This window comes from uncultured Allobosea sp., from assembly GCF_945957345.1.
GTDB lineage: Bacteria > Pseudomonadota > Alphaproteobacteria > Rhizobiales > Beijerinckiaceae > Allobosea.
Genome location: NZ_CAMFKW010000036.1, coordinates 1 through 54,685 on the forward strand (window position 1 = coordinate 1; position 54,685 = coordinate 54,685).

General features: G+C 66.8%; 55 protein-coding genes and 1 tRNA gene (1 of these 56 cut by a window edge). 22 read left to right on the plus strand and 34 right to left on the minus strand.

Annotated features, from left to right (window positions below; translation table 11 throughout):
* From Q0Q36_RS17370 to Q0Q36_RS17380, 3 genes are all read right to left on the minus strand, one after another.
* A partial coding sequence (locus tag Q0Q36_RS17370; protein ID WP_293799745.1) for a branched-chain amino acid ABC transporter ATP-binding protein/permease occupies nt 1-1,690 on the minus strand: 1,690 nt, incomplete at its 3' end.
* Nucleotides 1,687-2,562 carry a branched-chain amino acid ABC transporter permease gene (locus Q0Q36_RS17375; protein ID WP_293799748.1) on the minus strand — a complete coding sequence of 292 codons (876 nt, stop codon included), beginning with the start codon at nt 2,560-2,562 and terminating at the stop codon, nt 1,687-1,689. The genes Q0Q36_RS17370 and Q0Q36_RS17375, both read right to left, overlap by 4 nt.
* A 145-nt stretch (nt 2,563-2,707) precedes the next feature.
* On the minus strand, nt 2,708-3,862 hold the full coding sequence (locus Q0Q36_RS17380) for an ABC transporter substrate-binding protein (RefSeq protein ID WP_293799751.1): 1,155 nt from the start codon (nt 3,860-3,862) through the stop codon (nt 2,708-2,710).
* A gap of 236 nt (nt 3,863-4,098) precedes the next feature.
* Here Q0Q36_RS17380 and Q0Q36_RS17385 point away from each other — a divergent pair, with 236 nt between their 5' ends.
* Nucleotides 4,099-4,410, plus strand: coding sequence for a hypothetical protein (locus Q0Q36_RS17385; protein ID WP_293799754.1), 312 nt, complete (start codon nt 4,099-4,101; stop codon nt 4,408-4,410).
* Between the two features lie 137 nt (nt 4,411-4,547).
* Here Q0Q36_RS17385 and Q0Q36_RS17390 read toward each other — a convergent pair whose 3' ends face one another.
* A complete protein-coding gene (locus Q0Q36_RS17390) occupies nt 4,548-5,420 on the minus strand; it encodes a flagellar motor protein MotB (protein ID WP_265056173.1) in 873 nt (290 codons plus the stop codon).
* A gap of 28 nt (nt 5,421-5,448) precedes the next feature.
* A complete protein-coding gene (gene motA / locus Q0Q36_RS17395) occupies nt 5,449-6,306 on the minus strand; it encodes a flagellar motor stator protein MotA (RefSeq protein WP_293799759.1) in 858 nt (285 codons plus the stop codon).
* A gap of 422 nt (nt 6,307-6,728) precedes the next feature.
* On the opposite strand from motA, the gene Q0Q36_RS17400 reads away from it, so the two are divergent.
* Entirely contained in the window at nt 6,729-7,064 is a 336-nt protein-coding gene (locus Q0Q36_RS17400) for a hypothetical protein (protein ID WP_293799762.1), read from the plus strand.
* A 96-nt stretch (nt 7,065-7,160) separates the two neighbouring features.
* Here the strand turns inward: Q0Q36_RS17400 and Q0Q36_RS17405 are convergent, their stop codons facing one another.
* Complete coding sequence (locus Q0Q36_RS17405) at nt 7,161-8,222, minus strand: NAD(P)H-binding protein (RefSeq protein WP_293799764.1); 1,062 nt, start codon at nt 8,220-8,222, stop codon at nt 7,161-7,163.
* Between Q0Q36_RS17405 and Q0Q36_RS17410 the strand changes: the two genes are divergently transcribed.
* Complete coding sequence (locus Q0Q36_RS17410; RefSeq protein ID WP_293799767.1) at nt 8,221-9,564, plus strand: GAF domain-containing protein; 1,344 nt, start codon at nt 8,221-8,223, stop codon at nt 9,562-9,564. The genes Q0Q36_RS17405 and Q0Q36_RS17410 overlap by 2 nt on opposite strands.
* Nucleotides 9,565-9,591: 27 nt before the next feature.
* Here Q0Q36_RS17410 and nagA read toward each other — a convergent pair whose 3' ends face one another.
* Genes nagA through Q0Q36_RS17430 form a run of 4 tightly spaced genes read right to left on the minus strand, consistent with a single transcriptional unit; the run spans nt 9,592 to nt 13,488 of the window.
* Nucleotides 9,592-10,704 (minus strand): N-acetylglucosamine-6-phosphate deacetylase, encoded by a 1,113-nt coding sequence (gene nagA, locus Q0Q36_RS17415; protein WP_293799770.1) that lies wholly within the window; start codon nt 10,702-10,704, stop codon nt 9,592-9,594.
* Entirely contained in the window at nt 10,704-11,735 is a 1,032-nt protein-coding gene (locus Q0Q36_RS17420; RefSeq protein ID WP_293799773.1) for an SIS domain-containing protein, read from the minus strand. The genes nagA and Q0Q36_RS17420 overlap by 1 nt, the downstream gene beginning before the upstream one ends.
* Nucleotides 11,732-12,565 (minus strand): GntR family transcriptional regulator, encoded by an 834-nt coding sequence (locus Q0Q36_RS17425; protein ID WP_293799776.1) that lies wholly within the window; start codon nt 12,563-12,565, stop codon nt 11,732-11,734. The genes Q0Q36_RS17420 and Q0Q36_RS17425 overlap by 4 nt, the downstream gene beginning before the upstream one ends.
* Nucleotides 12,562-13,488: an N-acetylmuramic acid 6-phosphate etherase gene (locus Q0Q36_RS17430; RefSeq protein ID WP_293799778.1), complete on the minus strand. Its 927-nt coding sequence runs from the start codon at nt 13,486-13,488 to the stop codon at nt 12,562-12,564. Before Q0Q36_RS17430 ends, Q0Q36_RS17425 begins: the two co-directional genes overlap by 4 nt.
* Nucleotides 13,489-13,562: 74 nt before the next feature.
* On the opposite strand from Q0Q36_RS17430, the gene Q0Q36_RS17435 reads away from it, so the two are divergent.
* Complete coding sequence (locus Q0Q36_RS17435; RefSeq protein ID WP_293799780.1) at nt 13,563-14,453, plus strand: DMT family transporter; 891 nt, start codon at nt 13,563-13,565, stop codon at nt 14,451-14,453.
* Here the strand turns inward: Q0Q36_RS17435 and Q0Q36_RS17440 are convergent.
* Nucleotides 14,450-15,559, minus strand: coding sequence for an anhydro-N-acetylmuramic acid kinase (locus tag Q0Q36_RS17440; protein ID WP_293799782.1), 1,110 nt, complete (start codon nt 15,557-15,559; stop codon nt 14,450-14,452). The genes Q0Q36_RS17435 and Q0Q36_RS17440 overlap by 4 nt on opposite strands.
* A gap of 157 nt (nt 15,560-15,716) precedes the next feature.
* On the opposite strand from Q0Q36_RS17440, the gene Q0Q36_RS17445 reads away from it, so the two are divergent.
* The 5 genes from Q0Q36_RS17445 (at nt 15,717) to Q0Q36_RS17470 (ending at nt 21,998) form a co-directional block, all read left to right on the plus strand.
* A complete protein-coding gene (locus tag Q0Q36_RS17445; protein ID WP_293799784.1) occupies nt 15,717-17,246 on the plus strand; it encodes an ABC transporter substrate-binding protein in 1,530 nt (509 codons plus the stop codon).
* A gap of 282 nt (nt 17,247-17,528) precedes the next feature.
* Nucleotides 17,529-18,482: an ABC transporter permease gene (locus Q0Q36_RS17450; RefSeq protein WP_293799786.1), complete on the plus strand. Its 954-nt coding sequence runs from the start codon at nt 17,529-17,531 to the stop codon at nt 18,480-18,482.
* Nucleotides 18,479-19,297 carry an ABC transporter permease gene (locus tag Q0Q36_RS17455; protein WP_293799788.1) on the plus strand — a complete coding sequence of 273 codons (819 nt, stop codon included), beginning with the start codon at nt 18,479-18,481 and terminating at the stop codon, nt 19,295-19,297. Before Q0Q36_RS17450 ends, Q0Q36_RS17455 begins: the two co-directional genes overlap by 4 nt.
* 572 nt (nt 19,298-19,869) lie before the next feature.
* On the plus strand, nt 19,870-21,129 hold the full coding sequence (murA, locus tag Q0Q36_RS17465) for a UDP-N-acetylglucosamine 1-carboxyvinyltransferase (protein WP_293799868.1): 1,260 nt from the start codon (nt 19,870-19,872) through the stop codon (nt 21,127-21,129).
* On the plus strand, nt 21,126-21,998 hold the full coding sequence (locus Q0Q36_RS17470; protein WP_293799790.1) for a BadF/BadG/BcrA/BcrD ATPase family protein: 873 nt from the start codon (nt 21,126-21,128) through the stop codon (nt 21,996-21,998). Before murA ends, Q0Q36_RS17470 begins: the two co-directional genes overlap by 4 nt.
* Here the strand turns inward: Q0Q36_RS17470 and Q0Q36_RS17475 are convergent.
* From Q0Q36_RS17475 to Q0Q36_RS17505, 7 genes are all read right to left on the minus strand, one after another.
* Complete coding sequence (locus tag Q0Q36_RS17475; protein ID WP_293799792.1) at nt 21,995-22,594, minus strand: histidine phosphatase family protein; 600 nt, start codon at nt 22,592-22,594, stop codon at nt 21,995-21,997. The two genes, Q0Q36_RS17470 and Q0Q36_RS17475, sit on opposite strands and share 4 nt — an antisense overlap.
* Before the next feature lie 13 nt (nt 22,595-22,607).
* Entirely contained in the window at nt 22,608-23,540 is a 933-nt protein-coding gene (locus Q0Q36_RS17480) for an N-acetylglucosamine kinase (protein WP_293799794.1), read from the minus strand.
* On the minus strand, nt 23,527-24,210 hold the full coding sequence (locus Q0Q36_RS17485) for a putative N-acetylmannosamine-6-phosphate 2-epimerase (RefSeq protein WP_293799795.1): 684 nt from the start codon (nt 24,208-24,210) through the stop codon (nt 23,527-23,529). Before Q0Q36_RS17485 ends, Q0Q36_RS17480 begins: the two co-directional genes overlap by 14 nt.
* A complete protein-coding gene (locus Q0Q36_RS17490) occupies nt 24,207-25,064 on the minus strand; it encodes a carbohydrate ABC transporter permease (protein WP_293799796.1) in 858 nt (285 codons plus the stop codon). The genes Q0Q36_RS17485 and Q0Q36_RS17490 overlap by 4 nt, the downstream gene beginning before the upstream one ends.
* Complete coding sequence (locus Q0Q36_RS17495) at nt 25,061-25,993, minus strand: carbohydrate ABC transporter permease (protein ID WP_293799797.1); 933 nt, start codon at nt 25,991-25,993, stop codon at nt 25,061-25,063. The genes Q0Q36_RS17490 and Q0Q36_RS17495 overlap by 4 nt, the downstream gene beginning before the upstream one ends.
* Nucleotides 25,994-26,100: 107 nt before the next feature.
* Nucleotides 26,101-27,372, minus strand: coding sequence for an extracellular solute-binding protein (locus tag Q0Q36_RS17500; RefSeq protein ID WP_293799798.1), 1,272 nt, complete (start codon nt 27,370-27,372; stop codon nt 26,101-26,103).
* A gap of 29 nt (nt 27,373-27,401) precedes the next feature.
* Nucleotides 27,402-28,349 (minus strand): hypothetical protein, encoded by a 948-nt coding sequence (locus Q0Q36_RS17505; protein ID WP_293799800.1) that lies wholly within the window; start codon nt 28,347-28,349, stop codon nt 27,402-27,404.
* 317 nt (nt 28,350-28,666) lie between these two features.
* Between Q0Q36_RS17505 and Q0Q36_RS17510 the strand changes: the two genes are divergently transcribed.
* The 7 genes from Q0Q36_RS17510 to Q0Q36_RS17540 all read left to right on the plus strand — a co-directional run bounded on the left by Q0Q36_RS17510 (nt 28,667) and on the right by Q0Q36_RS17540 (nt 34,427).
* The gene (locus Q0Q36_RS17510; protein WP_293799802.1) at nt 28,667-28,924 is read left to right on the plus strand and encodes a hypothetical protein; all 258 of its coding nucleotides are present in this window, start codon (nt 28,667-28,669) and stop codon (nt 28,922-28,924) included.
* A 252-nt stretch (nt 28,925-29,176) separates the two neighbouring features.
* The gene (locus Q0Q36_RS17515; protein WP_293799804.1) at nt 29,177-30,049 is read left to right on the plus strand and encodes an undecaprenyl-diphosphate phosphatase; all 873 of its coding nucleotides are present in this window, start codon (nt 29,177-29,179) and stop codon (nt 30,047-30,049) included.
* A 16-nt stretch (nt 30,050-30,065) separates the two neighbouring features.
* Nucleotides 30,066-30,545 (plus strand): TRAP transporter small permease subunit, encoded by a 480-nt coding sequence (locus tag Q0Q36_RS17520; protein WP_293799806.1) that lies wholly within the window; start codon nt 30,066-30,068, stop codon nt 30,543-30,545.
* Nucleotides 30,542-31,963: a TRAP transporter large permease subunit gene (locus Q0Q36_RS17525; protein WP_293799808.1), complete on the plus strand. Its 1,422-nt coding sequence runs from the start codon at nt 30,542-30,544 to the stop codon at nt 31,961-31,963. The genes Q0Q36_RS17520 and Q0Q36_RS17525 overlap by 4 nt, the downstream gene beginning before the upstream one ends.
* Before the next feature lie 99 nt (nt 31,964-32,062).
* The gene (locus Q0Q36_RS17530; protein WP_293799870.1) at nt 32,063-32,779 is read left to right on the plus strand and encodes an MgtC/SapB family protein; all 717 of its coding nucleotides are present in this window, start codon (nt 32,063-32,065) and stop codon (nt 32,777-32,779) included.
* 44 nt (nt 32,780-32,823) lie between these two features.
* On the plus strand, nt 32,824-34,086 hold the full coding sequence (locus tag Q0Q36_RS17535; protein WP_293799810.1) for an O-antigen ligase family protein: 1,263 nt from the start codon (nt 32,824-32,826) through the stop codon (nt 34,084-34,086).
* Nucleotides 34,087-34,145: 59 nt separating this feature from the next.
* On the plus strand, nt 34,146-34,427 hold the full coding sequence (locus Q0Q36_RS17540; protein ID WP_265056142.1) for a hypothetical protein: 282 nt from the start codon (nt 34,146-34,148) through the stop codon (nt 34,425-34,427).
* A gap of 63 nt (nt 34,428-34,490) precedes the next feature.
* Here Q0Q36_RS17540 and Q0Q36_RS17545 read toward each other — a convergent pair whose 3' ends face one another.
* A complete protein-coding gene (locus Q0Q36_RS17545; RefSeq protein ID WP_293799813.1) occupies nt 34,491-34,700 on the minus strand; it encodes a DUF2934 domain-containing protein in 210 nt (69 codons plus the stop codon).
* 136 nt (nt 34,701-34,836) lie between these two features.
* A complete protein-coding gene (locus Q0Q36_RS17550) occupies nt 34,837-35,859 on the minus strand; it encodes a bile acid:sodium symporter family protein (RefSeq protein WP_293799815.1) in 1,023 nt (340 codons plus the stop codon).
* An 88-nt stretch (nt 35,860-35,947) separates the two neighbouring features.
* Here Q0Q36_RS17550 and Q0Q36_RS17555 point away from each other — a divergent pair, with 88 nt between their 5' ends.
* Entirely contained in the window at nt 35,948-36,850 is a 903-nt protein-coding gene (locus tag Q0Q36_RS17555; RefSeq protein WP_293799817.1) for a LysR family transcriptional regulator, read from the plus strand.
* 49 nt (nt 36,851-36,899) lie between these two features.
* The gene (locus Q0Q36_RS17560; protein WP_293799819.1) at nt 36,900-38,051 is read left to right on the plus strand and encodes a phosphatase PAP2 family protein; all 1,152 of its coding nucleotides are present in this window, start codon (nt 36,900-36,902) and stop codon (nt 38,049-38,051) included.
* A 106-nt stretch (nt 38,052-38,157) separates the two neighbouring features.
* On the opposite strand, the gene Q0Q36_RS17565 is transcribed toward Q0Q36_RS17560, so the two are convergent.
* From Q0Q36_RS17565 to Q0Q36_RS17610, 10 genes are all read right to left on the minus strand, one after another.
* Nucleotides 38,158-39,591: an NAD-dependent succinate-semialdehyde dehydrogenase gene (locus Q0Q36_RS17565; protein WP_293799820.1), complete on the minus strand. Its 1,434-nt coding sequence runs from the start codon at nt 39,589-39,591 to the stop codon at nt 38,158-38,160.
* A 269-nt stretch (nt 39,592-39,860) separates the two neighbouring features.
* On the minus strand, nt 39,861-40,676 hold the full coding sequence (locus tag Q0Q36_RS17570) for an aspartate dehydrogenase (RefSeq protein ID WP_293799822.1): 816 nt from the start codon (nt 40,674-40,676) through the stop codon (nt 39,861-39,863).
* Nucleotides 40,673-41,797, minus strand: a complete 1,125-nt coding sequence (locus tag Q0Q36_RS17575) for an alpha/beta hydrolase (RefSeq protein WP_293799824.1) — start codon at nt 41,795-41,797, stop codon at nt 40,673-40,675. The genes Q0Q36_RS17570 and Q0Q36_RS17575 overlap by 4 nt, the downstream gene beginning before the upstream one ends.
* Nucleotides 41,784-42,485 (minus strand): ABC transporter ATP-binding protein, encoded by a 702-nt coding sequence (locus Q0Q36_RS17580; protein WP_293799826.1) that lies wholly within the window; start codon nt 42,483-42,485, stop codon nt 41,784-41,786. The genes Q0Q36_RS17575 and Q0Q36_RS17580 overlap by 14 nt, the downstream gene beginning before the upstream one ends.
* The gene (locus Q0Q36_RS17585) at nt 42,485-43,237 is read right to left on the minus strand and encodes an ABC transporter ATP-binding protein (RefSeq protein ID WP_293799828.1); all 753 of its coding nucleotides are present in this window, start codon (nt 43,235-43,237) and stop codon (nt 42,485-42,487) included. The genes Q0Q36_RS17580 and Q0Q36_RS17585 overlap by 1 nt, the downstream gene beginning before the upstream one ends.
* Nucleotides 43,234-44,256, minus strand: a complete 1,023-nt coding sequence (locus tag Q0Q36_RS17590) for a branched-chain amino acid ABC transporter permease (RefSeq protein WP_293799830.1) — start codon at nt 44,254-44,256, stop codon at nt 43,234-43,236. The genes Q0Q36_RS17585 and Q0Q36_RS17590 overlap by 4 nt, the downstream gene beginning before the upstream one ends.
* The gene (locus Q0Q36_RS17595; protein ID WP_293799832.1) at nt 44,249-45,163 is read right to left on the minus strand and encodes a branched-chain amino acid ABC transporter permease; all 915 of its coding nucleotides are present in this window, start codon (nt 45,161-45,163) and stop codon (nt 44,249-44,251) included. Before Q0Q36_RS17595 ends, Q0Q36_RS17590 begins: the two co-directional genes overlap by 8 nt.
* A gap of 190 nt (nt 45,164-45,353) precedes the next feature.
* Nucleotides 45,354-46,517 carry an ABC transporter substrate-binding protein gene (locus tag Q0Q36_RS17600; RefSeq protein ID WP_293799872.1) on the minus strand — a complete coding sequence of 388 codons (1,164 nt, stop codon included), beginning with the start codon at nt 46,515-46,517 and terminating at the stop codon, nt 45,354-45,356.
* A gap of 182 nt (nt 46,518-46,699) precedes the next feature.
* Nucleotides 46,700-47,251 (minus strand): 3-hydroxyanthranilate 3,4-dioxygenase, encoded by a 552-nt coding sequence (locus Q0Q36_RS17605; RefSeq protein WP_293799834.1) that lies wholly within the window; start codon nt 47,249-47,251, stop codon nt 46,700-46,702.
* Between the two features lie 33 nt (nt 47,252-47,284).
* The gene (locus Q0Q36_RS17610; protein WP_293799836.1) at nt 47,285-48,259 is read right to left on the minus strand and encodes a dihydrodipicolinate synthase family protein; all 975 of its coding nucleotides are present in this window, start codon (nt 48,257-48,259) and stop codon (nt 47,285-47,287) included.
* A gap of 219 nt (nt 48,260-48,478) precedes the next feature.
* On the opposite strand from Q0Q36_RS17610, the gene Q0Q36_RS17615 reads away from it, so the two are divergent.
* Nucleotides 48,479-49,387: a LysR family transcriptional regulator gene (locus tag Q0Q36_RS17615; RefSeq protein WP_293799838.1), complete on the plus strand. Its 909-nt coding sequence runs from the start codon at nt 48,479-48,481 to the stop codon at nt 49,385-49,387.
* 70 nt (nt 49,388-49,457) lie between these two features.
* Here Q0Q36_RS17615 and Q0Q36_RS17620 read toward each other — a convergent pair.
* Both Q0Q36_RS17620 and cpdR read right to left on the minus strand, forming a co-directional pair.
* Nucleotides 49,458-49,532 (minus strand) — tRNA-Val (locus tag Q0Q36_RS17620).
* 167 nt (nt 49,533-49,699) lie between these two features.
* Nucleotides 49,700-50,059 carry a cell cycle two-component system response regulator CpdR gene (cpdR, locus tag Q0Q36_RS17625; RefSeq protein ID WP_038363805.1) on the minus strand — a complete coding sequence of 120 codons (360 nt, stop codon included), beginning with the start codon at nt 50,057-50,059 and terminating at the stop codon, nt 49,700-49,702.
* Nucleotides 50,060-50,281: 222 nt separating this feature from the next.
* Here cpdR and Q0Q36_RS17630 point away from each other — a divergent pair, with 222 nt between their 5' ends.
* Together Q0Q36_RS17630 and hisN are read left to right on the plus strand one after the other, a co-directional pair.
* On the plus strand, nt 50,282-51,202 hold the full coding sequence (locus tag Q0Q36_RS17630; RefSeq protein ID WP_293799856.1) for an N-formylglutamate amidohydrolase: 921 nt from the start codon (nt 50,282-50,284) through the stop codon (nt 51,200-51,202).
* A gap of 308 nt (nt 51,203-51,510) precedes the next feature.
* Entirely contained in the window at nt 51,511-52,293 is a 783-nt protein-coding gene (hisN, locus tag Q0Q36_RS17635; protein WP_293799858.1) for a histidinol-phosphatase, read from the plus strand.
* Here hisN and Q0Q36_RS17640 read toward each other — a convergent pair.
* Entirely contained in the window at nt 52,198-53,253 is a 1,056-nt protein-coding gene (locus Q0Q36_RS17640) for an alpha/beta hydrolase (protein WP_293799860.1), read from the minus strand. The genes hisN and Q0Q36_RS17640 overlap by 96 nt on opposite strands.
* Before the next feature lie 266 nt (nt 53,254-53,519).
* Here Q0Q36_RS17640 and Q0Q36_RS17645 point away from each other — a divergent pair, with 266 nt between their 5' ends.
* Nucleotides 53,520-53,990, plus strand: coding sequence for an Hsp20 family protein (locus tag Q0Q36_RS17645; RefSeq protein ID WP_293799862.1), 471 nt, complete (start codon nt 53,520-53,522; stop codon nt 53,988-53,990).
* 63 nt (nt 53,991-54,053) lie between these two features.
* Here Q0Q36_RS17645 and Q0Q36_RS17650 read toward each other — a convergent pair whose 3' ends face one another.
* Nucleotides 54,054-54,685 carry the 3' portion of a hypothetical protein gene (locus Q0Q36_RS17650; RefSeq protein ID WP_293799864.1) on the minus strand. 334 nt of this gene lie beyond the right edge of the window, so only the last 632 of its 966 coding nucleotides appear in the window; its start codon lies off the right edge, out of view — the gene reads right to left on this strand; its stop codon occupies nt 54,054-54,056.

The window sequence follows — 54,685 nt, forward strand, 5'->3', positions numbered from 1 at the left end:
GGCCGAAATTCAGCACGGTGATGTGCTGGGCGACCTCGCTGACCAGCGTCATGTCATGGTCGATGATCAGGATGGTCAGGCCGCGCGCCGAGATGCGCTTGAGCAGGTTGCGCAGCTCGACCTTCTCCGAGGAGTTCAGGCCCGCTCCGGGTTCGTCGAGCAGGAGCAGCGCCGGGTCTCCCGCGAGCGCGCGCGCAATCTCGACCGCCCGCTGGTGGCCATAGGAGAAGTTGGCCACGACCTCGTCGGCCCGATCCTCCAGATCGACGAAGGCGAGCGCCGCCCGCGCCCGCGCCAGCAGTGCGGCGGGGTCGTTGTCGACCGCGCTGCCCGGTCGCTCGGCACCGACCATGACGTTCTCCAGCGCCGTCATCGAGCGCCAGAGCCGGATGTTCTGGAAGGTGCGGCCGAGCCCGGCCTTGGTGCGGGCATGCGGCGGCAGGTCGGTCACGTCCTGCCCGTTGAGCTTGATGCTGCCGGCGGTCGCCCGGTAGAGGCCGGAGAGGACGTTGAGCGTCGTGGTCTTGCCGGAGCCGTTCGGGCCGATCAGCGCATGCACGCCGCCGCGTTTGATGGTGAGATCGACCTCGTCGACCGCCTTCAGCCCGCCGAAATGCTTCGACAGGCCGCGCACCTCCATCACGGTCTCGGTGCCCTCGCCGCCGCCGGACAAGGCGAGCGTCGCAGCCGTGCGACTGGGCATCACGGCGCGCTTGAAGCGATCCAACTGCCCGCGCAGATAGCCCCAGATCCCGTCCGGCATGAACAGCACGATCAAGATCACCGCCGCGCCGTAGATGGCGAGATAGAGGCCGGGGATGCTCTTCAGGAAGCGCAGCCATTCCGGGATCAGGATCAGCAGCCCCGTGCCGATGACGGCGCCGATCGGCGAGGCGACGCCGCCGAGAAGCACCATGGTCAGGAAGACCACCGATTCCGCGAAGGAGAACTGATCCGGGCTGACATAGGCGAAGCCGCCGGCGAAGAGGCCGCCGCCGATGCCGCCGAGGATGGCGGAGAGCGCGAAGGCGGTGACCTTGGTCCGGTAGACGTCGATGCCGGCGACACCGGCGGCCAGTTCGTTGTCCCGCACGGCCCGCATCGCGCGGCCGAGCCGGGTGTCGCGAAGCCGCCAGACCAGAAAGCCGAGGCCGGCGAGCATGGCGATGCAGAAGGCGAGATAGCTGGACCCGTCGGCGAGGAAGCCTGGGCGGGGAATGGCGCGCACGCCGTCCGGCCCCTTGGTGACCGGGATCCAGTTGATCAGTACGAGCGTGACGATCTGCTGGAAGGAGATCGTGACCATGGCGAGATAATGCCCGCCGAGCCGGAGCGTCGAGGCGCCGAGCAGCGCGCCGAATCCCGCCGCCATGCCGGTGCCGATCAGCAGGCAGACCCAGAAGTTCAGGCCGTATTCGGTCTGGCCGATGCCGACCGCATAGGCTCCGAGCCCGAAGAAGGCGGCCTGCGCGAGATTGATCTGGCCGCACAGGCCGAGAACGATCGTCAGGCCGAGGACGGCGATGGCATAGGTCGTCGCCTGCAACGAGATGTTGAGGATGTAGCCAGTCTTCGGCACGGCGATGGCGAGCACCATCGCGGCCAGCACGAGCAGGACGAAGGCCGGGACGCCCCAGCGCAGGCGCGGCCTGACATCCCCGGCAGCGGCGGAGGTTTCGGTCGTGCTCATGCTTTTTCCGCCACGCGCTCGCCGAAGATGCCCTGCGGCCGGAAGATCAGGAAGGCGATCAGCACCAGGAAGGCGAAACCGTCCTTGTAGGGCACCGAGATATAGGCCGCACCGAAGGTCTCGATGACGCCAAGGGCGAGCCCGCCGATGATCGCGCCCGTGACGTCGCCGAAGCCGCCGATGATCGTTGCGGCGAAGGCCTTCAGGGCGATGGTGGCGCCCATGCCGATCGAGACGAAGAGCACCGGCGCGACGAGAATGCCCGCGATGCCGCCGATCACCGCCGAATAGATGAAGGTGATCATGATCATCACCGCGACGGGGATGCCGAGCAGCGAGGCCATCTCCTTGTCCTGCGAGGTCGCCTGCAGCTTCTTGCCGAGCAGGGTGTGCTCGAAGAACCAGTATTGCAGCACGACCAGCAGCGCCGTGACCACGATGATCAGGACGTATTGGTTGTCGAGATAGACCGGGCCGAGCATGAAGCCGGGCGTGTCGAACCAGCCGGAGAGCACCTCGGGCTCCGGCCCGTGGATCGCCAGCGTGGTGTTGGCCATGAAGATCGAGGCGCCGATCGTCGAGATGATGACCGGCAAATAGGTGCGATGCCGCAGCGGGTAGTAGACCGCCAGATTGAAGACCGCGCCCAGGCAGGCCATGCAGACCAGGGCCAGGACGAAGGCCATCCAGTAGGGCAGGCCGATCTTGAGGGAGAAGACCACCATTAGGAAGGCCGCCACCATCGAGAACTCGCCCTGGGCGAAGTTCACGACATTGGTGGCGCGGAAGATCAGGACGAAGCCCAGCGCGACCAGCGCATAGACCGAGCCGATGCCGATTCCCGTGAAAAGAAGCTGAAGGACGAGATCCATCTATCTACCGCGCTTGGTGGGGCCGATCGGTCCTCCGCAGCGAACGGCCAAGGCCGCTTGCTGCGGAAGGCGTGGTACGGGATGCGCAGGGCGCTTCGGCGGGCCCCGGCCCCGGCTTCAGAGAACCGGAGCCGGGGCCGACGGGTCAGCCGAGATTCGGCGTGAAGTCGATCCGCTTGTCGAACTTGATGTCGCCCTTGTCGTTCTTGACGATGTTGTAGCCGTGCAGGCCGTCGCCGTTCTTGTCGAAATTGTATTCGCCCTCGGCGCCCTTGTGGCCGCGGATGGCGAGCATGGCCTGGCGCACCTTCTCCGGCTCGGTGGAGCCTGCCTTGTTCATGGCCATGGCGAGGCAGGTCACGGCGTCGAAGGTCCAGGACGACTGGTTGTCCGGCGCGACCTTGCGGACGTCGCGATAGGCCTTGCCGAAGGCCTTCGAGGCCTCGCTCGAATCCTCGGCGTAATCGGCGACGCCATAGGTGTTGTAGAGCGCGGGCCCCGCAAGCTTCAGCGCCGAGATGTTGACGATCGAGGGCGACCCGACCCAGGGGATGTTGACGCCGAGCTGGCGCAACTGCCGGGCGAAGATGCCGAGATCAGTCTCGAAGGTGAAATAGGTGCCGAGGATATCGGCGCCGGACTGGCGCACCGCCAGCACGACGGGCGTGAAGTCCTGGCTCTGGTTGGCATAGCCCTGATCGAGGGCGAGCGTTGCGCCGTTATCGGGCAGGGCGTCGGCCAGCGCCTTGCCGCCGGCCGTGCCGAAGGCGTCGGTCGAATGGACGATGGCCCATTTCTTCTTGCCTAGCTCCTTGGCGCCGAACTGCGCGATCACCTTGCCCGAATAGGAATCGTTCGGGCGGAAGCGGAAAAGCCAGGGATTGCCGAGCTTCGTGAGGTTGGGGTCCGTGCCGCCGAAACCGACGGGCTTGCCGACCTTGAGCATGTCGGGCGCCATCGCATGCATCTGCGTCGAGCGGATGGAGCCGAGGAAGGCGACGATATCCGGCTGGCTCGCGAGCTTGGAGAAGGCCAGCACCGCGCCGGGATTGGTGGTCTGGTCGTCCTCGAAGATCAGCTCGAGCGGCTTGCCGAGCACGCCGCCGGCTTTGTTGACGGCTTCCAGCGCGATCTTGGCGCCGGTCTGGGCGAAGGAGCCGGATTCGGCGGCGGCGCCCGTCATAGGCACGACCATGCCGATCTTGACGGTCGCGCCCTGTGCGAAAGCGGTGCGGATGACGGCAGGTGCGGCAATGCCGCCGGCAAGCGCCGTCGTAAATCCGCGACGAGTGAGATTCATCGCTATCCTCCCGATTTAATGGATTAGATCGGATCTGAACGCCCGATTACGGCGATGATGGATTATCTGCGGGCTCGCCAGAACCGCATTCTCCGTCATCCTTTAGTCTATGCCGAGAGACTCTTTTCCGGCCCGCAAGGCTCTCGCGGCAGGCTGGCGACCGGGCCAAGCTGCATCACCCAAAATCGGACGTTGAGAATATCAGAAAACAGCCGAGCTCGGTCGGGATGCCTCCCTTGAAGCTGCAACGTCGGCTAGCGGGTCTTCCGAGCGTCCGCAGTGGGCCAAGCTTCCCCGTTCACACTGCTGCCCAGCTCCAATACATCCAATTGAGCGGCTCGGGCGACATCGCCGCCGCAGTGCTGCCGGTCGTGGGATGGGAGCCGGCCAAGGCCCCGGCCGCCAATATCAGCTGTTCATCGAAGGACGCGGCTGAAGCCACCCATCGGATCGCCTGCGAGCAGTATCAGGCTCAGATCGGCAATGATCCTCACGGCATTGTGTGCGTGCTGGGGAGCATCCGGACGCGACCCCTGTCCATGCACTGAGGGCCTGCCAAACGCAGGGCGCGTCACAGCGCGTCGACGCCTCAAGGCCGCCATCCGGCGCGACGGCCGAGCTCTTGCGTCGTGTCCGCCACTGCTCCCAAGCTCAAACGGGTCGGACGGGCAGTGGCGCCGTTTCGTCAGGGGAGGGCGCCCGGGGGCAGCGGCGGCTCCGCATTGAGCAGCGTGATCGTCACCCGTCGGTTCGGCGGGATATAGGGATTGTCGACGAAGAGCGGCTCGGTATCGGCGCGTCCCACCACCGAGGTGAAGCGGTCGTTGGGGAGCCCGGCGCCCGACAGAATCTCGCGCACGGCGAGCGCGCGCCCGGCGGTGAGGCTCCAGGAATCGACGGCCGGCGCCGAGCCCGGGCTCGCGGCGGCCGTGTGCCCGGCGATAGACAATTGGTTGGGCATCCGGCGCAGGGTGGGGGCGAGTGCCTCCAGCACCAGGCGGGTGCGGTCGTAGGGCTGGACCGATCCCTCGGGGAACATGGAGCGGCCGTTCTCGTCCACGAGGGAAACGTTCAACCCCTCCTTGGTCGGCTCGATCACGATGTTGCGCGACAGTTCGGCAATTTCCGGCATCTTCTGGAGCGCCTGCCGAAGGCTGGCTATGGCGCTGTAGTTGGCCTGTACGCTGGCAGCCGGCCGGCTGATCTCACGGTCGCTGGCGCGGCCCGCGTTGGTCGGGCGAGCCTTGTCGTCCTGCCCGGTCGTGCCCCTCGCAATGTCGCGGGGCACGGACGTCCTGTTGCCCGACTTGTCGAGGGCACTTCCCATCAGGACGCCGCCAGCGCCACTGTTCGAAGGACTGAGAGCCGCCGGCGCGAAGTACTCCGCCAGGCCGATCTTCTGCTCCTGCGTCGTCATGCTGATCAGCCACATCAGCAGGAAGAACGCCATCATGGCGGTCACGAAGTCCGCATAGGCGATCTTCCAGGCCCCGCCATGGTGCGCATGGGCGGCCTTCTTGACCTTCTTGATGATGATCGGCTGGATGGGCTTGGCCATCGGGTCCCCACTGGAGATTGGGTCAGATCTAGGTGGGCAGGTCGGCGGTTGCCGCTTCCACTTCGCTGAAGGTCGGGCGGACGTCGCTCATCAGGGCCTTGCGGGCGAATTCCACCGCCATCACCGGCGGCTGGCCGCTGATATGGGCCAGGAGGCCCGCCTTGAGCGACAGGTAGTATTTCGATTCCGCCTCGAAGGTGCCCTTGAGCGACTGCGCCATGGGTCCGAAGAAGCCATAGGCGACGAAGACGCCGAAGAAGGTGCCGACGAGCGCGCCGCCGATCAGATGTCCCAGCACCTCCGGCGGCTCGGTGATCGCCCCCATCGTCTTGATCACGCCGAGCACGGCCGCGACGATGCCGAGCGCCGGCGTTCCGTCGGCGAGCGACTGCATGGCGGCGACGATACGCTCCTGCTCCTGGTGGTGCGTCTCCAGTTCCTCGTCCATGAGAGCGTCGATCTCGTGGACGTTGTTGGCGCCCATCGTCAACATGCGCATGTAGTCGCAGACGAATTCGACCGCGTGATGGTTCGCGGCAAAAGTCGGGAAGGCGTTGAATATCGACGAATCGTGGGGGTTTTCGATGTGCTCCTCGACCGCGAGCATGCCCTTCTGCTTCACGAATTTGTACAGTGAATACTGCATCCCCAGCAGTTCGACATAGGATTCGCGCTTGTATTTGGGGCCCTTCATGAGCGTGCCGAGCATGCTGGGCACGGCCTTGAGCACCGGCCCGGGGTTGCCGATGACGAAAGCACCGATCGCTGCACCGAGGATGATGACGAACTCGAACGGCTGCCAAAGCACCTCGAGATGGCCACCCATCGCCGCGTAGCTGCCGAAGACGCAGACGAAGACGATGATTGTGCCGACGATCAGCCGCATGGTTTGCCACCCTCGCGCCGCAGCAGGTACAGCGCCCGCGCGAAGCCACTTAACGAGTTCGACGAAATGACCGATCAAGGTTAAGGGCGAGTTTATGGCCAGGGGCTGGCAGGTCTGTCAGCGTCCTTCTCCGGCCGGGATTGGAGGGGTGCCGGTCGAGGGCGAAGACCAGCATCCCAGGCGATGACGCCTCCACGCTCGCGTACCGAAAGCTCCCGCATGGTGCTGGGGTCAGTATCGGGGAGCACGCCCGGCTTCTTGGCAAGCCGGCCAGTGGGAACCGCCCAATGCGGACGCGCGTGTCGCACCCGGGCCGTTCTCTCAAGCGCCTGGGCTCAGCAAGATGAACGCGAGAGAACAAATCCGTTCAGGTCGCGTTCTTCCTTCGAATGCTCCAATCGAGCGAGCAAAAGGAGGGTTTCATGCACCGGTATGTTGTCTCTGCTCTGCTGGGCGCGGGCCTTGTTGTATCCGCGGCCGTGGCGCACGCCGGAGAGGAGCTCCCGCTGGGCATCGCGCAGCGTCTCGACAAGGCCCCCGTTGCGTTCTCCATGTCGGAGGCGAAGCGCGAGCGCCTGATGATCATTCAGGAAAACATGGCTCGCCAAGGCTATTACGGCGGTTCCGGCTATTACAGCCACCCGGGTTATGGCGATCCGGTTGGACCCTATGGCTATGGTGGCGCGTACGGCTATTACGATTTCCACCCCCAACGGCCACCGCTCAATAGTCTCGAGCGCGGCTATTACGGGCGTTGATCATTCATCCGGCGAGGTGGCGGCTTGGACCAGAGCTGCCTCGCCTTTTTCGTGAGACAGGTTTCGCAGATCACGGCGAGCGATCCGTGCTAGCCTTCAGTGCTGCGGAACGAATGGTTTCAGGGCGTCCACAAGTCTCGTCGTGCCATGGTGAACTGTGCCGCCGGAGGCGTCGATTTCGATCAGGCCGCCTTTCCGATGCGCGTCGTAAAGCTTGAACAGCAATTCGGACGCGCTGGCGCTCATGAGCCGTTCGAGACTGCTCTGCCGCTGTGATCGCGGCACGGCCTGAGCCTCGATAGTCCGGCCCAGCAATTCGCTCAGCGCGGCCGCCACATCCGCGGGGCTGTACCGGCATGGGCCTTCGGCATGGACGATCTCCCGCTCTTTCCGCTCGGCGGTGCGAGACAGGAGATCGGCGGCGATCCGGCCGAGATCGGCCGCGGAGATCATCGGAAGAACCTTGTCGACCGGGTCGTGGAAGCTGCGCAGCGTCCCGGATGCGATCGCCTGAGGGATGGTGCGCGCCCAGCCCTCCATATGCTCGGCCGATCGCAGGAACAGCTTTCGGCCGCCGACCCGGCAGAGGCGCTCCTCGAAGGCGCGGAACATGCTGGGCATTCCGATATCGGCGGTGACATGTGCGCCATAGTCGGAGATCGCGAGCACCTGCTGCGAACGGGCCCGCTCGAGCGCCGCAGCAAGGCTCTCGATCGATCGCAGCATGTCCGCGATCGTGTCCTTCGCCTGGGGCGCCACGGGCAGAATGATCTGCACGGCATCGGCGCCCTTGATTGCCTGCGCCAGGGTCGTCGTATCCTGCAGGTCGGCCTGGACGACCTCGCATCCGATCTCGTCCAGCCGGGCCGCCTTCGCCGGATCCCGCAGGATCGCCCTGACCGGCAGGCCGGCTCCGCGCAGGGCCCGCGATGTTGAATAGCCGACCTTTCCGGCGGCGCCGACGATCGCAAACATGTTGGACTCCCGCGCCGCCGGCCAATCCACATTTACGGGCGGGCCGAAATGCGGAGCCGGTCCATGCTGATTGGACGGAGGTGGGTTCTTATCATCGCAGAGGCCGCAGAAAAACCGCCAAGCGAGATCTATGTCCAGACGCCCGGTCCGCTGGCCGGCATGCTGGCCGGCGCGGGGGGCCATGAGCCTGCACCTGTCCGATCTCGCTTCGTGCTTCGAAGGCGTCATCCCCTCGATCATCGCCACCGCTTCGGCCGACGGCATGCCGAACATCTCCTATCTCTCCCACGTGGTGCGGGTCGACGATGAGCATGTGGCGCTCTCCAACCAGTTCTTCGCCAAGACGGCGGCGAATATCCGCGCCAATCCCAAGGTCACGCTGATCCTTGTCAACGGCTTCACCGGCGCCCAGTTCCTGCTCGATATCGGCTTCGTGCGATCGGTCGACACAGGCCCGCTCTTCGACAGGATCGCGCTTCAGCTCAAGGCGAGCAGCGCGCAGGTCGGCATGTCCGAGGTGATGCGGCTGCGGAGCGCGGATATCTTCCGGGTGCATGCGATCGAGGAGGTTCCCTCCGATGCCGAGACCGCCCCGGCTGCCGTCAGCCGCGCGCCTGTCAGGCTTCCCGCCCTGTCGGAAGCGATCAAGGCCGTCGAGCGGGCGGCCGAGGCCGACAGCATCATCGACGGCCTGCTCTCAGCCATCCGACAGGTGCTCGGATATGCAAATGCGCTCGTCCTCATTCATGACAGCCACCGCGGCTGCATGATCACTGCCGGAAGCATCGGCTACGCGCGCTCGGGCCTGGGCTCGGAAATCGCCGGCAGCGAGGGGTTGATCGGCACGGCCGCGGCGACGGCCAAGACGATCAAGGTCAGCGACATGAGCCGCGTGCGGCGTTTCGGCGAGGCGATCGCGCAGGAGGCCGACGCTGCCGAAAACCTGACGCGCACCGTCGCCTTTCCGCAATTGCCGGAGGCCATGGGCCAGATCGCGGTGCCTATGATCGCCCGCAATGGGGTGCGGGGCGTGCTCTTCATTGAAAGCACGCAGCGGCTGGCTTTCCGCGAGGACGACGAGGCGGCTCTCGAAATCCTGGCGGGGCAGGCGGCCAGCGCTCTCGCCAATAGCGAGCGGGAGGCCGCGGCAGCCGAGTCGGTAAAGGCCGCTCTATCGGCTGCTCCGGTCGCTGCGGGACGACGGATCAGCATCGTTCACCATCGGTTCGACGACAGCGTGTTCGTCGACGGCACCTATATCGTGAAGGGCGTCGCCGGCGCGCTGCTGCGCCTGATGGTGGAATGGCATCTCGGCGAAGGACGGAACGAATTCACGAACCGGGAAATGCGCTTGGCGGCCGGAACCGGGATGCCCGATATCAAGGACAATCTCGAAACACGGCTCCTGCTGCTGCGTCGCCGGCTCGAGGAAAAGCAGGCCCCGCTTCGCCTCATCCGTGTCGGCAGGGGGCGCGTCCGGCTGGATGCCGACGGCACGCTGGCTCTCGGCACGGCAGGGGCATAGCCGGGCGGGTGCAAGCCCGCCCGTGGGTCAGGCTGCCGTCCGCAGTACGGAGAAGGTGGCGCTGCGCCCGGGCGCGATCCGGCCGTGGCTGTGGGCGAGGCCGAGATAGGCCGCCGGCGTCGTGCTGGCCATCGCCAGGGCTTCGGCCAGGGTAGCGCCGCCATGGCGATGTGCGTTGAGGATCGCGGTGTTCATGTCGAGATGGGCGCCGGCCAGCCGTCCCTCGGCATTGACCAACCGGCCTTCACTGACGCGGATCGTCTCGCCGAACAGCTCGAAGGCATCACGCGGCGAGCCGATCGTCGCCATCGCGTCGGTGACCAGCATCATCCGTTGAGGCCCGATGGCGCGGAAAGCCGCCTGGAAGGAGGGCCAGGCGACATGATGGCCGTCGGCGATGATGCCGGCAGCGAGCCCGAGATCCGACATCGCTGCACCGACGACACCCGGCTCGCGCGAGCCGAGCTGCGACATCGCGTTGAACAAATGGGTGACACCGGAAAGCCGCTCGGCATGCGCTCGCGCCATCTCCGCCGCGGTGGCATTGGTATGGCCGGCGCAGACCCTGACGCCGCGATCGACCAGCGCGCGAATGAAGCCCTCCGGCACGCATTCGGGCGCCAGCGTTACCAGCGTCACGCCGGCAGAGCCCAGCGATGCCAGCAAATCGATATCGGATGGTTCCGGCCGCAGCAGATTGGCAAGCGGATGGGCGCCGTTGCGCGCGGGATTGATGAAGGGGCCTTCGAGATGCACGCCGAGAACACCCGGCACACCCAGAGCGATGGCTTCCCGCGTCGCGGCGATGGCGCGGGCAATCTCGGCACGGCTGGCGCTGATCAGCGTCGGCAGCAGGAAGCGCGTACCGAAGCGGGCATGGCCGGCGGCGATCGTGGCGATGCCCTCGACGGTCAGGCTGTCGTTCAGCATGACGCCGCCGCCGCCATTGACCTGGATGTCGATAAAACCGGGCGCTAGCACCACATTCTCGGGCAGGTCCTCGACGGCGCAACCGGGGCTGGCGTTGCTCGCGAGGATCGCGCTGATGATACCGTCCTCGGCGACGACGGTCCGGTCGTCCAGGATCTGCGTGCCGTCGAACAGGCGCCTGGCGCGCCAGGCCTGCCGGGTTGCCGCCATCAGAGTGTCTCCGTGACCTTGAGCAGTCCGGGCGGGCTGTCGACATTGCGGCCGAGCCGGGTGGCTTCCGCCTCGAGCGCGCGATAGACCGGTACCAGTTGCGCGATGGCATCGAGCGCCGTTTCGCCCGGGCCGAGGCCGAGCAGGCTCGGCTGCGCTCCGGTGCCCGAGAAGACCGGGCTGCCCTGCCGGCCGAGCGTTGCCAGCGCGTCCTCGATGCTGTCGGAAACCTCGCCGCCGGCATTGAGCCCGAGGATCGGGTGCGCGCTGCGGATCGCCGCCTTCGGCCCGTGCAGGACCTCGGCCGCACTATAGGCGAGCACCGGCACGCCCAGCACCTCTGCAGCCTTGAGGGCCGCCTCGCGGGCCGGTCCGAGGCTGAGACCGCGCCCGATCACGAAACCGGCTGGGGCAGGGGAGAGGCGCTGTGCCCAGGGCGACCAGTCGAGCGCGAGCGCTTGTGCCAGCCGCTGCGGGGCGGTCTGCGTCGCGGTGGCGAGCGCCTCGTCCTCGGCAAGAGCAGCGACCAGCAGCAGGCCGGCCAGCATGGTGTTCACCACCGTCTTGGTCGCGGCGACAGCGAGTTCCGGCCCGGCGGCGATCGGGATGACATGGCGGCAGGCCAGCGCGGCGGGCGAGTTCGCGTCGTTGACGATGGCGATGGTCTGCGCGCCGGCGGCCGTCGCCTGCTCGGCGGCGGCAACCAGATCGGGACTGCGGCCGGATTGCGAGATCAGGATGTAAAGTGCTTCGCCGAGGCGGGGATTGGCACCATAGCGCGTCACCACCGAGGGAGCGGCGGGTGCGGCGCTGAGGCCGAGACGGGTTTCGATCAGATAGCGCAGATGCGTGCCGGCATGGCCGGAGCTGCCGCGGCCGCTGACCACGGCATGGCTGATGCGACCCATGTCGAGCGCCGCCGCGACCTGCGCGATCGCCTTCCGCTGCTCGTCCAGCAGGCGGGCGGCGGCTTGCGGGATTTCGGCGACCTCGCGCGACATGCGCGAGAGCGTCCGGTCGGATTGGCTCATGATTGCGGCCCCATGGCTTCACCCTTGAGGGTCGCGACGAAATCGTAGCGATCGCCGCGATAGGCGGAGACCGTGAACTCGACCGGCTTGCCGTTGGCGAGGAAGGCACGCCGCTCGATTCGAAGCAGGGCGCTGCCGGGGGGCACGCCGAGATGCCTGGCCTCCTCGGCGGTGGCGAGGCCGGCATGGATGCGTTGCACGCCATGGGCTGGTACCGCGCCGCGCTGCGCCAGCGCTGCGTAAAGCGACAACTCGATCAGGTCCGGCGAGGGCAGGATGCTCGCTGGCACCACCGCGCATTCGATCGCCAGCGGCTCGCCATCGGCCGTCCTGACGCGGGTGAGGCGCGTAACGCTGTCTCCGGGACCGAGGCCGAGCGCCATCGATTCCTGTGGCTTCGGCCGGGCAACCTCCTTCGACAGCCAGACCGAGCCGGGGCGGCCGCCGCGATTCTCGATATCGGTCGAGAAGCTCGCCAGCACCGAAAGCGGCTGCTCGATGCGCGAGGCGACGAAGGTTCCCGAGCCATGCCGGCGCGAGAGCGTGCCGCTACGGATCAGCTCGTCGATGGCGTTGCGCACGGTGACGCGGGCATAGCCGGTGAGCTGCGCCAGATCGCGCTCCGAGGGCACGGCGTCGCCCGGCTGGAAGACGTCGCTCTCGATCAACCGCGCCAGCGCGCCGGCGAGCCTGAGATAGCGCGGCGTCGGGTCGTCGCCGGCCAGCGCCTGCAGGATCGCCTGCTGCTTCATCGGCATCGCTTCGAGCGCGGTTCCCGAGGCGGCTTCGCGCTGACGCCGCGAGCCACGTCCGGGAGAGCTCTCGCTCACGGCGCCGCCCTGGATGCGGCCGGGGCCTTGTCCGTCGCCCCGGCACCGAGATCGACCAGGGCGAGGCGCAGATTGCCGCGATGGCGAGCGAGCAGGATCTCGGCAAGGGCGACATCGGCGCCGCTGGCCAGCAGCGTGGCACGCTTGACGTCGCCATGGACGCGGTCGAGATGCCGGGCCGCCGCCTCCAGGCCGGAGCCGGTGATCGTGTCGACCATCTCGGCCGCACGATGCCGGAGCTTGGCATTGGTGACCCGCATATGGACCATCAGCCCGCGATAGACGCGGCCGAGCCGGATCATCAGCAGGGTCGAGAACAGGTTGAGCACGATCTTCTGTGCGGTACCTGCCTTCATCCTGGTCGAGCCGGCAACGACCTCCTCGCCGGTCTCGATGAGGATGGCGAGATCGGCGGTGCGCAGCAGCGCCGAGCCGCGATTATTGGCGACGCCGACCGTGAGAGCGCCGCGGGCCTTGGCCTCGCCGATCGCGGCGAGCGTATAGGGCGTGCGGCCGCTGGCGGCGAGGCCGATGACGACGTCGTTCGGACCGATCTCGGCGCGGCGCATCGCCTCGGTGCCGTCATCGACCGAATCCTCGGCATTCTCGACCGCGTGCAGGATTGCTTCGTCGCCCCCGGCGATGGCGAAGCCGAGACGCTCCGCCGGCCAGTCGAAGGTCGGGGTCAACTCCGCGCCGTCCTGGACGCCTATGCGCCCGGAGGTGCCGGCGCCCGCATAGATCAGGCGCCCCCCGGCTTCGAGCTTTGGCACAGCGGCGGCGACCGCTTCCGCGATCGCCGGCAGTGAGGTCGCGATCGCGGCGACCGCCGCGAGCTGGCCCTCGTAGAGCGCCTTCAGGATATCGAGATCGCCCCAGGCATCGAGATCCTGAAAGCGTGCGCTGACATCTTCCGTCGCCATGAACTGCCTCTTGTGACCAGACCAAATTAAGTCCACTTTAGCCCAGTAGCAAGCCGGAAGCGGACAGGGAAGCCATGTCGCAGCCAGAACCGCAGATTTCCGGTCCCGCCCGCCTGACAGCCGCCATTCCGCCCTTCCTGCTCGGGCTTGTTGGCATCGCCCTGCTGACGGCGATGGACGGCGTGGTGAAGGAGCTTTCACCGCGCTACAGCGCCCTGCACCTGACTTTCTTGCGTTTCGCGGTGACGGCTGCGATGGGCGCCTTGCTGTTCCTCGTGCTGCGGGCGCCGCTGCCGGATCGCGGCGTCATCACCGGCAACCTGCTGCGCGGCGTCATGGTCGCGCTGTCGACGCTCGGCTTCTTCTACGGGCTTTCCGTGCTGCCGCTGGCGGAGGTCTTCATCATCTCTTTCATCGCGCCGCTGCTGGTCGCGCTGATCGCCATCCCGCTGCTGGGTGAGCGGCCGAAGCCGATGGTCTATCTCGCGCTGGCGCTCGGCTTCGTCGGCGTCATGGTCACGGCCGGCGGATTCAGCCTCAAGGCGATCGCGCCGGAGCGGGCGCTTGGGATCGCGGCGGTGCTCGGCTGCGCGGTGGCCTATGCGCTCTCGGTGGTGCTGCTGCGCCAGCGGGCCAAGCGCGGCGATCCGCCATTGACGATCGCGCTGTTCCAGTCGGCGATCCCGGCTGTGATCCTCGCCTTGCCGGCAGCTTTGTTCTGGGCGCCGGTCGCCTCCGCCGATTGGCCGGCCTTCATCCTGATCGGTGCGCTGGGCCTTGCCGGTCATGTCGCGCTGGCGCTGGCCTTCGCACGAGGTGAGGCGAGCCGCCTAATCGCGGTCGAATATACCGGGCTGATCTGGGCGATCCTAATCGGCCTCGTCTTCTTCTCGGAGATGCCGACGCCGCAGGCCATGATCGGCGCCGCCCTGATCATCGGCGCCTGCTGGCTGCTCAGACGTTAGCCCGGTAGATTCAGCCGCCCGCCGGTCAAGGGGTAGGGCACGCCAGTGGTGCCCGGAAGGCTGAGCGGCAGCCCCTTCACCGAGCGGATCGCGAGATAGCCGAAGGTCTGCGCCTCGATGACGTCGCCGGCCCAGCCAGCCGCTTCGACCGGCTCGACGGGCACGCCGAGACGCTCGTGCAGGCGGCGCATGAAATGGCCGTTGAGGCGCCCGCCGCCGGTGACGAGCCAGCGCCGCGGCGCCTTCGGCACATGCCTGAGCGCATCGACCACGCTCTCGACCGTGAAGGCCGCGAGCGTCGCCGCGCCATCGGCGTCGGAGAGCGCTTCGACCACCTGGGCACGGCGGTGGAAATCGTTGCGGTCCAGCGATTTGGGTGCCGGCCGGTCGAAATAGGGATTGACCATGAACTCGGCGACGAAGTCCTCGCGGACCTTGCCGCTCGCTGCCAGCGTGCCGTTGGCGTCGTAGGTCTTGCCGAGGCGGCGCAGGACGAAATCGTCGAGGATGGCGCTGGCGGGACCGGTGTCGAAGGCGATCACCTCGTCGCCGTCGATATAAGTGACGTTGCCGACGCCGCCGAGGTTCAGCACCATCACCGGCTGCTCCAGCCCCTGGGCGAGCGCGCGATGATAGAGCGGCGCGAAGGGCGCGCCCTCGCCGCCGGCCTCGATATCGGCATGGCGGAAGCGATCCACCGTCGGGATGCCGAGCGCCTGCGCCACGGCAGGGCCGTCGATCAATTGCCGAGTGAAGCGGATTTCGGGGCGGTGATAGACGGTCTGGCCGTGCAGACCGACGAGATCGACACTCTCCGGCTTGATGCCCTGTTCGGCCATGAAGCGCCTGACCGCATCGAGATGGGCCGTGGTCACGGCCGCTTCGAGCTCGGCCAGCGGCTCCGTCACCGCGCGCTCGGCCTTGGCGACCAGGGCCTGCAACTGGCGGCGGGTCTCGGGCGGGTAGGGGTAGCCGGCGCCGGCGCCGAAGCGGAGCGTCTCGCGCCCGTCGCTCTCGACGATCGAGACGTCGATCGCGTCCATCGAGGTGCCGCTGATCACGCCGATCGCGGTCAATATGGGCTTGTCGAGGTCACGCATCGTCATTTCGCCCCTGCAAACCCTCGAAGTCGCTGCTTCGAGGCTTGCACCGGCTCTAGGCGATCGGCTAAGCCTTGTCCAGATTGGTCCGTAAGTGGTCCATATGCGATCGGGTTCATACGAGCGTCGGAACAGGCGCCGTCAATCAAACAGGAGGGGTGTCATGCTTCGTGTCGTGAAACAGGATTCCGGGCTGCGTCGCGCCTTGCGTTGCAGCGTCGCGGCGGCCGCCTTCGCGCTGCTCGCGGGCACCGCTTCGGCCCAGGTGCTGGAGGTTGCCGTCGAGGCTTCACCCGCCGGGCTCGATCCGCATATCGTGACCGCCTTCGCCTCGTCCCAGATCGTGCTCGGCCCGATCTACGAGGGGCTCACCGCGCTCGACAAGGACCTCAACATCATCCCGGGCCTCGCGCAGTCCTGGACCGCCTCGGCCGACGGCAAGACCGTGACCTTCAAGCTGCGTCCCGGCGTCACCTTCCATGACGGCAAGCCGATGGAGGCTGAGGATGTCGCCTCGTCGCTGCGCCGCGTGCTGTCGAAGGATGTCGGCTCGCCGCTCGCCAGCCGCCTCTCCGCGATGGAGAGCGCGACCGCCATCGATGCGACGACGCTGGAGCTGAAGCTCAAGGAGCCCTCCGCGCCGCTGCTCGCCTCGCTCACCGGCATCGCCATCGTGCCGCGCGGGCTGGAGACCAACAAGGACGCGCTGCAGCGCGCACCTGTCGGCACCGGCCCGTTCAAGTTCGAGGAATGGCAGCCGAACGGCTTCATCCGCCTCGCCAAACATGCCGGCTACTGGAACGCCGCCGAGGTCAAGCTCGCGGGCGTGAAGTTCAACTTTGTGCCGGAGGCTGCGACCCGCCAGGTCGGCATCGGCAACGGCCAGTTCGCGCTGCTGCCGCATATCGATGCGGCGACCGCGCTCCAGCTCAAGGGCAAGCCGAATATCGCGATGCAGGAGACGACGGAGCTCGCCTACACGCTGATCGGCATGAACACGTCGAAGCCGCCCTTCGACAATGCGAAGGTGCGCGAGGCGCTGAACTACGCGCTGAACCGCAAGGAGATCATCGACGCCGCGCTGTTCGGCGCGGGCGCGCCGGCGGCTCCGCTGCCGGCCGTGCTGAAGGACTGGGCGGTCGATGTGAAGGACCTGCCCTGCTACGCCTATGACCCGGCCAAAGCGCAGGCGCTGCTCAAGGAGGCCGGCGTCGCGACGCCGATTACGGTGAGCATGACGGTGCTGCCGCGCCAGGACATCCGCGACATCGCGCAGGTGGTGCAGCAGCAGCTCGGCAAGGCCGGCTTCAAGGTGGAGCTGAAGAACCCCGAACTCGGCCAGTTCGTGCAGGACTGGCGCAACTCGAATTTCGACCTCTTCGCCTCGACCAATGCCGGCAGCATCGAGCCCGACGATTATTTCTACCGCGCCTTCCGCACCGGCGGCTCGACAAACGTCTTCAAGTACAGCAATCCCGAGCTCGACGCGCTGCTCGACAAGGGCCGCGCGACGCTCGACAAGCCGACACGACAGGCCGCTTATCGGGACGCGCAGAAGATCCTAGGCTGCACGGGACCGGCGGCGCATATCGCCTATCCCACGCTGTTCAGCGCGGTGCGCAGCAACCTGCAGGGCTACGACATCTACGCCAACCGCTCGCTGGTCTCGCTCGGCCGCGCCAGCCTGCGCTGATTGGAGCAAAGAGGCTGCTATGGGCTGTGGAAGCGATTTGATGAGGTCAAAACGCTGGAGATGGGAGGAGCATCGCACCGCCGATACGTCGGTATCGGCAAGCGGTGCGACGCTGCAGCTCCAGCGTTTTCACCTCACCCGCAGGGCGCGGCGCTTTTGCGCGACTGCCGTGTCGTTCTTCGTAGCAAGCCGGAAGGCTTGCGTCCTCGAACTCCTTGCATTAGCGCAAAATCGCCAGCGTCAAATCGCTTCCACAGCCCATAGCAGCCTCTAGGTCGAGGCATGCTCCGTCATCTGCTGCAGCGCAGCCTCGACCTCGTGATCGTGCTGTTCGGGATCTCCGTGATCGTCTTCCTGATGATCCGGCTGATCCCGGGCGACGCGGTGGCGATCATGCTCGGCGCCAATACCGAGGTAACGCCGGAGCGCGTCGCCGCGATGCGCGGCGCGCTCGGGCTCGACCGGCCCCTGCTGGAGCAATACTGGGTCTGGCTCAGCCATGCCCTGCGCGGTGACTTCGGCACCTCGATCTGGACCGGGCGGCCGGTGATGCAGGAGATCGCCGCCCAGATCTGGCCGACGCTACAGCTCACCCTGTTCTCGCTCGTGCTCGGCGCGGGGCTCGCGCTCCCGCTCGGCTGCCTGATGGCGCATTGGCGGGGAGGGCGGGCCGATCTGGTGCTGCGCGTCGGTGCCATCGCCGGGCTCACCATCCCCTCATTCTGGCTCGGCATCGTCATGCTGATCGCGGTGGCGACGCTGGCGCCGAGCTTCGCCTCGCTCGGCTATGTGCCGTTCAGCGAAGACCCGCTCGGCAATCTCCAGCGGCTGCTGCTGCCGGCGATCGCGCTGGCGCTGCCGATTCTGGCCAATCTCTCGCGGCTGGTGCGCACCGCGATGCTCGATGCGCTCGGCCAGGACTATATCCGCACCGCCCGCGCCAAGGGGCTGGGCGAACGGGCCGTGCTCTACCGGCATGCCCTGCGCAACGCGCTGATCCCCTTCGTCACCAGCGTCGGCATCATGACCGGCTATCTGCTCGGCGGCGCGATCGTGGTTGAGCAGGTGTTCTCGATTCCCGGCCTCGGCCGCCTGATCCTCGGCGCCATCGCCGAACGCAACTATCCGCTGGTCCAGGCAACGATCCTGGTCGTCACCGTCGGCTTCGTGCTGGTCAACGCGCTCGTCGATTTCGCCTATGCGCTGATCGATCCCCGGCTCAGGACCGCGTCATGAGCCAGAGCCGCCGCATCGCCCTCGTCGCGGGCATCTTCGTCACCCTGCAGATCGTGCTGGCGCTCGCCGCGCCCTGGGTCGCGCCCTACGACCCGCTGGCGCAGGACATCGTCGCCCGGATGCGGGGGCCGAGCGTCGCGCATTGGCTCGGGACCGACCATCTCGGCCGCGATATCCTCTCGCGCATTCTCTACGGCTACCGCACGGCGCTGATCGCCTGCGGCATCGCGGTCGGGCTCGCGCTGATCATCGGCGGCAGCCTCGGCCTGCTCGCCGCCTTCTATCGCGGCTGGTGGGACCGGATCATCATGCGGGCGATGGACATCCTCTTCGCCTTCCCGGTGATGCTGCTGGCGATCGGCATCATCGCCATGCTCGGACCGCGCACGGAGAGCGCCGCCATCGCCATCGCCGTGGTCTATGTGCCGATCTTCGCGCGGCTGATCCGCGGGCCGGCCATGGTGCTGGTCGAGAGCGATTTCGTCGCCGGCATCCGCTCGATCGGCGCGACCGATCTGCGGATCATGCTGCGCCATATCCTGCCCAACCTCGCCTCGGTCATCCTGGTGCAGAGCTCGCTCCTGCTTTCGGCGGCGATCCTGGTCGAGGCCTCGCTCTCCTTCCTCGGGCTCGGCACTCAGCCGCCGACGCCCTCGCTCGGCCTGATGCTGGCGGAGGGGCGCAATTTCGTGCTGCTCTCGCCGTGGAACGCGATCTTCGCCGGGCTCGGCATCCTCCTGCTCTCGCTCGGCTTCAACCTGCTCGGCGACGCGCTGCGCGACGAGCTCGATCCGCGGCTCCGGGGCCAGTCGTGATCATCCGCCGGGCGGTCGCGGCCGATATCGCGCCGGCCGCCGCGCTGATGGCGCAGGCCTATGCCACGCATTTCCGCCCGATCATCGGCGATGCCGCGCTCGGCTTCGATCAGGCGCATTTCGCGGCGCGCTTCGCTCGTGAGCTGGCGGAGCTGACCATCCTCGACGAAGACGGCGTGCGCGGCGTGCTGCTGGTCAAGGATTGGCATATCGCCATGCTCTTCGCTGCCGAGACCGGACAGGGCCATGGCGCCGCGCTGCTCGCTCATGCCGAGGCGAATGGCGCCCGGTCGCTCGAAGTCTTCGCCAACAACGAAGGCGCGCGGCGCTTCTACGAGCGCGCCGGCTGGCAGGCCGCAGACGACTACGAGCGGGAATTCGCCGGCGCGCTGCACCGCTTCCTGCGCTATGAAAAGTCGATGACGCCCCACCAGAACACCAACCCTCATCCTGAGGAGGCCCGCAGGGCCGTCTCGAAGGATGTTCCAGTGCACGCTGGAACATCCTTCGAGACGCGATCTGCGATCGCTCCTCAGGATGAGGGCTCGCGTCAGTCAAAGGAGACAGGGCTGATGGACAAACTCCTGATCCGCGGCGGCCAGAGGCTGTCCGGCACGGTCGAGATCCGCGGCGCGAAGAATGCGGCGCTGCCGGCCTTTGCCGCGGCGCTGCTCTCCGACAAGGCATTGACGCTGCGCAACCTGCCCGATGTCGTCGACGTCAAGACGATGCAGGCCTTGCTCGAAGGCTATGGCGTCAGCTTTTCCGGCCGCGGCGCCGATGCGCTGACGCTCGACGCGGCCAAGGCCGGGCCACGCGAGACGAGCTACGACATCGTCCGCAAGATGCGGGCGACCATCCTGGTGCTCGGACCGCTGGTGGCGCGGTTCGGCGAGGCGCGCGTTTCGCTGCCGGGGGGCTGTGCCATCGGAGCGCGGCCGGTCGACCTGCATATCAAGGCGCTCGAAGCGCTGGGCGCCGAGATCAACGTGGCGGGCGGCTATATCGAGGCCAAGGCGCCACGCGGCCTGAGCGGTGCGCGGATCGTCTTCCCGTTCTCCTCGGTCGGCGCGACCGAAACGGCGCTGCTGGCGGCGAGCCTCGCCAAGGGCGAGACCGAGATCGTCAACGCCGCCAAGGAGCCGGAGGTGCTCGACCTCGCCCGCTGCCTCACCGCGATGGGCGTGAGGATCGAGGGCATCGGCAGCCATCGCCTGCTGGTCCAGGGCGCGAAGAGCCTGTCGCCCGCGACCCACGAGATCGTCGCCGACCGGATCGAGGCCGGCACCTATGCGGTCGCCGCCGCGATCACCGGCGGCGAGCTCGAGCTGGTCGGCGCGCGGCTCGAGCATCTCGCGGCGGTCGGCGAGGCGCTGGAAGCGGCCGGTGTCCGGCTCTGGCCGAGCGATCGCGGCTTGATGGTGACGCGCCCGGGCCGGCTCACCGGCATCGACATCATGACCCAGGCCTATCCCGGCTTCTCGACCGATCTGCAGGCGCAGTTCATGGCGCTGATGAGCGTGGCGGACGGCACCTCGCTGATCCGCGAGACGGTTTTCGAGAACCGCTTCATGCATGTGCCGGAGCTGGTTCGGCTCGGCGCCGACATCACGCTGAAAGGCACCAGCGCGACCGTGCGTGGCGTCGCCAGCCTGAAGGCGGCACCCGTGATGGCGACGGACCTGCGCGCTTCGGTCAGCCTAGTGCTCGCCGGCCTCGTCGCCGAGGGTGAGACCGTGGTCAGCCGCATCTACCATCTCGACCGTGGTTATGAGGCGCTCGACCGCAAGCTCAAGCGCTGCGGTGCCGATATCGAGCGGGTCCCGGCATGAGCGCGCCGGCCGATCTCTATCTCGGCGTCGATGGCGGCGGTACCGGTTGCCGCTGCCGCCTTGAAACCGCGGCCGGGGAGGTGCTGGGCTCCGGCATCGCCGGCCCGGCTTCGCTCCGGCTCGGGCTCGAAACCTCGCTCGCGTCCGTGATGCATGCGGCACGCGGCGCTATCTCGGAGGCCGGTTTGACCGAGGCCGATTTCGAGCGCATCCGCGCCGGCATCTGCCTTGCCGGCATCGGACGCAAGGGCATCCGCGAGCAGCTCGCCGCCTGGAACTCGCCTTTTGCGCAAACCGTGTTCGAAAGCGACGGGCTTGCTGCCTGTCTCGGTGCGCATGACGGCGAGGATGGCGGCATCGTCATCATCGGCACGGGCTCGATCGGGCTTGCCCGCGTCAATGGTGAGGAGTTGCGGATCGGAGGCTACGGCTTTCCGATCGGCGACGAGGGCAGCGGTGCCGATCTCGGCCTCGCCGCCATCCGCGTCTCGCTGCGTGCCCATGACGGACGCGAGCCGGAAACGCGCTTCACGAGGGATGTGCTGGCGCGCTTCGAGGCCGACCCCTTCGAGGTCGTCGCCTGGATGGACAAGGCCCATGCCACCGACTACGCGACGCTGGCGCCGCTGGTGCTGCGCCATGCCGATCTCGGCGATTCCCATGCCCGCATGATCATGCAGAACGCCGCCGCGATGATCGACGCGATGGTGCGCACGCTGTTCGATCGTGCCGTGCCGCGGGTCGCGCTGATCGGCGGCCTGTCCTCGGCGATGGAAGCCTGGCTCGCGCCGGATGTCCGGCGGCGGCTAAGCCATGTGAAGAGCGATGCCATCGCCGGGGCGCTCTCGCTGGTGCGGCCGAGGGCCTAAGATCCGGCGTCGGCCTCTTCGGGGACGATGTCGTGCCAGCCATGCTGCAACGCCCGGCTGGTCATGTCGAAGGCGAAATAGCAGCCACCTCCGGCGATGGGCTGACCATGTTTGCGCGAGATCGGCTCGCCACGGAGATTGCTGAGCAGCAATGTGCCGACGCCGCCATGCGCGAAGATCGCGAGGTCGCCGGTGCCGCGTCGGGCCGCTATGCAAGCGGCGATGCCAGTCCTGATCCGCGCCTGCGCAGCCCGCGCCGTCTCCCAGCCGAGGACGCTGGTATCCGGCTCCCCGAAGAACTGGTCGACGATCTCCCAGAAGCGCGGCGGCGCGACATAGCCGGTCGCCGAGCGGTCGTTCTCGCGCAGGTCCTCGCGTGCGTTGAAGGGCAACCCCCACGCGCGCTGGAAGGCCTCAGCGCAATCCATCGCCTTGCGCTCGTCGCTGGTGAAGACGTCGGTGACACCAGCCAGCTCCGGTCGCTGGCAGAAGGCTTCGATGCGCTTCCAGCCGGTGGTCGACAGCCCCCAGTCTGGCACCGGGATCTGCGGGTCGACGACCACTTCCGGATGGGTAACGAAATAGACGGTCGGCATGGAGCTCTTAGGATCACTTCTCATTTGCATAAACAAGCTCGCAGGCCAGACCGGCCGCACAGCCGGGCACATCGACCTGTGTTTTGTCCATTGCGATTGGCGGCGCCACCAACGCCTGGAAACGCTGCGCGATCAGGGGCGACAATGTCGCCGCGCGACCGCAGAGGGCTACCGGCTTGGCTCCCACACGCGCTCTCAAGGCCAGCGCGAGCCGGGCCAGTTCCCCGCCCGCTTGTGTGAAGATGTCTGCCGCCATCGTATCACCGGCGTTTCCAGCCGTGGCGACGGCCCGTGCCAGTAGGCCGAGGCTCCCGCGGTCGCCGCCATAGACATGAGTGCGCACGGCATCCCAGGAAGCTCCGCCCAACGCCTGCGCCAGCGCATGACCGAGAGCGCTCTCCCAACCGGAGCCGGGGGCCTCGTCCTCACGGCGCAGCAAACGGCGCAAGGCTTCTGCCGCGATCCAGGCGGCGGAACCGGCGTCGTCGATCAGCACGCCGCGCCCACCGGCACGGATGATCTCGCCGTCGGCGGCGAGGTGGTAGCCGATCGAGCCCGTGCCGGAATAGACGATGATGCCTTCGCCGGGCTGGAAGCGGGCGCGATAGCCCAGCCACATGTCGTCGACGACGAGGATTTTGTCCTCCCGGCAGCCGAAGGCCGTTGCCAGGATTTCGGAGAAGACCGCTCGGACGGCGCTTTCCGGCCCGAGGCCGGTGACACCCGCGACGATGGCCGCCGGCTTGCCGATGCCAGCAAGCTCGGTTGCCAATCGCACGAAGATACCTGAGACCCTGTCGCGCTCGGCCTGCGTGAAGACATGGCCGGTCATCGGCTCCATTTCGCCGCGCGCCAGGATCGCGCCCGAGGAGGTGGACAGGCACCAGCGCGAGCCGGTGCCGCCCGTCTCGATGCCAAGGCCGAGCCCGTTGTCAGGCGCCGGCATGGCGGGCGAAGCGGCGGGTGATCTCGCGGGGATTGGTGATCGCGGTGCCGACCACGACCGCATGCGCGCCGGCGGTGAAGGCCAACTCCAATTGCTCCGGCTGTTCGAAGCGCCCTTCGGCGACGATCGGCACGGAAACGGCCTTGGCGAGCGCCTCGATCAGGGCGATGTCGGGGCCGAGCGCCTTCCGCGCTTCCGTCTCGGGCGTATAGCCGGAGAGCGTCGTCGCAATATAGCTCGCTCCGAGCGAGGCGGCTCGCACGCCATCCTCCAGCGTCGCGCAATCCGCGAAGACCGGCTTGTCCAGTTCGTCGCGGATGCGCGCGATCAGCCGGTCCAGTGGCTCGCCGTCGCGTGGCCTGTCGGTGGCGTCGACGGCGATGATATCGGCACCGGCCGCGGCGATCGCAGCGGCGCTGGCGAAATCCGGCGTGATATAGACCGGAAAGCGGTCGTCCCAGCGCTTGAGGATGCCGATGATCGGCAGGCGGCTTGCGGCGCGGATCGCGGCGATGTCGGCCGGGCCGTTGGCGCGCAAGGCGAGCGCGCCGCCCTGTTCGGCCGCCTCAGCCATCGCCGCCATGAAAGCGGGGCCGTGCAGGGGATTGTCGGCCCGCGCCTGACAGGAGACGGCGAGGCTGCGATGCGGGATCAGGGGCTCTGCTGTCACTTCACCGCTCCGGCGGTCATGCCGCGGATGAACTGGCGCGACATCAGGATGTAGACGAGGGTCAGCGGCAGGGCCGCGATGGTGAGGCCTGCGAAAAGCATGCCCCAGTCGGTGGTGTATTCGCCCATGAAGACCGAGAGGCCTTGCGGCAGGGTTTTTCGGGCATCGGTCTGGATGAAGACCAGTGGGAAGAAGAAGTCGTTCCAGGTCGGCACGGCGTTCTGGATCGCGGCGATCATCATCGGCGGGATCGAGAGCGGCAGCATGATCGAGAACATGATGCGCGGCTCGGAGGCGCCGTCGATGCGGGCGGCTTCCTCCAGCTCCACCGGCAGCGTGCGCAGGAAGCCGGTCATGATGAAGATCGTCGAGGGCAGGCCCATCGCCGTATAGATCAGGATCAGGCCGAGCCGGGTGTCGAGCAGCCCGAAATCCCGCATCTGCAGGAAGAGCGGGATGACCGCGAGCTTGAGCGGCAGCATCAGCCCGGCGAGGAAGAACATGAAGATCGCGGAGTTACCAGGGAAGCTGTAGCGCGCCAGGCCATAGGCGCCCATCGTGCCGAGAACCAGCGTCAGCAGGATCGAGGTGCCGGTGATGACGACGGAGTTGACGAAATAGCCGGGCAGGCTGGTCTCGCCCCAGATCCGCGTGAAATTCTCGACATAGGTGAAGTCCGGCAGGGAGAACGGTGCGTCGAAGATTTCCGCCGTCGTCTTGAAGGCCGAGAAGACCATGATGACGATCGGATAGAGCATCAGCACGGTGTTGCCGATCAGGAGCGCGGCAGCGATCAGGCTGCCGGCGCTGCTGCGCGGGAAGAGCGGGTCGTTGGTTGCGGCGTGAGACGTCACAGCGCGATCTCCCGCTTGCGCAAATACTGGGTGATGACGGTCGCGACCGCCGCGATGAACATGAACATCAGCACGGCCAGCGCGTTGCCGTGGCCGAAATCCTGCAGGCCCGCACTCTGGTTCCCGAAGGCGGTGCGGTAGAAATACAGGCCAAGCACGTCGGTCGAGCCATAGGGCGAGCCGTCCAGCCCCGCCATGATGTAGGGCAGCTCGAACCAGTTGAACGCGCCGATGAAGAGCAGGGTCAGCGTGATCGTGGTCGAAGGCGTCACCAGCGGCCAGACGACGCGAGTCAGCATCTGCCAGCCGTTGCAGCCGTCGAGCTTGGCGGCCTCGAGGATCTCACGGGGAATGCGCTGAATGCCGGCGAGGTAGACCAGCGCCGGAAAGCCGACCCAGTGCCAGGCATTGGCGAGGACGAGCGCGGGCAGGGCGGTTGTCTCCTGGCCAAGCCAGGGCTGGCGCAGGTTGCCGAGGCCGGCCATGTCCAGGAACTGGTTTATCAGCCCGAAATTCGGATCGAGGAACAGCTTCCAGAGGAAGCCGACCAGCACGGTCGACAGGATGACCGGCATGAAGATGGCGACGCGGTGGAAGCGGAAGCCGAAGGGCTCGCGATAGATGAACCAAGCAAGCAGGAAGCCGACGCTGTTCTGCACCACGAACAGCGCGAAGAAGACGAAGAGGTTATGGCGAAAGGCGCGCCAGGTCAGCACCGCGAAATGCTCGCCGAACAGCACGTCTGCGAAGTTCTTGAGGCCGATGAACTCGCCCTGCGCCATGCCGTCCCAGCGATAGAAGGCGGCGCTCAGGGCCGAGAGCAGCGGCCAGACCACGAAGGTCAGCATGATCGCGAGCGGCGGCAGGATCAGGAAGGCGATCCAGGCCGCGCGCCTGCGTCTTTCGCGGTTTCTGTAGTCCGTCTGCATCGGCTCCGGTCCTCGGGATGCGCCGGGGAGGCGAGCGGCGGCTGCACGGGACCAGCGCTCACGGCCGAGAGGCCGTGAGCGTCAGGCGGGCGCCGTCGCTGTCGCGCTTACTTCTTGAAGGGCGCGTAGTAGGTCGCGATGCCCTTGGTGATCTCGGCGCCGACCTCGGCCGGCGTCGCCTTGCCGGCGAGCATCTTCTGCACGCCCGACTGCAGCAGCACCGAGCCGGTCGGCTCCTGATAGCGGAAATTGACCAGCATGATGTAGGACATCGCGCTCTGGTTCAGCGCCGCGACCTCCTTCAGCAGCGGGTTCTCGAAGGCCACGCCCTTGATCGGCGAGATGTTCTGCAGATCGTTCGAGAAGGCCGTGCCGAATTCAGGCGTGCCGAGGAAGCGCAGGAATTTCAGCGCAGCGTCCTTGTTCTTCGATGCCGCGTTGATGGCGTAGCCGCCATCATAGTAGAGCGCGACCAGCCGCGGATCGCCGGCCTTGGCGACCGGCGAGGCGAAGAGACCGAGCTTCAGCTTGGGGTTCTGGCGCAGGAAATTGGCGATTTCGAAGGAGCCCCCGGCAAACATCGCGGCACGGCCGGCAGCGAAGAGCTGCTGCGAGGCGGCGTAGTCGACGCCCGAGAAGTTCGGCGCGAAATAATCCTTGATCTCGTTGAGCTTGGTCAGCGCGCCGACGAAGCGGGCATCGGTGAAATCGGCCTTGCCGGCGAGCACGTCCTGCTCGAACTGCTTGCCGATCTGCGAGGACAGAAGCGCGCCGACGATGGTCTCGTTCTGCCAGGCCGTCGCGGTGCCGTTGCCGAAGGGGTTGATGCCCTTTTCCTTCAGCGTCTTCGAGACGCTGACGAGTTCGTCCCACGTGTTCGGCGGCGTGACGCCGGCCTTCTCGAACAATTCCTTGTTGTAGATGATCAGCATGGTCTGCGAGGCGAAGGGCACGGCATAGAGCTTGCCGTCGGCGCGCATCGTCTCGGCGGCGATCGCCGAATCCGGGAAGTTGGCGAATTCCGGGATCATCGCCTTGTCGAGGGGCACGAGATAATCCGGCTTGCCGACGCCGAGCGTGCCATAGGCGCGGACCTGGACGATGTCCGGCCCCGTGCCGCCGGCGAGCGCGGTCGACAGCACCGTGTTGTAGTTCGCGGCCTCGAAGGCCTCGAACTTCACGTTGATGTCGGGGTGCTGCTTGCGGAAGGCCGCTATGAACTTGGCGTAGGCTGCCTTGTCCTCCTGGCGCCAGCTCCACAGCGTCAGGTCTTCCGCCTTTGCCGGAGCGGCGAAGGCGGTGGCGGCGGCGAACAGCGTCAGCGCCAGCTTGCCAAGCGTCCGCCTGACGATCGATTTGGTCTGGATTCCGGCCAACATTGTCACTCTCCCTCGTTGTCCTGGTCGCCTTATGACGACTTTTCGATAGCGTTGCCGTACAACTCCGGCGACACGACGAGCGCGGTCGCATCGTCATGGATCTTGACGCGCCTGTAGCGCTCCGCTTGCGGGTCCGCGCTTTCTAATTGGCGGAGTTCGGCGATGACGCCATCCGTCCCCATGTGCTTGACCGCGTCCATCAATGCGCGGTCGTCGTGATGCGCGATGACGTCGACGAGCCGCATGAAACCGTCGGATGCGAGCAGGACGGTCGCGGTCGGCGAAATGCTTCCCGAAAACAGGCGCAGGCCCTGCGTCCAGCTCAGGCCGGGATTGATCGCCCAATAGCCGCCGGGGCGATTGAGCGAGCGCCGGTTGCGCAGGATCTGCGCCAGCGCCTTCGGCGAGATCACCTCGCCGGGCAGATGGCCGTCTTCGGTCGCCGCCGCGATGGTCCGGGCCTCGAAAGGGTTGCTGGAGGGATCGGTCCAGCGCTCGATCCGGTCGCCGTCCTGGATCAGGATGGAGACATCGCCGATCACGGTGGCTTCGAGGCGACAGGCCTGCCCGTCACCGACGAGCCGGGCGAGGCCGAGCACGGCGGATGGTCCTTCGCCGGCCTCGCGCTCCGGGTGGCCCTGTCCGAGCGTGGCGTAGTCCAGCCGCAGTTGCTGTTCGAGCGCTGCCGCCCAGTCGGGGAAGGCGATGTCGTCGGGCGGGTTGGCCCGCAGGATTTCATCGATCCGGCGCACGAGCCAGGCGCCCTCCGATTCCGCGGTGGTCCGGGCGGCGCCGGTGAAGAAAGCGGAGCCGTCGACGATCCAGGCGCATGCACCGGCGGCGCCGGCGATATCCTCGTTATAGGCGGCGCTCCCCTTCTCGCTGGCCTGCGAGATCACGCGCCAGACCGGTCCGGCCGCGCGAGCTGCCGATGCGGGGCACTCGATCGCCACTGAAACGAACTCCTCGCTCTGCACCGTTCAGGATGCTCCTCACCTGTCGCGCCTGATGTATATCGTTATATAGACCAATATAGAACCAATTCTGCCTGTACAAGCTGAAATCTGGCATGGCGGGGGTCGGCGCCCGGCATGCCATTGTGCGTTTCGGCCACCGGAATGCTGGCTTTGCAAGCCGTCCGCCCCTTCATGATAACGGATGGGCCTTGCCGGAAGTGGTTTGCCTGTGGCTTTCCACCCTTGACGGTGCCGGATGACAGGCCTGACACCGTGTTGCGAGAGTCAGATCGGCTATCCCGATTCTGGACTGGCCCTCACAACGGAGACCATCGACCATGGGAAGGCATGTCGCCATCGCCGCGCTGGCCGCGGTTGCTGTTCTCGGCGCTGCCGGAAGCGCGCTCGCTGCCAATTCATGCCGTCCGACGCGAGACGGCAAGGACCGGATGGAGATGTCTGGCGGTTGCCCGAGCGGCTATGTCGTGCGGGGCGCCTGCTGCGAGTCCGTGCGGCCGATCCAGCAACCGAGCGGCGCGAAGGCCTGCCCGCCCGGCATGATGGTCCGGCTCGGCGCTTGCGTCCCGATTCCGTGAGGTTGCGGCTGCCGGGCGCGGGGAACTTTCCTGCGCCTTGCAGCCTGTTTCACGAATTGGCGGAAGCTGCAAAATTTGGAGTGGGAACGAGGTCCGGCAGGTGGGTCGTTCGGCTGGGAGCCGCGAGGGAAGCGCACGTCGGGCAGCGTAAATCGCTGCGTTTGGCACGATTGCCTACGTTACGGGCCTGATGCCTCGGGCTGGAACGCTTTGTGCTTGGGGCGCGGCAGTTTCCTTACGAGAATCATCGCCATGGCTGCAGCCTGCTCCGCCGGACTCGATACGGGGTTCGCAACGCTCGATTTCGGACAGATCATCGTGCTCGGGTTGGTCCAGGGCGTCACCGAGTTGCTGCCGATCTCCTCGACGGCGCATATGCGGGTGGTGCCGGCCTTGCTCGGCTGGCCTGATCCGGGATCGGCCTTTTCGGCACTGATGCAGCTCGCTGCACTGGCGGCCGTGGTCAGCTATTTCAGGCGCGATATCGGCAGCATGGCCGGAGGCGCTCTGGACGGGCTCAGGACGCGCCAGTTCACCGTGGGGCCGAGCCGGCTGGCGCTCGGCGTCATCATCGCGACGGTTCCGATCGTCGTGGCCGGCGTGGCGCTGGCGCCCCTGCTCAATCGCTGCGGATCGCCTTTGCGCTCGCTCGGCGTGATCGGCGCGGCGTCGCTGGTCATGGCGCTGCTGCTTGCGGCGACGGAATGGTTCGCGAGCCATCGGCGTACGGTCGAGCAGGCGGGCTTCCGGGATTTCCTGCTGGTCGGCCTGGCCCAGGTCGGTGCCCTGATCCCTGGGGTGTCGCGCTCCGGTTCGACCCTGACGGCTGCGATGGGGCTCGGCTTCAAGCGTGCCGAGGCGGCGCGGCTCTCGTTCCTGCTCGGCCTGCCGGCCATCGCGCTGGCGGGACTGAAGGAGGCGTGGGAGATCGCGCGAGCCGGAATCGACGGTCATGCGATGGCGCTTCTGGTCGTCGGCCTGATCGCCGGCTCGCTCGCGTCCTTCGTCGCGATCTCGGCGCTGATGCGCTACCTTGAGCGGATGTCGAGCTGGGTCTTCGTGATCTATCGCGCCGGCATGGGCATCTTTCTGCTTTGGGCAGTCGCGACCGGCTGGCTCTCCTAGCTCCCTGGAGCATTTCATGCACCTTATCGTCGATACGCTCGACAGGGGGCTGGAGCGGCTTTGCCTGGCGGCCCGGTGGCTCGCCTTGCCGCTGGTGCTGTTGCTGTTCCTGCAATGGCCGTTGCGCGATCTGGTCAAGGGCTGGTCGCGGGAGGCGAACGATCTCGGCCAATGCGTCTTCGCCCTCTATGTCGCGGTGTCGCTGACGGCGGCGACACGCTCCGGCGCGCATCTGGCGAGCGACGCCCTGGCGCATCGCCACGGACCGCGATTGCGGCGGGCATTGGATGCGGGGCTGATCGTGTTCGGGCTGCTGCCCTGGTCCCTGTTCCTGCTGATCGTTGGCTGGCCGGCATTGTTGGGGAGCCTGCGCGTCCTTGAATCCTTCCCGGATACCGGCAATCCCGGCTATTTCCTGATCCGCGCCTCGGGTTTCATCCTGGCGGCGCTCGTCTTCGTCTCCGGCCTGCTCGCCCTGCTGCGGAGGCGCGCATGAGCCAGTGGATCGGCCTTGCCATGCTTGCCGGCGTCGCGCTGGGCGCGATGGCGACGGGACTGCCCGTCTGGGGCGTCCTGGTCAGCCTCGCCACCATGGGCGCAGCGGCATCAGTCGTGCTCGATCCTTCCACGGGGGCGGTCCTGGCAGCGCTGCCGAGCCGGCTCGTGGGGCTGCTGGAATCAGACCTGCTGCAGGCACTGCCGCTTTTCGTCTTCATGGGCGCCCTGCTGAACCGGTTGCCACTCGCCCGGATCCTGTTCCGCGCGGCGCTGCGTCCTTTCGGTGGCGCGCGCGGTGCGACGTTGGCGCTGGGCGCTATCCTGGGGCCGATGAACGGGTCCGTCAGCGCCAATGCGATCGCGCTGACGCGTGCGATCGAGCCGGCTCTGGCCGAGCATGAGGTCGGGCCGGCCGAAAGCGTCGCCTTGCTGACCGTTGCCAGCACGCTGGGCGTGCTCGTGCCGCCATCGCTTGTCCTGATCCTGCTGGGCGATGCGATGATGGCTGCCCACACCATCGCGCTGAACGCGACCGGCCGCGTCGATCGCATCATCAACACGCAGGATGTCTTCCGTGGCGCCCTGCTGCCGGCAGGGCTCTTCCTGGCGGCCTGCCTGATCCTGGCGTTCCTGCGCCGGGAGCCGGGCCGGCGCCTTCCGGCTCCGACGCTGGGCGAAGCGGCGCTCGCGCTGCTCACCGTCGGCTTCATCGGCGGCCTGCTCGTCGGTGTCGCGCTTGGCTATTTCTACGCGGTCGAGGCGGCAGCGATGGGAGCCGTGGGCTTGGTGACCGCGGGGTCGCTGAGCCGGCAGCTCGACCTGCCGCGCCTGAAGGCCGCGCTCGACGACACCCTGTCGATGACCGGTGCGCTGATGGCGCTGCTGGTGGCGGCGACGACCTTCACCCTTGTCTTTCGCGTGCTCGGGAGCGACCGGCTCGTCGCCGGCTGGATGGAGGCGGTGCCCGGCGGGCCTCTCGGGATTCTGGGTGCGGGGCTCGGCCTGATCTTCCTCGCCGCTTTCGTGCTCGACGCCTTCGAGATCATCTTCGTGCTGGTGCCGATCCTGCTGCCGCCGATCCTGATGCGGGTCGAGGATGCGCAATGGGTCGCCGTCCTGACGCTGCTCGTCCTTCAGACGAGCTTCCTGCTGCCGCCGCTGGGCTATGCGCTGACGATGACCCGCGCGGCCGCGACGCGGCGTGCGACGCTGCGGGCGGTGATGAAGTCGCTGATCCCCTTCATCCTCGTGCAGCTCGTCGTGACCGCGGCGGTCATAGGCTGGCCGGCGCTGGTGCACTGGGGGCAGCAAGCGCCTGCTGCCGTCGCAGCGCCCTCCGAGGCAGAAGTCACGCGCCGCCTGCGGGAGATCGCCATACCTTCCGACCTGCTGGAGATCGCGCCTCCCAAGTTTTGACATCCGCTTGCCCGCGTGGCTTTCGGGGAGCCTGCGTGACGGTGAGATGAAACTGTCACGGTCATGGCTGACATCGCGCGCGTCGCGCCGGAGATTCAGATGCGTTTCGTCCAGACCTTCGAGCTCGTTCCATTTCTCGACACCTGCATCAGCTTGCTCGCAGCCTTCGTGCTGGGCGCGCTCATCGGAGCCGAGCGCCAATACCGCCAGCGCACTGCGGGATTGCGGACGACGGTTCTGGTGGCGGTCGGCGCCGCCGCCTTCGTCGATCTTGCGATGCGGCTTGCCGGCGCGGACGGCGCCATCCGTGTGATCGCCTATGTGGTGTCGGGCATCGGCTTTCTCGGCGCCGGCGTCATCATGAAGGAAGGCATGAATGTCCGCGGACTCAACACGGCGGCGACGCTGTGGTGCTCGGCCGCGGTCGGGGCCTGCACTGGCGCCGACATGATCGCGGAGGCGACTTTGGTGACGGTCTTCGTGATCGCCGGCAACACGTTGTTGCGGCCGCTGGTCAATGCGATCAACCGCATCCCGCTCAACGAACGCGCCCTGGAGGCGACCTATGAGGTCGTGGTGACGACCAGCGCGGCTGCGCTCGCGGCGACGCGCGACACGCTCATCGAGCAGCTGGAAGCGGCGCAGTATCCGGTCAGCGACGTGACCACGATCGAACGCAGCGACGATGCCGTGGATATCGTCGCCCGGCTCATCAGCACGGCGGTCGACCGTCGTGAACTCGATCATGTGGTCGAGAAGCTGGAGCGGGTGCCGGCCGTCTCGCATGCCACCTGGGAGAGCAGTACCACGGACTGAGAGCCTCTGGCGAAAGCCAGGGTGATGGCATAGAGGCAAGCTCCATGAGCCAGACCCGTCGCCCTGACTATCCCGAGACCGAGAACCCTACGGGGGCGGTCGTCGGGCTCTCGACAGCAGGCCAGGTGGCCCTCGTGCTGCTTCCCGTGGCGATGTGGCTCGCGAATCGATCCGCACCGCTGATGCTCGGGATCGCAGCCCTCGCATTCGTTCTCGCCGCCGCGATGTCGCCTCAGGCTGGCGGCATGACCGCGCGCCTGCGCCGGATGCTGACGACGCCGCTGGGTTTGACTCTTGCCGCCTTTCTGGCCTGGGCGCTCGTCTCGATCCTGTGGAGCCATGATCGGCATGGGTCGCTCAGAGCATGGGGAGAGCTTGTGCTGCCGGTCGGCCTGACGCTCGCCATCGCCGCGTCCGGGCGATTTGCGCCGCGTCCGGCCTGGCTGCGGGGATTGGCGCTCGCGATCATTCTGGCCTGTGTGCTGTCGATCATCGAACTCGTATCCGGCCTCTCGCAACGGGCGGCGCTCGGTATCGGCAAGCAGTTCGGCTTCGTCTTCAATCGACCGGCGATCACGGCAGTCGTCCTGGCTGTGCCGGTCGTCCATGGCCTCTGGTGGTTGCCGGAGGCTCGTTGGTCCGACCGTCTCCTTGCCGTCGTGCTGGCGCTTGCCGTCGCCGCCTTGGCCCTGAAGTCGGAAAGCGCCTCGGCGCGCCTTGGTGTTGCCGTCTGCGTGATCTGCTGGCTTCTGGCGGCTTGCCTGCCGCGCTTGACGATGACTGCGGTGGCTGCCGCCTTCGTCGTCACGATGGCAATGGCGCCGATGCTCGGCATTGCCGCGACGAACTGGCTCCCCTCGCAGATTCTCAACCGTTTCGCGGTGATGACCGGACAGGCGCGCATCGACATCTGGGTGAGCTTCGGCGAGCTGGTGCGGGCCAGCCCCTTGTGCGGGGCGGGGTTCGGCACCTCGGCCACCATGCATCTGCACTCCCTGGCGAACGCCGTCTCCCCCGAGCATCGGCAGTTGCTCGCCGTCGGTCATCCCCATGACATGCCGCTGCAGGCCTGGGCCGAAACCGGCGTTATCGGCGTCGGCCTTCTGACTCTCGCAGGCCTGCTTCTGCTGCTGCGGTTGAGACGGCAGCCGGCCGCGGAGATGGCGCCGCGCCTCGCCTTGTTCGCCGGAGCCTTCGCGATCTCGGTCGTCGGTCATGGCGCATGGCAGGGCTGGTGGATCGCCGTGCTGGGGGGTGCGATCCTGTGGTTCGGTTCGTCCGAGCTGCGGGGCTTGCGGAGGGCGTAAGCCTCCCTTTCGCACCGTCGGGGTTGCGATCGTCAGCCCGGCGCGGCAAAGATAGGCGCATGATCAGGATTTCGATTGCCGCCAGCCTGGTTGCCGTTCTGGCCGCCGGCTGTGTCTCATCCCGGCCCCAGCCTGCTCCGCAGCCTGCGGCTTCCCCGGCCAAGCGCATCGTTCGCGATGGTGCGCAACTGGTCTTGCCGGACGGCACGCGGGTCTCCCCGGACTATACCGGGGGCTTCACCCTGCCGAACGGCGATTACGTGAAGCGTGAGCGCGGCGCGCTGGTGTTACCCACCGGCGCACGCTGCCAGCCCGACCCGAGCGGCTATATCTGCCCTTAAGGCTGACGACGCCTATTCCTGGCCGGCTGGTTTTCCAGCCGGCATCGGAAAGGCCGGCCCGAGCTACGCCGCGTCGGATTCCTGCTTCCGCTTCTTCGCCGTTCCGCTGGAGCCGTCATCGTCCTCCAGGACGTGATTGTGGCTTCGGAAGGCCCAGATTTCCTTGGCGGCTTCCCAGTGCTCGCGGTCGCGGCCTTCGGGCTGGCCTTCCTTGAGCCAGAGCGCGTAGGCGATCTTCCGGATCTCGTGCTGGGTCTTGTCGTCCTGCTGCATGTCTCGTCTCCATGATCGTTCCCCGATGCGCATCGGGGAATCCTGGCTTGAGAGGGCACCGGCTTGGCCGGGCAGGGGAACAACCTTGAAGAGAGGCGTGCTGTTCCCGCGCGGATGAAAGATCGCGCGGTCAGGCTCAGGCCTTCGCCACCGCCGTTCCAGAGCTCTCCGGCATCTCCGCCTTCGACGGCAGGGGGCGACGCGCATAGCGCTGGGCCAGGACGGCGCAGGCGAAGAGCTGGGCCTGATGGAACAACATCAATGGCAGCACGATCAGGCCGAGCGCCTGGCCGGGAAAGAGGATGTTCGCCATCGGGATGCCGCTCGCCATGCTCTTTTTCGAGCCGCAGAAGACGATGGCGATCTCGTCCTCCTTGGAAAAGCCGAGCCGGCGACTGACGAATGTGGTGATTGCCAGGACCGCAGCCAGCAGGACGACGTCCAGCGCGATGACGAGGCCGAGATCGGCGAGCGTGACCTGGGACCAGATGCCGGCGACCATGCCCTCGCTGAAGGCGGCATAGACGACGAGCAGGATCGAGCCGCGATCGACCAGCGAGATCGGCGACTTGTGGCGGTGCAGGAAGGGGCCGATCCAGCGGCGCAGCAATTGTCCGACGACGAAGGGCAGCAGGAGCTGCAGCGCGATGCTCTCGACGGCGCGGGCGCTGAAGCCGCCGCCGTTGCTGTTGAGCAGCAGAACCACCAGCAGCGGTGTTATCACCATGCCGAACAGGTTGGAGACCGAGGCGCTGCACAGGGCCGCCGCGACATTGCCCCGTGCGATCGAGGTGAAGGCGATCGAGGACTGGACGGTCGAAGGCAGGATGCAGACGAAGATCAGGCCGGCGATCAATTCGGACGGCAGGTAGCCACCGAAGATGCGGGTGAGCAGCAGGCCGAGCAGCGGAAACAGCACATAGGTGCTGGCGAAGACCAGCGATTGCAGGCGCCAATGCAGCAGGCCTTCCCAGACGGCCTGCGGCGATAGCCTGGCGCCGTAAAGGAAGAACAGCAGGGCGACCGCGACCGAAACGGCATCGTTTGCGACTTCCGCGCCGACGCCATGGGCCGGAAAGATGGCCGCGACAGCGACCGTCGCCATGAGCGCGATCAGATAGGGGTCGATGCCGAAGCGGGCGAGGGTGCGGCGGAGCATCTGCGGTCCTTCTGGTGAGGTCCAGCCTTGTAATCCTTTCCGCGCTTATTTTGATCCCGATTGCCGGTGATATCGGCTATTATGAATCATGATGCCGGATTCTGACCCGAAGCCGTTGGACCCTGTGCTGCTGCAAAGCTTCCTCAAGGTCTGCGAGACGCTGAGCTTCACCGAAGCCGCGCGGCAGCTCGGCCTGCGGCAATCCTCGGTCAGCCAGCATGTGGCGCGGCTGGAGAAGCGGCTCGGGCGGCGCCTGCTGCAACGCGACACGCATCAGGTTCGTCCGACCCCCGATGGGGACGCGATCCTGCCCTTCGCGCGGCAGGCGCTCGAGGCCGGTCAGAGGATCGAGCGCTATCTCGCGGGCTCGACCTTGCGCGGGCGGCTCAGGCTCGGGGTTTCCGAGGATTTCGCCTATACGGCGCTGCCGGAGATTCTGGCCGCCTTCGCCATGCAACACCACGCGGTCGACCTGGAATTGACGGTGGGCCTGAGCGGCCTGCTCTACGAGCAATACGATGCGGGCGATCTCGATCTGATCTTCGCCAAGCGCCGCAAGGGCGACGCGCGCGGCGAGGTCGCCTGGCAGGAGCGCCTCGTCTGGGCCGGCCGGCCGGGCACCGGGCTCGCCGAGCAGCCGGTGGTGCCTCTCGTGCTCTATCCGCCGCCGAGCATCACGCGCGTCCACGCCATCGAGACCCTGGAACGGGCCGGGCGGGCCTGGCGCGTCGCCTGCACCAGCGGCAGCCTTGCAGGCCTGCGCGCTGCGACCGTCGCGGGGCTCGGCATCACCGCGCATTCGGCCCGGCTGATCCCGCAGGGCCTAGCCGAGGTCGAGCCGCGCGAGGCGCTGCCGCCGCTCGGGACCATCGAGTTCATCGTCATTGGCGGCCAGTCGCATCAGGCGGCGGCACGGGCGCTCGCCGACAGCATCCTGGCGAGTGCGGGGCGCCTCATGCCCGAGATACCGATGCGTCCAAGGGCATCTTAAAAGACTTTGTGAACTATGCTTCAAGCCTGGGCCGGTTTCTGCGCCGAAAATGGCACCGATCCAGCGACAAGGCGCAAATATCCTTCCGTTGTTGTCAAATAGTAAGGAAAGCCACTGTATTCAGGCAGGACTTCGTTCGGGGGGACGAATGCCAGCCACACTCCTATTCATCACGACGTTGCGTCGTCATGTCGCCATCGTGGCGATCCTTACATTCGGCGGGGCTATGCTCGTCAGCGATACCACGAAAAACCGTCTCGATATGGACGGCGTGGCCATCTTCGCAGAATATCTCGGGATAGCGATCTGGTGCCTGGCCAGCCTCTACGCGATCTATCGGCTGGCATGGCTGGCCATCGTCGCGCGCGACCCTTCACCGTTCAAGACCTTCCTGAAACCTTACAAGGGCTTCCTGCTGGACGGTCCGCGCATGGCGAATTTCGCCGTCGCGCTAGCCGCCATCTTCGTTTTCGTCGCCGGATTCGGCGTCCTCAAGGGGGCGATCGCGCTGCTCAATCCATTCCGATGGGATGTCACATTCGCGGATATCGATCGCTGGCTGCATTTCGGCCGCCTGCCGCATGAGTATTTCTGGTGGTTGATCGAATGGCCGGCGGCGATATTCTTCGTCAACCTCTGCTATAATCTGTGGTACTTCATCATGATCGGCACGATTTTCATCGTTGCCGCCGCGCGGGAGGATACGCCTCTGCGCCAGCAATATCTGATCAGCTTCATGTCGATCTGGCTCGTCGCGGGCTTCTTCGTCGCCACCATCTTCTCGTCCGCGGGCCCCTGCTTCTTCGAGGATCTCGGCCTGGGCTATCGATACAAGCCGCTCATGGATGCTCTCGAGCATTCGTCCGAAGCCTGGCCCATCTGGGCGCTGAAGACGCAGGACATGCTTTGGGAGGGCTACAAGCACCAGCGGGCCGGCTCGCTGGGGATCAGCGCCTTTCCCTCTCTCCATGTCGCTACGTCGGTCCTCTTCGCCTTGTACTACAGCGAGCGCTGGAAGATCGTCGGGATCCTCATGTGGATCTTTGCCGCGATCATCATGGTCGGCTCGGTCGTTCTCGGCTGGCATTATGCGATCGATGGCTATGCCGGCGCTGCCCTCAGCTGGAGCATCTGGCACCTCGTCGGACTGCATACGCAGCGCAAGGCCATTGCCGTCGAAGCCATCGTCCAGCCAGCCTGACGATGGTCGGTGACGGCTCCGTGGTCGCCTTTCCAGCACCCCGACAGGCCAGAAGGCCTGCCCGGATGATGCGTGTGAAGATAACGTTCGCGCGAGTCTGAATGCGTCAGATCGCCATCCGATGCGACAGTGTCTTCACCGTCATGTAGTGGGCGAGGCCTTCGGCGCCGCCCTCTCGCCCGTAGCCGCTGTCCTTGACGCCTCCGAAGGGCACCTCGGCGACGGAAGCCTCCAGCGTGTTGATCGAGACGTTGCCGGCCTCGATACCCTCTGCGAGCTGGTCGGCGCGGGCGGCGGAATGGGTGAAGCCATAGGCGGCGAGGCCGAAGGGCAGGGAATTGGCCTTCTCGATCGCTTCCTCGACCGAGCGGACGGGGTTGATAATCGCCATCGGACCAAAGGGCTCCTCGCGCAATGCGCGGGCGTCGTCCGGCAATTCGGTGAGGACGGTCGGCGGGAAGAAATAGCCGCGATTGCCGAGGCGCTCGCCACCGGTCAATACGCGTCCGCCACGGGCGCGCGCGTCGGCGGTCAAAGCCTCCAGCGCCTCGATACGGCGATGGTTGGCGACCGGGCCCATCCCGGTACCGGCGTCGAGCCCATTGCCGACCGTCACGGTCCTGGCCTTCTCGACGAAAGCCTTGGTGAAGCGCTCGTAGACGTCCTGCTGCACGAAGAAGCGCGTCGGAGAGGTGCAGACCTGCCCGGCATTGCGGACCTTGCGGGTGGCTGAGAGATCGGCCGCGGCGATGGGGTCGACATCGTCGCAGACGATCACCGGGGCATGGCCCCCGAGCTCCATCAGCACCGGCGTCATGTGACGCGCGGCGAGCTCCGAGAGATGCTTGCCGACGGCGGTCGAGCCGGTAAAGGCGACGAGGCGGGTCTGGGCCTGCGGGATGAGATAGCTCGAAATCTTCGCGGGCACGCCGAAGACGAGGTTGAACACACCGGGCGGTACGCCGGCATCATGCAGGGCGCGCGCGATATGGAGTGCGCCGGCCGGGGTTTCCTCGGCCGCCTTGATGATGATCGAGCAGCCGGCCGCCAGAGCGCCCGCGATCTTGCGGCAGGGCTGGCTCATCGGGAAATTCCAGGGTGAGAAGGCCGCGACCGTGCCGACCGGCTGGTGCATCACGACATAGCGGATGCCGGGTTCGCTTGGGATGACGCGGCCATAGGCGCGCTGGCCCTCGGCCGCATCCCATTCGAAGAACTCGCAGCCCCTGACGACTTCAAGCCGGGCCTGCGCCAGCGGCTTGCCGTGCTCCAGCGTGATCGCATGGGCGATCTCCTCGACGCGCTCGCGCATCAGCGCGGCGGCCTTCAGCATGATCTCGGCGCGAATGCGCGGCGCCATACGGCTCCAGAGCCGGAAGCCCTCGGCGGCAGCCGTCAGCGCATCGTCGAGATCGGCCTTCGAGGCGAGCGGCACCGCGCCGATGACGCTCTCGTCGGCCGGGTTGAGCACCGGCTGCTCCTCCGCCGTCTTCCGCCAGGCGCCACCGATATAGAGCTTGAGATCGGGATAGGTCGTCATGGAAGCCTCGGCTGGCGATGCGTTCAGCGGTCTCTGCGCGGCGTTTGCGCCGGTCTCGAGATGGACAATAGGTGGCCGGCCATTCTGTGATCCAGCCGGCTAAATCAGATAAATTCAGATTGTTATGGTTATGAATGGTGCGGACTGGCTTCCTGGCGCCATTCCGGACAAACCGCGTAGCGGCGCCGATCCGGAATCCATCACAGGGCTCGTCGCTCTACGATGGATTTCGGGTCTGCGCTTCGCTTGCCCGGAATGGCGGTGGAGGTTCAGCGCACCAGCGTGCGCACACGGTTCTCGATCAGCCGGACCAGCCCCAGCGCTGTCATCTCCGAGGATTTCGGGTTCGTGGCAAGCGGTCGGTTCTCGATGGCGATGTCGAGCTTGCCGAAGGCGCCGCGGGCGCTGAGCTGGTGCCCATTACCGCCAGCCGCGGGATCCGCGACGAGCTCGACGCGGGTACGGTCGAGCCCGATGCCGGCCAGCGCCGTGATGACAGCGACATTGGCATTCTGTGGGAAGCGCGAGGCAGCCTCGCGGGCGGTTCCCGAGAAGAAGGCTGTCGCTTCGGTGATCTCATCCAGCGCGATCAGGCTTTCGGCCGAGGTCCCGCGCCATGCTGATGGCGGTTTGACGATGCGGTGGACGACCTCGTCGAGCGGCAGCAGCGAGGCGGCGGCGATGCCGTCAATGCCGGCGAGCGCGCCGGGCGGGATCAGGAGCTGGCTGCCCCGGCTTTCGGCGGCGGCGATCAAGCGAGCGAGCAGGGCGTCGTCGCAGAAGGCGCTGGTCGAGGCGACGGCGAAGGCGGGCGCATGCGTGAGTGCGGCTTCGCCCCAAATGCCGACGGCCTCGCGACCGGCCGCTTCGACGACGAGATCAAGGTCGAGCCCGGCCAGTTCATCGGGGTTTGTGACCAGCTTCGCGCCAGCCGGAATAGCGTCGGCAGCCGCAGCATTGCGGACCGCGATGGCGACGATCGCGATATCGCCCTTGCTTCGCTCCGCCAGCAGCTCGGCGACGCGGCGATTGATGGCGCCCCAGCCGATCAAGGCGAGGCGTAGCGGCTTGCGGGTCTGCGTCATGAACCTTCCGCCGTTCGCAAGGCGAGATCGAGCAGGGCACCGCCGTTCAGGCCTTCCAGCATGCTGAAATGGTGGCCCGGACAGATCAGGGGCGCCGGCGCTTGCCACGTCGCGGCGAGCGCTGCCGATTGCGCCTTGAAGGCGTCGCTCTCGCCCTCGCCGACTGCGAAGGCGATCCGCGTCGATTGCGGGCGCGGTTGGGCGATGGGGCTCAGCCGCGTGGCGCGCGCGGCGTCGTCGAGCCCGAGCAGGCGGCCGAGCGGCAGATGGCCGAGCGGGTTGAGATGATAGAGGCCGGAGAGCAGCAGGGCCGAGGCGACCGGCGGCGCATCCGGCGCACAAAGCGCCATGGCGGCGAGATGCCCGCCGGCGGAATGACCGGAGACATGCAGGCTGCCGGCATCGAGGCCGAGCGCATCGGCTTCGCGCACGAGGAAATTCAGGGCCGCGATGCTCTGGGCGATGCTGCCTTCCAGCGGCGCGTCCGGTGCTAAGCCGTAATTCGGCATGGCCACGGCATAGCCGGCGTCGAGCAGCCCTTGCGCGAACTGGGCATGCTGGACCTTGTCCGAGGCCTGCCAGTAGCCGCCATGGATGAAGACGAAGACCGGGGCGCGCGTGGAGCCGGCCGGGCGATAGAGATCGAGCGTCTCGAAGCGGCCGGGGCCATAGGCGAGATCGGCGGCGCCGTGCTGCGCGCGGAAGGCCTCGCCGTCGCGGCTCCATTGCCGGAACAGCGCCTTCATGTCGGCCTGCAGGCGCGGGCTGTATTGCCGGCCGAGTTCGTGCAGCGTGTAGCCGTCGACGAGCGTATCGGGCAGCGGCGGCGCGACGAGGTGCCGGGCTCGGATGGTCAGGCCGGCTTCGGCACGAGGCTGAAGACGAATAGGCGGACGGAAACCGGCGAAGGTCTCGCGATAGGCGAGTTCGATGGTATGACGGGACAGGTGGAAGGCTTCGGGTCGGTCTGTTTCCCAGACCATCTCGCGCAGGTGATGCGGGCCGCAGCCGGCGGCGACGAGCCCCGTGAGGATATCGCCCAGCGCATCGCGCAGGGCCTCGACCGGGTCGTTCTCCGCGCTGTGAGCGACGATCTCGTGAGGGTCTTCAGACGCCGACATAGCGATGCACCAGTTCCGCATTGGCCGCGAGGTCGGTGCTGGAGCCCGACCAGACCGTGCGGCCCTTCTCGATGATGTAGTGCCGGTCGGCGATGCGCTTCAGCACGTTGATGTTCTTGTCGATCAGCAGGATCGACTGCCCCCGCGCCTTCAGCGCCTCGATGCAGCCCCAGATCTCGGCGCGGATCACCGGCGCGAGGCCTTCGGTCGCCTCGTCGAGGATCAGGAGCTTCGGATTGGTCATCAGCGCCCGCCCGACCGCGAGCATCTGCTGTTCGCCGCCCGAGAGGGTGCGGGCCGATTGTCCGGCGCGCTCCTGCAGGCGGGGAAAGAGCGCATAGACCCGTTCCAGCGTCCAGGGCGAGGAGCACTTCAGCCGGTTCGAGGCGGTGGCGACGAGGTTTTCGCGGACGCTCAGCGTCGGGAAGACCTGCCGGCCTTCGGGCACGAGGCCGATGCCGCAGCGGGCGATCTTCTCGGGCGCGATGCCCCGGACGTCCTGGCTCTCGAAGCGGATATCGCCGCCCTTGGGCGCGAGCAGGCCCATGATCGAGCGCACGGTCGTGGTCTTGCCCATGCCGTTCCGGCCGAGCAGGGTCACGACCTCGCCCTCGGCGATGTCGAGCGCGACATCGAACAGGACCTGGCTCCGGCCATAGGCGGATTGCAGGTTGCGCACGCGCAGCATCAGGCGTCTCCCTCGCCGAGATAGGCGGTGCGGACCTCCGGATTGTCGCGGATCTGCTCGGCCGTGCCGGTCGCGATGACGCGGCCATAGACCAGCACGGAGATGCGATCGGCCAAGGCGAAGACGGCCTCCATGTCGTGCTCGACGAGGAGCATGGTAACGCGGCCCTTCAGGGCGGAGAGCATCGCGACCATCTGCTCGCTCTCGGCATGGCCAAGCCCCGCCATTGGTTCATCGAGCAGGAGCAGGCGCGGCTCGCAGGCGAGCGCGATCGCGAACTCGAGCTGCTTCTGCTCGCCATGGGAGAGATCGGCGACCTTGACCTCGGCGCGGTGGCTCAGGCCTGCCGTCGCGAGATGCTGGCGGGCGCGGGCACGCAGGCTCTCGTCGCGGCGCGCATTGCCGAAGAAGCGGAAGCTGTGGCCGCCATGGGCCTGCACGGCGAGCGCGACATTGTCGAGCATCGTGAAGTCCGGCAGGAGCTGGGTGATCTGGAAGGTGCGTGCGAGGCCGCGCCGAACGCGCTGGGCGGTCGGCAGCGCGCCGATATCCTCGCCCGACAGCGTGATCGCGCCTTCGTCATGCGAGAGCTCGCCGAAGAGCTGGGTCAGCAGCGTGGTCTTGCCGGCGCCGTTGGGACCGATCAGCGCATGGATCTCGCCGTCGCGCACGTCGAGATCGACGCCGTCGGTGGCGACAAGGCCGCCGAAGCGCTTGCGCAGGCCGCGCACCGAAAGGAGCGTCGCGGTCATGGCGCGCTCCTGCCGAGGCCGAGGCGAGTGAGCAGGCCGTTGAGCCCGCCTTGCGTGAAGAGCACGACGAGCAGCAGGATCGGGCCGAGCACGAGCTGCCAGTGCTCGGTCCAGCTCGTCAGCACGGTTTCGAGGATGACGAGAACGGCGGCTCCCAGCAGCGGGCCGAGCAAGGTGCCGACGCCGCCGAGAATGACCATGATCATCAGCTCGCCGGACTTGGTCCAGTGCAGCATGTCCGGGCTGACGAAGCGCAGATAGTTCGCCATCAGCGCGCCGGCGAGGCCGGCGCCCATGCCGGAGATGACGAAGGCGGCGAGCTTGTAGCGATAGGGCGCGATGCCGATCGCGGCCATGCGCCGCTCGTTCTGGCGGATGCCGGCCAGCACCATGCCGAAGCGCGAGCCGACGATGCGCCAGAGCGCCAGGAAGACCAGCGCGGCGATGGCGAGGCAGATGAAATAGAAGGTCACGTCGTCGCGCGTGTTGAGGTCGAACAGTGCGTTGCGGCGGCGGATCGTCATGCCGTCGTCGCCGCCATAGGCCTTGAGCGAGACGAAGAGGAAGAACAGCATCTGCGCGAAGGCGAGCGTGATCATGATGAACTGCACGCCTGCCGTGCGTAAGCTGAGCGCGCCGATGATGCAGGCGAAGAGGCCTGCGACGAGGATCGCAGCGGGCAGCGTCACCAGAAGCTGGTCGGTGCCGGGGATAAAGCCGAGGAAGAGCGCGTCGTCGACGAAGGTCCGATAGAGGATGCCGACCGCGTAGCCACCGATGCCGAAGAAGGCGGCGTGGCCGAAGGAGACCATGCCGCCGAAGCCGAGCGCGAGGTTGAGGCTTGCGGCGGCGATGGCATAGATCAGGGCGCGGGTCGCGAGCGGCACCAGCGCCGGCTGGCCGATCGCCCTCACGATGAAGGGCAGGGCGATCAGCGCGGCGGCAAGGGCGACGAGCGCAATCACGCGGCCCAGCGCGGGCGCGGCTGTATCAGTGCGGGTGATGGCGTTCTCAGACATGGGCGGGGAACAGTCCCTTGGGCCGCACCAGCAGCACGATCGCCATCAGCAGGTAGATGCCCATCGAGGCGAGGCCGGCGCCTAGCGCATCGGCCTCCGAACCGGTTATGACATGGCGCAGCAGGCCGGGCGCGAAGGCGCGCAAGGACGTGTCGACGAGGCCGACGATCAGCGCGCCGAAGAAGGCGCCGCGGATCGAGCCGACGCCGCCGATCACCACCACGACAAAGGTCATGATCAGGATCTGCTCGCCCATCCCGACCTGCACGGCGAGGATCGGCCCCGCCATCAGTCCGGCAAGGCCGGCGAGCAGGGCGCCGAGCGCGAAGACCGCGGTGTAGAGCAGGCGGATATCGACGCCGAGCGCGCGGACCATCTCGCGATGGGTGGCGCCCGCGCGCACCAGCATGCCGACGCGGGTGCGGTTGATCAGCAGATAGAGCCCGAGCGCGACCAGAAGCCCGACCGCGATGATCGCGAGACGATAGACAGGATAGGTCAGGCTGGGCAGGAGCTGGACGGAGCCGTTCAGTGCCGGGGGCACCGAGACGAAGAGCGGTTGCCGCCCGAACAGGATGGTCACGCTCTGGTTGAAGATCAGGATCAGCGCGAAGGTCGCCAGCACCTGGTCGAGATGGTCCCGCGCATAGAGCCTTCGCAGCACGACGAGCTCCATCACCATGCCGGCGAAGGCGGCGGCTGCGAGGCCGGCAAGCACGGCGAGGAGGAAGGAGCCGGTCTGCGCCGCGGCGAAGGCGGCGGCATAGGCGCCGACCATGTAGAGCGAGCCATGGGCGAGGTTGATCACGCCCATGATGCCGAAGATCAGCGTTAGCCCGGCCGCGAGCAGGAACAGCATCACGCCGAATTGCAGGCCGTTGAGCAATTGTTCGAGAACGAGCGTCATTGTTTTTGAGGCTAGAGTGCGCCGCCTTCGGGTCGAAACACCGGCGTTATTCCAGTTTCGTCATGCTCGCCCTTGTGGCGAGCATCCATGTCTCGAACACCGGTCCCGATGAAGGAAGACGTGGATGGTCGGGACAAGCCCGACCATGACGGAAACGCAAGCGACCTTGGTCGTGAACCGGCGTGGTTCGTCAGAGCTTGCAGTCCTTGGCGTAGACGTCGCCGTGGTTGCTCAGCACCTTGCCGGTGGTCTTGAGAAAAGGCGCGCCGTCGGCGCCCTTCTCGACCTTGAGCGAATACCAATCCTGCACCGGGTGTTGGTTCGGGCCGAACTTGAAGGCGCCGCGGACCGACTGGAAATCGGCCTTGGCCAGCGCCGTGCGCAAAGCCGGGACGTCGGTCTTGCCGCCGGTCGCCTTCAGGGCAGACGCGATGGCGAGCGCGGCGTCGTAGCCCTGGCTGGCATAGTAGGTCGGGGCGCGATTGTAGGCCTTGGTCCAGGCCTCCATGAACGTCTTGTTGGCCGCGTTGTCGAAATCCGAGTTCCAGTGCGCGGTGACGTTGAGGCCGAGCGCGGATTCGCCGACCGCCTTCAGCGTGGTGGCGTCGAGCGAGGGCTCGGCCAGTACCATCGGGATCTTCCCGAGCAGGCCGGCCTGCTGGTACTGGCGCAGGAAGGCGATGCCGAGGCCGCCGGGGTGGAACTGGAAGACGACGTCGGGATTGGCGGCGCGGATCTGGGCCATCTCGGGGGCGAAATCGGTCTGGTCGAGGCGGGTATAGACTTCGCCGGCGATCTCGCCCTTGAACATGCGCTTGAAGCCGGTCAGCGCGTCCTTGCCGGCCTGGTAGTTCGGCGCGAGGATGAAGGCCTTCTTGTAGCCGAGATTGGTGGCGTACTGCCCGGCGCTCTCGTGCAGGCTGTCGTTCTGCCAGGAGACGACGAAATAGTTGGCGTTGCACTCCTTGCCGGCGAAATTCGAGGGTGCGGCATTGGGGCTGACATAGAGCGCGCCGGAATCGACGATATCGGGCACGGTCGCGCCGGCGACGTTCGAGAAGACGATGCCGGTCAGGATCTTGATGCCGTCGGTCTTCAGCATCTTCTCGGCGATCTGCTTGCCCTGGCCGGGCTTCAGCGCATCGTCCTCAACCACGAGCTCGACCGGCACGCCGCCGAGCTTGCCGCCTTCCATGTCGATGGCGAGCTTGAAGGCATCGCGGATATCCTGGCCGAGATAGCCGCCGGGCCCCGAGAGCGTGGTGATCATGCCGATCTTGACCGGCTGCTGGGCCAGCGCCGTGGAGGCCGCCAGCGTCGTCGCGATGCCGAAGAGCAATCCGCGCAGTTTCATCATGGACTCCAGTCGTTCCGTTTTGCCTCTGAGATGGTTTGACGCGGCGTTTCTGCGCCGCCGCGCTTAGGCGTATTTCGGTGCACCATCACCGCGCGCCGGTCGGGACGCAAGGCGCTGCTGCCCGTTATCCAAGCACGGACTCGCCCTGAACGGGGAGCCCGTCTTTCGGTGCGGCAGCCTTAGAGCGCGACCCAGCCGGCCGGCGGCTTGCGGCCGGGATGGAGCGCTCCGCAATGCTTGCAGGTTCGTGCCTTCTCGTTCGAGAAGAAGGCTTCGTAGAGCGGTGGCAGGTCCTTCACGAGATCGCCCACCTTGAGTTCGATGCGGTGCACGAGGCCCTGGCACTCGAAGCAGTACCATTCGAAGCCGTCGACCTGATCGGGCGTGCGGGCCGGCTCGACCACGAGCCCGATCGAGCCTTCCTGCGGGCGCTGCGGGGAATGGCGCACATGCGGCGGCAGCAGGAAGACGTCGCCCTCGCGGATCGTCACGTCGTAGTGCTTTCCGTTGTCGACCAGCTTCAGCATCATGTCGCCCTTGAGCTGATAGAAGAACTCCTCCACCGGGTCGTCATGATAGTCGGCGCGCTGGTTGGGCCCGCCGACGACCATCACGGTCATCTGGCCGTCGTCGAACACCTTCTTGTTGCCGACCGGCGGCTTGAGCAGGTGCTCGTGTTCCGCGATCCATTTCTTGAAGTTGAAGGCCTTGAGCCGCCCTTCGGTCGCCATGGTTCCCACTCCCGTCCTCGTTCGTGATCTCGTTCAGCCGGCCTTGGCCAGCGGCGCCTTGCCCAGGCCGCAGGCTTCGAAGGCGGCGTGCGTCGCGGCCTTCTCGGCCTCGGTCAGCTCCAGCATCGGCGCGCGGACGCGCCCGCCGACCTGCCCCAGCAGCTCCTGCCAGTATTTCTGGTGCGAATGCGGCTTCTCGGAGGGCCTCGTGCCGCGCAAGGCCTCGCGCACCGGGTTCAGGCTGTCGCGGATGGCGCGGGCCTTCTCGGCCTCGCCGCGGAAGGCGAGATCGGTGTATTCGCGCATGCGCAGGTCGTTCGCCGTCTGGATCAGATAGGGCGGCGAAGAGCAGAGATAGAGCTGCCAGCCGAGCTCGAGGATGTTGTCGAGCCATTCCTCCTCGGAGGCCGTGCTGACCAGGATGCGATCGCCCGCCAGCCGCGTCAGCTCCGCATACATCGGACGGGGCACGCTGTACTTGATCGCGACGACGTTCTCGATATCGGCGAGCCGGTTGCAGAGCTGCGGGCTCATCAGATAGCCGGAATCGGGGTGGCTCCAGAGCGCGATGCCGATATCGACCTTCTCGGCGATGGTCCGGTAGTACTCGTAGAGCGTCTCGTCCTGCGCCTTGAAGAAATGCAGGATCGGGGCGTGTACGACGATGTAGTCGGCGCCGACCTTCTGGGCGTGCTTCGCCAGATCGATCACCACGTCCATGTTCTGGTCGGAGCAGGACATGATGGTCTGGCCGCGGCCGGCCGAAGCCCCGACCGCCAGCTCGAAGCTGCGCTTGCGCTCCTCGATCGACATCGAGAAGAACTCGCCCTGCTTGCCGGCGATGAACAGGCCGTCGATCCCGAGGTCGCCGAGCCAGTGACGGACATTCTGCCTGAAACCGTCCTCGTCGATCGCGAGCGTATCGGTGAAGGGCGTGAGCGCGGCCGCCCAGATGCCCTTCATATGGGCGCGGGCATAGGCCTTGGCGTCCTTCTTGGCGTATTTCATCAGGCCGGCTCCCGCATTCGGGAGCGGCTCGGACGTAAGCGGCCTCGGGCGGTGCGGGCATGCCGCGCCATCATCCGAAATGCCCTTGCCCGACACCTTCTCCCTGGCAGCCCGACATGCAAGCCGGGCGATGAGGGATGATGGCATGAGAGCCAGGGTATACGGCAACTCATAACATTCGTATGAATTCGGAAGCTATCCTTATAAATCGGAAAACCCATGGCGATCACGCTGCGCCAGATCCAGGCCTTCCTGGCCGTGACCGAGCAAGGCACTTTCACCAAGGCGGCCGAACGCCTGAACATGGCGCAGCCGGCGCTCTCCCAGCTCGTGCGCGATCTTGAGCGGGAACTCGGCATCCGCGTGCTCGACCGCACGACGCGTCGGGTCGAACTGACCGAGGGCGGGCGCGAGTTCCACGGGGCTGCGCTGAAGATCGTGCAGGATCTCGACACGGCCGTGCTGAACGCCAACGGCCTTGCCGAACGCCGGCGCGGGCGCATCGTGGTCGCCGTGCCGCCCTTGCTCGCGGCGGTGATCATGCCGCCGACGATCGTGGCGCTGCAGCAGAAATATCCTGGCCTGCAGGTCGCGATCATCGATGCGCGCAACGATCTCGTCGTCGAAGCGGTGCGCTTCGGCAAGGCCGATTGCGGCGTCGGGACCTTTCCGGCCCTCGACGACACGATCGAGCGCACGACGCTGGCCCGCGACAGCCTGATGCTGTTCTGCGGGCGCGGTAGCCGCTTTGCCGAGCGCGATATGGTGGCGTGGCGCGATCTCGCTGACGAGCCGCTGGTCACGCTGACCCGCGACAGCGGCATCCGCCTGCTCGCCGAGGTCGGCTACGAGACCGCCGAGATCACGCTGAAGCCGGCCTATGAGGTGACGCAGATTACCACGGCGCTGGCGCTGGTCGAGGCCGGGCTCGGCATTGCCGTGTTGCCGACCTATGCACGGGCGGTGGCGCCGGAATCGGTGCTGGTGCGGCCGCTGACCGAGCCGTCGATCGCGCGGGACATCGTGATGATTCGCCCCGGTGGCCGCTCGGCCTCGCCGGCGCTCTCGGCCTTCGAGGCGTTGCTGCGTCGCTTCGTGCGGCAGCTCGCGCCGAGCGAGGCGGATTGAGAAAGCCTCGGAAAGCAAAAAGGCCGCCCGGTGAGGCGGCCTTTCGTCCCTGTATTGCAAGGGCATCAAATGGTGGGCGCGACAGGGATCGAACCTGTGACCCCTACGATGTCAACGTAGTGCTCTCCCGCTGAGCTACGCGCCCGTCGCCGCCGTGAGGTGGCTTCCGGAAGCGTGTCCGGGCCGTGTGGGCCGCGATCACGCTGCGAGTGAGGGGGCTATAGCGGCTCGCTTTGCAGGTGGCAAGGCGTTTGCCGCATAAATTCTCACGAGGCTGTTGGCATCTTTTCCCGTGAGACGCCGAACGGCCGTTCAGGCCGCCAGCAGCTTCTCGACCTCGTTGACGAGCTCGCGCAGATGGAAGGGCTTGGAGAGCACCTTGGCATCCTTCGGCGTCTGCGAATCGGGGTTGAGCGCCACGGCGGCAAAGCCGGTGATGAACATCACCTTGATGTCGGGGTCGAGCTCGGTGGCGCGGCGCGCCAGCTCGATGCCGTCCATCTCAGGCATGACGATATCCGTCAGCAGGAGCTCGAACGGCTCCTCGCGCAGGCGGTTATAGGCCGACAGGCCATTATCGAAGGAGGCGACGTCGTAGCCCGCGTTCTGCAGGGCCTTGACCAGGAAGCGACGCATATCGTTGTCGTCTTCGGCGAGCAGTATCTTCGTCATGGGCCTGATCTGTTCGTCCCTGAGGCCTGTGTTTCTATAACGTCTGGCGCCGCGGCCAAGGCCGGGTCTGGAACGGTTGGGTACTCACCCGGCCGCACAGTTGGAACCATGTCCTTCCATAAGGCAACATCATGGTAAACAACGCGTGAATCCAGCGCTGAATTTCCGCAGGTTTGCGACATCGCTTCAACCGCTCCGGTTTGTGTGCTTCAGTCAGGTGAGATGAGCCTGTCCTCCACCCCTTTCCCGCCCGCGCCGGATGACGTCGTCGCCGAGATCGAGCGGCCGTTCAGCCTGTACCAGCCGGCCCTCCAGGTCGTGCCTGTCGTGGTCGACGTGCCGCATGCCGGGCGCTCCTATCCGCGCGGCTTCGTCGAGGCCGCGCGCCTGCCCTTGCGCAGCCTCCGGCGCTCCGAAGACGCCTATGTCGATCGGCTGTTCGCGCAGAGCGTTGCGCTCGGTGCGCCGCTGCTCGCGGCCGAGTTCCCGCGCGCCTATCTCGATGTCAATCGCGAGCCCTATGAGCTCGACCCGCGCATGTTCGAGGGAAGGGTGCCGCCCTTCGCTAATACCCGCTCGATGCGGGTCGCGGGTGGCCTCGGCACCATCCCGCGCATCGTCGGCGACGGGCAGGAGATCTATTTCGGGCGGATCCCGATCCAGGAGGGGCTCGCCCGCATCGATGAGCTCTACCGGCCCTATCATGCGGGTCTGCGCAGCCTCATCCAGCGCACGCAAGGCGTGTTCGGCACCTGCATTCTCGTCGATGCGCATTCGATGCCCTCGGCCGGGCTCGACCGCGACGGGCTGGCGAAATCGGACATCATCCTCGGCGACCGCTTCGGCACCAGCGCCTCCGGCTACATCATCGACATCGCCGAGCAGGCCTTCACGCGGCTGGGCTTCAGCGTGACCCGCAACCGGCCCTATGCCGGCGGCTTCATCACCGAGCATTACGGTGCGCCGGCTGCCGGCGTGCATGCGCTGCAGATCGAGGTGAACCGCGCGCTCTACATGAACGAGACGACGCTGGAGCCGCATGCCGGCTTCGGCGAGGTCGAGCAGGCGATCGCGAGCGTGATGGCGGATTGCTTCGCGCGCTGGAGTGGCTGGCTCGACGAATGGCGCGAGGCGGCCGAGTAGCGGCAGCGGGGAAGCGGGGGAAATTCAAAGAAAAAAGGGCCGCACACTTGCGTGGCGGCCCAAGTCTAGGGAGGAAACGCCCAAGGAGGGCAATGAAGGTTTGAGGTCATCTCCCCTTCGCAGTGCACAATATGAGAGTGCGCTGCAAAACGCAACTAGAATCGTCGAAATCAATGTTGCTATGCGGTGGGTGCATGGTGTCGTAATAAAAAGCCGAGGTTTTTCGGATATTTCCGCGTCCGAGCCTTGGATCGAGTGGTCCATCCGCGGAGTCGATGCTGCAGAGCAGCAAATTGGAGTGCCTGTTCATGAGCGCAGTCGATTTCGGCGCCTTCGTTGCGGATTTGGCGACGCAGTCCGGCCGAGCGATCCTGCCCTTCTTCCGGGCGGTGCACGCGACGGAGGACAAGTCGCGCGGCGGGGTGTTCGATCCCGTGACCGAGGGCGACCGCGCCGGCGAATCGGTGATGCGCCACATGATCAAGCGGCAGTTCCCGGCCCATGGCGTGCTCGGCGAGGAATTCGGCAGCGAGAACACCGATGCGGAATATGTCTGGGTGCTCGATCCGATCGACGGCACGCGCGCCTTCATCTCGGGCATCCCGGTCTGGGGCACGCTGATCGGGCTGACGCGCAACGGCGTGCCGGTCTACGGCATGATGCACCAGCCCTTCTCGGGCGAGCGCTTTTCCGGCGATGGGCGCGAGGCGCGCTATGAGGGGCCGGGCGGGCCGAAGAAGCTGCGGACGCGGCCGACCACCGATCTCGCCACGGCGACGCTGATGACGACGACGCCGGCCCTGTTCAAGGGCGAGGAGGCCGAGGCCTTCGCCCGCGTCGAAAACGAAGTCCGGCTCTCGCGCTATGGCTGCGACTGCTACGCCTATTGCATGCTCGCCGCGGGCCATGTCGATCTCGTGATCGAGAGCGGTCTCAAGCCCTACGATATCGTCGCGCTGATCCCGATCATCGAGGGCGCGGGCGGTATCGTCACCTCATGGGACGGCGGCAGCGCTGCCGGCGGCGGGCGCATCCTCGCGGCCGGCAGCAAGGCGCTGCATGAGGCCGCCATGGCCAGGCTCTCCGGGTGAGCTGGGCAAGGCCTGGTCCTCGCCGGGGATGAAGGCGTCGAAAGCGGCCCAGAACTGGGCGCGAATCGCGTCGTTCTCCATCAGGATCTCGTGGCGTGCGGTCGGCAGGACAAGTGCCGAGCCGGTCTTGAGCCGAGCCGCGAAGCGTTCGATCGCCGGCGTCGAGACGACCGGGTCGCGGCCGGCGGCGATGATCAGGGTCGGCACCTTCACCTCCAGCGCGGCCGAAGGCGTGGCGAGACGGGCCATCAGGCGGAAGGCGGTTCTGATCCAGGCGACGGTCGGGTCGCCGATGCTGAGCTCGCGCGCCGCGGCCGAGAGCGCGGCATTGCGGGCATAGCGGACGGCGTCGCTGGTCAGGCGGTTGCCTTCGAAGGGTTTCGTGGCGATCGCGGTATCGCCGCCGCCCGGCACGAAGGCGCGGCCGAAGCCGAGCCAGTAGAGCAGGCTCGCCAGCAGCTTGGCCCGGCCGGGATTCGCGATCATCGCGATGCCCAGCATCGGTGCCAGCGCGACCATGCGCGTGACCGGCAAGGCGTTCGAGCGGGCCGCGTCGAGGCAGAGCGCGGCGCCCATCGAATGCGAGAGGACGAAATAGGGCGGGGGCAGCTTCGCCTGCATCTCCACCATGGCCAATGCCAGATCGGCCTCGTAATGCTTGAGCCGCCCGACATGGCCCTTGCGGATGCGGCGGACGAAGCGCTGGGAACCGCCCTGGCCGCGCCAGTCGAAGGCCAGCACATGAAAGCCACGACGGCGCAATTCCGCGACGGTCTCGCTGTAGCGCTCGATGAACTCGGCCCGGCCCTGCACGACGACGACCGTGCCACGCACCGGCTTCACGGTCGGGCGCCAGCTCGCGAAGCGCAAGGCGGCACCGTCTCGCGTGGTCGCAAGCCAGGTCTTGCCGTGCCCGGGAACGGGGTAATCCGGATCGGCGAAAAAGGCGGCCTCGGCCATCAGGTGCTCCGCATCGCCACCGCGCCTTCAGACCGTGGCTGCAACAAGCTCGACATCCTGCACCGGATATCATGCGAAAACATGTCGGTGTGCCGAAAAAGAAATCCGAGGGCTGATTTCGCGGCGGAAGAAAATCGGTCTTGAAAAGCCTGAACGCCTCCCCAGATCAGGTCTGCGCAGGCCAAGACCGGCTGCGCAAGCCAAACCAAGGTCCGCGCTCAGGCGAGGCGGACCGACCTCATTGTCGCTTCTTCGGAGGACATATCATGCGTCATTTCGACCTTTCCCCGCTCTATCGCTCGACCGTCGGTTTCGACCGTCTGTTCAATCTTCTCGACCAGGCGTCGAACAGCGAGACCGCCCCGAGCTACCCGCCCTACAATATCGAGCGGACCGCCGAGAACGCCTACCGCATCACCATCGCGGTCGCGGGTTTCGGTGAGGGCGACCTCTCCATCGAGTCCAAGGAAAACGCGCTGACCGTCAAGGGCGAGAAGCAGTCCGTCGATGGTGCTGAGAAGCGCGAGGTCCTGCATCAGGGCATCGCCGCGCGCGCCTTCGAGCGTCGCTTCCAGCTTGCCGACTACGTGCAGGTGACCGGCGCCAGCCTGGAGAACGGCCTGCTTCATATCGACCTCGTGCGCGAGATTCCCGAGGCCAAGAAGCCGCGCCAGATCGCGATCGGCACCGGCGGTTCGGCCAAGATCCTCGAGGCCAAGGTCGCCCAGGCCGCGTAACCAGCGCGAAGCTTTCGATGAAAGCGAAAGGCCCCCGGAAACGGGGGCCTTTTTTGTCGGCAGTCAGTTCATCGGTGCGACGGGAGCGATCGGCGTCTCGGGCTTCGGCGTCGATGGGGTCGGATCGATGTTCTGCACGGGCGGGATCGAAGAGGCCTCGGACGCCGGTGCGGCAGTCGAGAGCGGTGGCTTGCGCTCCGTGCCCTCGGTATTCCGTACATCGCTGGGATTGACGAGCTTCGGCTTGTCGGCGCCGGTCTCCGGGTTGGTCGCGCCGGGAGAGGGTTCCGCCGGCTTGGCAGGCTGCGGCGGTGCGGCCGTTGGGGGCGCACTCGCTTCGGTCGGGCCGGACTCCGCGGGCTTCACCGGTTCGGGCGCAGGCGGCGCAGCGGGGGAGGGCGGTGAGGTCGTCGCGGGTGCGCTGGCCTCGGCCGGGCCTGGTTCCGCAGGCTTTACAGGTTCAGGCGCGGGCGGTGCTGCCGGGGAGGGCGGAACAGTCGTGGCCGGGGCGCTGGCCTCCGCCGGGCCCTTGAACTCGGGCGGCCGTTCCGGCGGCTGGGGCACGAGGCGCTGGCGCGGTGCGGCACGCTCCTCGCGCGGGTCGGCGCGGGCGACGCTGGGACCCGGCACGGCCTGTCCGCGCAAGGGAATGCGTTGGATCAATTCGCCGGCATAGGCGTCGAGGATCAGGCGCT

Bases quoted from the DNA above. Each gene is read 5' to 3' on its own strand.
- Q0Q36_RS17375 (WP_293799748.1), bottom strand. From the start codon at position 2,562: ATGGATCTCGTCCTTCAGCTTCTTTTCACGGGAATCGGCATCGGCTCG.
- Q0Q36_RS17380 (WP_293799751.1), bottom strand. From the start codon at position 3,862: ATGAATCTCACTCGTCGCGGATTTACGACGGCGCTTGCCGGCGGCATT.
- Q0Q36_RS17390 (WP_265056173.1), bottom strand. From the start codon at position 5,420: ATGGCCAAGCCCATCCAGCCGATCATCATCAAGAAGGTCAAGAAGGCC.
- motA (WP_293799759.1), bottom strand. From the start codon at position 6,306: ATGCGGCTGATCGTCGGCACAATCATCGTCTTCGTCTGCGTCTTCGGC.
- Q0Q36_RS17400 (WP_293799762.1), top strand. From the start codon at position 6,729: ATGCACCGGTATGTTGTCTCTGCTCTGCTGGGCGCGGGCCTTGTTGTA.
- Q0Q36_RS17410 (WP_293799767.1), top strand. From the start codon at position 8,221: ATGAGCCTGCACCTGTCCGATCTCGCTTCGTGCTTCGAAGGCGTCATC.
- Q0Q36_RS17405 (WP_293799764.1), bottom strand. From the start codon at position 8,222: ATGGCCCCCCGCGCCGGCCAGCATGCCGGCCAGCGGACCGGGCGTCTG.
- nagA (WP_293799770.1), bottom strand. From the start codon at position 10,704: ATGGCGGCAACCCGGCAGGCCTGGCGCGCCAGGCGCCTGTTCGACGGC.
- Q0Q36_RS17420 (WP_293799773.1), bottom strand. From the start codon at position 11,735: ATGAGCCAATCCGACCGGACGCTCTCGCGCATGTCGCGCGAGGTCGCC.
- Q0Q36_RS17430 (WP_293799778.1), bottom strand. From the start codon at position 13,488: ATGGCGACGGAAGATGTCAGCGCACGCTTTCAGGATCTCGATGCCTGG.
- Q0Q36_RS17435 (WP_293799780.1), top strand. From the start codon at position 13,563: ATGTCGCAGCCAGAACCGCAGATTTCCGGTCCCGCCCGCCTGACAGCC.
- Q0Q36_RS17440 (WP_293799782.1), bottom strand. From the start codon at position 15,559: ATGACGATGCGTGACCTCGACAAGCCCATATTGACCGCGATCGGCGTG.
- Q0Q36_RS17445 (WP_293799784.1), top strand. From the start codon at position 15,717: ATGCTTCGTGTCGTGAAACAGGATTCCGGGCTGCGTCGCGCCTTGCGT.
- Q0Q36_RS17450 (WP_293799786.1), top strand. From the start codon at position 17,529: ATGCTCCGTCATCTGCTGCAGCGCAGCCTCGACCTCGTGATCGTGCTG.
- Q0Q36_RS17455 (WP_293799788.1), top strand. From the start codon at position 18,479: ATGAGCCAGAGCCGCCGCATCGCCCTCGTCGCGGGCATCTTCGTCACC.
- murA (WP_293799868.1), top strand. From the start codon at position 19,870: ATGGACAAACTCCTGATCCGCGGCGGCCAGAGGCTGTCCGGCACGGTC.
- Q0Q36_RS17470 (WP_293799790.1), top strand. From the start codon at position 21,126: ATGAGCGCGCCGGCCGATCTCTATCTCGGCGTCGATGGCGGCGGTACC.
- Q0Q36_RS17475 (WP_293799792.1), bottom strand. From the start codon at position 22,594: ATGCCGACCGTCTATTTCGTTACCCATCCGGAAGTGGTCGTCGACCCG.
- Q0Q36_RS17480 (WP_293799794.1), bottom strand. From the start codon at position 23,540: ATGCCGGCGCCTGACAACGGGCTCGGCCTTGGCATCGAGACGGGCGGC.
- Q0Q36_RS17495 (WP_293799797.1), bottom strand. From the start codon at position 25,993: ATGCAGACGGACTACAGAAACCGCGAAAGACGCAGGCGCGCGGCCTGG.
- Q0Q36_RS17500 (WP_293799798.1), bottom strand. From the start codon at position 27,372: ATGTTGGCCGGAATCCAGACCAAATCGATCGTCAGGCGGACGCTTGGC.
- Q0Q36_RS17510 (WP_293799802.1), top strand. From the start codon at position 28,667: ATGGGAAGGCATGTCGCCATCGCCGCGCTGGCCGCGGTTGCTGTTCTC.
- Q0Q36_RS17515 (WP_293799804.1), top strand. From the start codon at position 29,177: ATGGCTGCAGCCTGCTCCGCCGGACTCGATACGGGGTTCGCAACGCTC.
- Q0Q36_RS17520 (WP_293799806.1), top strand. From the start codon at position 30,066: ATGCACCTTATCGTCGATACGCTCGACAGGGGGCTGGAGCGGCTTTGC.
- Q0Q36_RS17525 (WP_293799808.1), top strand. From the start codon at position 30,542: ATGAGCCAGTGGATCGGCCTTGCCATGCTTGCCGGCGTCGCGCTGGGC.
- Q0Q36_RS17530 (WP_293799870.1), top strand. From the start codon at position 32,063: ATGCGTTTCGTCCAGACCTTCGAGCTCGTTCCATTTCTCGACACCTGC.
- Q0Q36_RS17535 (WP_293799810.1), top strand. From the start codon at position 32,824: ATGAGCCAGACCCGTCGCCCTGACTATCCCGAGACCGAGAACCCTACG.
- Q0Q36_RS17540 (WP_265056142.1), top strand. From the start codon at position 34,146: ATGATCAGGATTTCGATTGCCGCCAGCCTGGTTGCCGTTCTGGCCGCC.
- Q0Q36_RS17545 (WP_293799813.1), bottom strand. From the start codon at position 34,700: ATGCAGCAGGACGACAAGACCCAGCACGAGATCCGGAAGATCGCCTAC.
- Q0Q36_RS17550 (WP_293799815.1), bottom strand. From the start codon at position 35,859: ATGCTCCGCCGCACCCTCGCCCGCTTCGGCATCGACCCCTATCTGATC.
- Q0Q36_RS17555 (WP_293799817.1), top strand. From the start codon at position 35,948: ATGATGCCGGATTCTGACCCGAAGCCGTTGGACCCTGTGCTGCTGCAA.
- Q0Q36_RS17560 (WP_293799819.1), top strand. From the start codon at position 36,900: ATGGCACCGATCCAGCGACAAGGCGCAAATATCCTTCCGTTGTTGTCA.
- Q0Q36_RS17565 (WP_293799820.1), bottom strand. From the start codon at position 39,591: ATGACGACCTATCCCGATCTCAAGCTCTATATCGGTGGCGCCTGGCGG.
- Q0Q36_RS17570 (WP_293799822.1), bottom strand. From the start codon at position 40,676: ATGACGCAGACCCGCAAGCCGCTACGCCTCGCCTTGATCGGCTGGGGC.
- Q0Q36_RS17575 (WP_293799824.1), bottom strand. From the start codon at position 41,797: ATGTCGGCGTCTGAAGACCCTCACGAGATCGTCGCTCACAGCGCGGAG.
- Q0Q36_RS17580 (WP_293799826.1), bottom strand. From the start codon at position 42,485: ATGCTGCGCGTGCGCAACCTGCAATCCGCCTATGGCCGGAGCCAGGTC.
- Q0Q36_RS17585 (WP_293799828.1), bottom strand. From the start codon at position 43,237: ATGACCGCGACGCTCCTTTCGGTGCGCGGCCTGCGCAAGCGCTTCGGC.
- Q0Q36_RS17590 (WP_293799830.1), bottom strand. From the start codon at position 44,256: ATGTCTGAGAACGCCATCACCCGCACTGATACAGCCGCGCCCGCGCTG.
- Q0Q36_RS17595 (WP_293799832.1), bottom strand. From the start codon at position 45,163: ATGACGCTCGTTCTCGAACAATTGCTCAACGGCCTGCAATTCGGCGTG.
- Q0Q36_RS17600 (WP_293799872.1), bottom strand. From the start codon at position 46,517: ATGAAACTGCGCGGATTGCTCTTCGGCATCGCGACGACGCTGGCGGCC.
- Q0Q36_RS17605 (WP_293799834.1), bottom strand. From the start codon at position 47,251: ATGGCGACCGAAGGGCGGCTCAAGGCCTTCAACTTCAAGAAATGGATC.
- Q0Q36_RS17610 (WP_293799836.1), bottom strand. From the start codon at position 48,259: ATGAAATACGCCAAGAAGGACGCCAAGGCCTATGCCCGCGCCCATATG.
- Q0Q36_RS17615 (WP_293799838.1), top strand. From the start codon at position 48,479: ATGGCGATCACGCTGCGCCAGATCCAGGCCTTCCTGGCCGTGACCGAG.
- cpdR (WP_038363805.1), bottom strand. From the start codon at position 50,059: ATGACGAAGATACTGCTCGCCGAAGACGACAACGATATGCGTCGCTTC.
- Q0Q36_RS17630 (WP_293799856.1), top strand. From the start codon at position 50,282: ATGAGCCTGTCCTCCACCCCTTTCCCGCCCGCGCCGGATGACGTCGTC.
- hisN (WP_293799858.1), top strand. From the start codon at position 51,511: ATGAGCGCAGTCGATTTCGGCGCCTTCGTTGCGGATTTGGCGACGCAG.
- Q0Q36_RS17640 (WP_293799860.1), bottom strand. From the start codon at position 53,253: ATGGCCGAGGCCGCCTTTTTCGCCGATCCGGATTACCCCGTTCCCGGG.
- Q0Q36_RS17645 (WP_293799862.1), top strand. From the start codon at position 53,520: ATGCGTCATTTCGACCTTTCCCCGCTCTATCGCTCGACCGTCGGTTTC.